This window comes from Synechococcus sp. YX-04-1, from assembly GCF_030546365.1.
GTDB lineage: Bacteria > Cyanobacteriota > Cyanobacteriia > PCC-6307 > Cyanobiaceae > Parasynechococcus.
The window spans coordinates 427,384-482,659 of record NZ_JAUONZ010000001.1 but is presented as its reverse complement, the minus strand read 5'-3'; the positions used below and the strand labels follow the sequence as shown (position 1 = coordinate 482,659).

The window sequence follows — 55,276 nt, the reverse complement described above, 5'->3', positions numbered from 1 at the left end:
CCGCCATTTTTCAACTGGGACAGGGATCGGTGTCCGCCGGCATCGGTGAAGCGATCGGCAGCAGCGGTTGGGTGCTCACCGATGTCACCGACAGCGGTGCCGTGATCAGCCGCAACGGTCAACGCCAAACCCTCTCTGTGGGAGGACTGTTCTGAACCCCACCCCGCGTCTTCACCCATCACCGCACCAGCTCTGGCAAGCCCCCACCAATGCGGTGCTCTCAGCGGAGGGGCCGCGTCAATTGCCCGGCCCCTGGCGGCTGATGTTGCTGGGCGATGGCAGCCCGACCCGCCACCTGCGCTTGCTCACCGGTTCGCCCGTTGCCGTGGATCTAATCGCCATGGAGGCCGACCAGACCGACCACCCCGGGGCACCTGAGGAGGTGAATGAATTGATGGCACCGCTGCTGCGGCGCCAGGTGTGGCTGACCTGCGGCGGCACCCCGCTGGCCTGGGCCGAGAGCTGGTGGAACCAAGCCGAAGCGGATTGGCACCTGCGGGACCGCAACCAGCCGATTTGGAAAAGCCTCACCGAAGGACGTTCCGAGTTGTTCCGTGAGGTGGATGGATTAGCGCTGGTGGAGGGGGATTGGCTGGACCAGACCTTTGGCTATCGAGGCCCCTACTGGAGCCGCCATTACCGCTTCTTCCGCCAGGGCAAGGCCCTGACCGTGATTCGCGAAGTGTTCAGCCCGCAACTCGAAACCTGGCTCGGGCCCACACTGCGCCAGGAGTTTCAACAAAATTCATGAACAAACCTGCGGGTTTGTTGGGATTTGCTCTTGACAACTTGCCATTGCTTGTGCTCTCAGGAAGATGTGGGCACTTCGGTTCACCGTGTCATGGCTGCCACCGCCTCCTGGCTCAGCCTCACCGACCTCGGTCGGATCTACGGCATTTCGGCGATTCACTGCGGCAAGACCCTCGAGCATCAAGGCTGGCGTGACCGTCGCGGTCGCCCCACCCAAAGCGCCCTCGACGCCAATGCCGCCATGCAGACAGGCCCCCATGGCCAGGGACGCACCGTGCTCTGGAACCGCTCGGTTTGCAGTCAGCTGCTGGAGCACAAGGGCTATGAGCCCATGAGCCGCAGCCTGCAGGTGGAGCAGTGGACCCAACTGCTGGAGGCCCTCCAGGCGGGATCACCATCGATCACTGCCACGGCAGACCAGATGGCGGAAGAGATGCCCGGAGAGCTGCTCGAGGATGTGAACCACCAGCTGGAAGCACGGGGCTGCCGCTACCGGGTCAGCCCACGCGCATTGCACCCCAGCCGTTAGTCGGCCCGACGACGGCTGGAGCGCGGCAAGGCCCTCCTGGAGCCAGCGGGATTGGGAGCGGCTTCGGGCTCGGGACGTTTTGCCGGCTGGGCTGAGCGCGACCAGCGCTGCAGCCGGAAGCTGTCGTCTTCGGGCCACTCCCCCTGGCCTGCGTTGAACTCCTGGGCCACAGGCGGCGTTGAGGTGGGCGCTGGAGCTTCAGCTGCTGTTCCGCGCCGGCTTCGTCGTGAGATCGCATCGAGGGGTCGCCGGGCTGAACGCATGGAACGGACCGGCTCCGGGCGGCCACGGCCAGCTTCTTGCCAAGGCTCCTGCCAATCGTCGTCCTCCTCCAGAAGCCACTCGACTTTCTCGCCGACCCAGCGGCCCACCGAATCGAGATCCAAACCGGAGCGCCGCACTCCTGGCCGTTGTCCTGGTCGACGGCCGGACACCCCATCCACGAGCTGACGTCCGGTTTCCAAGAACTGGTCGAGACGGCGATCCCGCTGATCACGGAACCGATCCAACCGATCAAAACGCTCCTCCATCCCCCGACGTTACCGACGGCGGCGGCGCAACCACTGTTCCCGCCGCAATCCCAGCAACACAATCACCACACCGCCGCACTCCAATGACAACCAGAACACCTCCATCTAGCCCTCCGCCTCCACATAACTGAGCACACAACTGGAATCCCAGCGGCCGTGAAAGTGCTCGACGCAACAGGCACGGCAAGCGGCATTGCGCGTGCGTCTCCGGCAAGGGGTGCGACGGCCGCAACGGGGACAGACCGCCAACCAGCGGGGCGGCCGGGGCGGCACCGGATAGCTGTGGCGGATGCTCACCTGAAAGCGGCTCTGGGCCGCATTGATGGCGGCCATCCGGGCCCGAAACAGCGGGCCGTGGCTTTCGCGGCGACGCTGCACCAGATCGACCCAGGCGTGGATCATCTCGTGGCAGAGCGTGCTTTCTGTGGCGCTCTGCGGCAGCGGCTCCAACACCGGCCGCGACAGCACGATCTCGCTGCCCCGGCCCTCACCCACCCCAGGGCCACGGCGATAAAAACCGGCAGTACGGCTCATCCGTCCATCACTCCAACGCACCGCCGTCAGCGGCTGGGCCCCATCCACCAGAGCACCGCCGAAATGCTCCCGGTTGAGGCGGTGAAACAACGGCAGCAGGGGCTGCAAAGGCACAGAACGAGGGGAGGAGATCCGAATCAGCGCCATCCTGCCGTGGTCAGTCAGACTCGGCCCTGCTTTGACAGCTGGTGATGGAACTGGGACTGGTGCGTGAGATCGGCAGCAAAGCTCTGCTGGCCGGGGGTCTCACCCTGCTGGGGTACTGGATCTACAACGCCGTGAAATTGGTGCTCGACGCCCGCGGCATCAACCCACTGATCAAGCAGTTCTTCACCCAGGTGGCAGCCGGCCGTATCGATGCCGCTTACCTGCTCACCACCAAGGCCTACCGCCAGCACGTGAGCCGCCAGCAGTTCATCCGCTTCCTGGCCGACCTCAAGCTGAACAAGTTCCGCAATCTCAAGTCCGGCCGCCCCCGTGTGCAGGAAGGCAACTTGATCCTCACCGTGAAGCTGAAGTCCGAAGGCGACGAGGAGCTTCCCCTCGACTTCACGTTCACCAAGATGGACGACAACTGGCGCATTGCCCGCATTAACCGGGTCAATGGCTGATCCGCACGAGCGGGCCGCGGAACTGCGGCAACTGCTCAACCGTGCCGGCCACGCCTATTACGTTCTCGATGCGCCAGTGATGGAGGACGCGGTTTACGACCGCCTCTATCGCGAGCTGCTCGAACTGGAACAGAACCATCCAGGCCTGCAACGGTCCGACAGCCCCACCCAGCGGGTGGGAGGAGCTCCGGCGGAGGGATTCACCAGCGTTGAGCACCGCGTGGGCATGCTCAGCCTTGACAACGCCTTCAACCGCGACGACCTGCAGGCCTGGCACGAGCGGCTGCTCAAGGTGCTGGACCGTCCCAACGACACCCGCCTACCGCTGGTGGGGGAACTGAAAATTGACGGCAACGCCCTCGCCCTGAGCTACCGCAACGGGGTGTTGGAGCGGGCCGCCACCCGGGGCGATGGCAGCCGTGGTGAAGAGATCACCGCCAACGTGCGCACGATCAGCTCGATTCCGTTGCGCCTGCAGGTGGAGAACCCACCGGAATGGGTGGAAGTGCGAGGAGAGGCCTTCATCCCCGATGCCACCTTCGCGGCGATCAATGCCGAACGGGAACAACGGGGCGAAGCGCTGTTCGCCAATCCACGCAACGCCTGCGCCGGAACCCTGCGCCAACTGGATCCGAAGGTGGTGGCCGCCCGCCGACTCGATTTCTTCGCCTACACCCTGCATCTGCCGGGGGACGCCCAACCCCCCGGCCAATGGGCGGCTCTGGAGTGGCTGAACACGGCAGGTTTCCGCGTCAACCCGAACCGGGAGCTCTGCGGAGACCTCACCGCCATCAATCGCTTCTGCGACCACTGGGAGCAGGGTCGCCATGACCTCCCCTATGCCACCGACGGCGTGGTGGTGAAACTGGACGACCTCCAGCTGCAGGACGAAGCCGGCTTCACCCAGAAGGCCCCGCGCTGGGCCATCGCCCTCAAATACCCCGCCGAAGAAGCCCCCACCCGTCTGCTGCGCGTTGGCACTCAAGTGGGCCGCACCGGCGCGATCACCCCCGTCGCCGAATTCGAAGCGGTGGCCCTGGCCGGCACCAGCGTCAGCCGCGCCACCCTCCACAACGCCGACCGGATCGCTGAACTGGATCTGCATCTGGGCGACACCATCGTGGTGCGCAAAGCCGGGGAGATCATTCCGGAAGTGGTGCGGGTGCTGCCGGAGCTCAGGCCCAGCGACGCCACCCCAGTGCAACTGCCGCAGCACTGCCCCGAGTGTGGCTCCAACCTGGTGCGGGAGGGCGATGAAGCCGCCACCCGCTGCGTGAACAGCAGCTGCCCGGCGATCCTGCGGGGTGGCCTGCGGCACTGGGTGAGCAAGGGCGCCCTGGATGTGGATGGGCTCGGCAGCAAGTTGATCGAACAGCTGGTGGACCGCGGCCTGGTGAGCTCGCTGGCCGATCTCTACCGCCTGGATGCGGCCCTGCTTTCCAGCCTGGATCGGATGGGCGACAAATCGGCCACGAACCTGGTGGAGGCCCTGGAGGCCTCCAAACAGCAACCCTGGCACCGCCAGCTCTACGGCCTCGGGATCCGCCACATCGGCGAGGTCAACGCCAAAGCGCTCGCGGCCGCTTTCTTCAGCATCGACAGCCTCGCGGCAGCGGCTCTGGAGGCTCCGGAGCAGATCGCCGAACTGCACGGCATCGGCCCAGAAATCAGTTCCAGCCTTGGCCAATGGCTGCGTACACCCGCAAACCAACAACTGCTGCAGGACTTGCGCAGCGTCGGCCTGTGCCTGGAAGCGAGTGCCACCGAGCAGGAGGCCGCAAGCCAAGCCGGAGCTGACGCCGACGGCGTACTCCAGGGCAAGACCCTGGTGCTCACCGGCACGCTCCCCAACCTCAGCCGCAGCGACGCCAAAGCGCTGATCGAAGCGGCCGGCGGCAAGGTGAGCGGCAGCGTCAGCAAGAAGACCGACTACCTGGTGGCAGGCGAAGCCGCCGGCAGCAAACTGACCAAAGCCGAAAGCCTCGGGGTGACGGTGCTTAGCGAAGACGACCTCACCGCCCTGCTGCAGCCATGAGCCAACCCACCCCTGCACTGCACCGCTGGATCAAGACCGACTGCGGACGGGCCAAGTTGGCTGACCTGCAGCAACGCCGCGGCCCAATCGCCCGCATGCGCCTGGCCTGGTTCATCCTGATCGCTGCTCTGCGGGACTGGCCTCTTGCCAATCCCGATCAGAGCGACGTCTCCACATCCTGAAGGGCACGGCGGGCTGCCCGGCTCACCAGCCAGACCACCGCCAGCGTGGCGAGCACCCCCACCACCCGCAGCGCCCAGGTGCCGGCATCCGCCTCACCCCCCAGCACCTCACCAAAACGGGCCACATCGCCGGCCAGCGCCCCCAACCCGCAAAACAGCACGGTGCCGGGGAGGATGCCGATCAAGCCGATGCTGTAGTCCCGCAGGCTCACCTCACTGAGGCCGTAGGCCAGGTTGAGCAGGGAAAAGGGAAAGGCGGGCGAGAGACGCGTCAGCAACACCAACTTCAGCCCCTCTTTGCTGACGGCCCGCTCCACCGCCTGCAACTTGGGGAGCTGCTCCAACCGGCGCCGGGCCCAGTCGCGCAGCACTGAGCGCCCCAGCAGGAACACCACCACCGCCCCGAGACAGGCCCCAACAAACACCAGACCACTGCCGAGCCAGGTGCCATAGAGCACCCCAGCCAGCATCGAAGCCCAAACCCCAGGCAGCAGCAGCGTCACCCAGAGGGCGTAAAGCGGAATGAACAGCAGCGCCCCAGCGGGGGAGCGCAGCAACTCCAACACATCCGGCAGCCAGTGCTGAACCAAGGAGATCAAGCTGAATCACCCACGCATGGCGTGGAGCATTGCACCACGGTGCTGTGCAGCCAACAAAAAAGCCCCCGTATCAGGAGGCTTTGAGCAGAAGCAGAGCTGATGGTGACGACTGAACTCAGACCAGGCTGGTGTTGAAGTTGAACGCGTCCAGGGTGCCGGACACTTCGCTCGACACCAGCAGCGTGCCGCCATTGGCACTGGTCTTCACGAATTCGGTGGCTTCAGGAGAGACCGAGTTCGCCGCATGGAAGGTATACACGTGCTCTGGCGCATCAACATTGGTGATCTCGTAAACCGGGATCAGCGTGCTGGTTCCCCGCTCCAGAGAAATGAAGGCAAAGGATCGATCGCCCAGAGTGGCAGTCTCCACATGCTCAGGCTCCACGCCCTTGTCGTCGCTGCGGCCATCGTCATAGACGTCGTTTTCAGCAGCGATGCGATCCAAGTCATCACCTGAATCCCAAACGATGCTGCCGTCAAGACCGCGGATCGTGAAGGAACGACCACCAAAGCCGGTGATGCTGTCAGCGGTGTTCTGATCCACCACCGTTTTCAGGCGGCCTTCGCCATCACCGCTGACGATGCTGTTGCCCTGAGGGCCATCCAACTTGCCGGCGCGCTTTTCATCGGAATAGAAGTCATCGTCGGCCACGGCTCCATGCTTCCAGGTGATGAAAAATTCATCACCGGCTTCCGCTTCAAAAGCAGTGGAGTTCTGACCCCGCATGTCGCGGTGCACATACACCGTCTTGCCCGTCAGCGGATCTTCAATCTCAGCGACAGCCCCTTTCTTCTTGCTTTGGTGGAGCGTGAAGGTGCCATCAGCATCCGCCTCAAAATTCACATCATCGGGACGCACTCGGCCATCGCCCTCGTTGGCCATCACCGCATAGGTCGTGCCATTGCTTGCGGTGAAGACATCCATGCCATCTGGCATATACAGGCTCTTGAAGTCGCGATCCCCCGGCAGATAGCCGCCGTCTTTATCGGAAGTGTCTACCGATAATCCCGTCCAATCCTTGGCACCCAAACCCGTGGGGGTTTCCAAAGTGCCCGTCTCCAGGTTCACAACGACCATGGCGTTGTTTTCCTGCAGGGTCACCACAGCACGCTTGCTGTCTGAGGTGATTTTGACAAATTCAGGCTCGATATCTTTCGCAGGACTATCGGCATTTTCACCAGAAAGACGTACACCGGCATCCTTCAGCTGCTGGGCAGTGAATCCACCAAAGCCGAGAGTTGTTGCTTGTTTGAGTGACTTTTTGTCATCACCCAAGCGAATGATCGAAATCGAACCCTCCGGATCAACCCCATCGGACGTTCCGTAGTAATCGTTGGGCTCCCCTTCATTGGCAACAACAATGGTTTTGCCATCAGGACTCCAAGAAACGGAATCCGGCAGATAGCCCACCGTGGTGCTGAAACGCCGGCTCAGCGTGTTCTCACTGCTGTTGAAGTGATAGACACTGACTCGTCCCTTTTCAGTCTTGCTGGGCGACTCCGCCACAGCGAATTGATTGCCATAGGCCGCGACGGATTGGATATCACCATCAAATTCTTTCTCCAGCACCACTTCTGGATTCTGAAAATTGGCGTCGTACTTCACAAAGCGCACGGTGTTGTCGCCACCGCAAACCGCAGCAACCTTCGCGCCAGGCACCCAGGCCACGATCTCCGCGCCATCGAGTTCGATGCTCACGGGTGTGTTATTGAAACCAGCCATAAGGCTTAAAGAGAAGTCTCACCTCCTGCATAACCGAACAAACAGGAGCCGGTATTTAAAACAAGCGCAACATCGGATTATCAAGCCATTAAATGTACCGAAGACAACACCAATAACGTGTTCCAAATCACATTATTGGTGTCTTGACTTGTCTGATGACGATGAGATCAAGCGAACTCACCTCACATGGCGTGGAGCATTGCACTCAACTGGAGGCTGAGGTGTAAAACCGCAGGGCAAACAACCAGAAGGCCCGCGCCGCCGCAAAGAACAGCACCGCCAGAGCCAAGCCCGCCAGCAGCATCGGTGCGGCAGCTTCCCTGAGCAACACCTGTGCGGGAACCGTGGTGAGAAACGCCACCGGCAACACCAGGGTGAACAGCAGGCGCAGGGCAGGCGGGTAGGCGTTGAGGGGATAACGGCCAGAGGCCAGCAGGGCCCGCAACACCTCGGTGGCATTCCAGGTTTTGACGAACCAGATGCTGGTGGCGGCGATCAGAAACCAGAGCGAATAGAGGATCAAGCCACCGGCGAGCAGCATCACCAGCACGGTGAACAGGGAAGAAAGGCTGAGCACCACACCGGCCTGATGGCTGCCCCAAGCCAAGAGCCCCAGCCCCAGGCCAATCTCCGGCAGCCCCGCAGGCGAGAGCGTGCGCAGCGACAACCAGAACTGACTGTCGATCGGTTTGAGCAGCACGAAATCAAGAGTGCCCTCGCGCACATGGGTAACGATCGCCCCGAGGTTCGGGCGCAACCAGGTGGTGGCTATGCCGTCGAACACCGTGTAGAGCCCCTGCACCATCAAGGCCTGAGCCCAGCTCCAGCCCCCCAACGTCTGATCAGGGCCATAGAAGAGCGAAAGCAGAAACAGGCTGCCGCTGAGGCTCATTGCCACCGCCACCAGCTCGATCAGCACATTGGCCTGATACTCCAGCTGCACCGCCACGGCCGTGCCCCAGAAGCGACGCAGGGTCCGCCAGTAGCGCCCCATCAGGCCCCCATGGCGCTGTAGCGCCGCACGCCGGCCCGCCAGAGCAGCAGCACCAACGGCAACAGCAGGGCGATCCAGGCCAGTTGCGCCCCGAAGCCCGCCAACAGATCCACCGGCTGGCCCGCCAGCACCCGAGCCGGAAAATCGATCAGGTAAGGGAAGGGCGTCCACTGGGCTACAGCCCGCACCGCCGGCGGAAACGCCGTGAGCGGTGCCAAGAGACCGGAAAGGAACAGGAAGGGAATGAACTGGAGCCGCTCCAGGGCGCTGGCCTTCTCACTCCAGAAGCAGAGGGCCGCAATCACGCTCTGAAACAGGAAGGCAATGGCAAAGGCCATCCAGGTGGCCAACCAGGCCAGCAGAAAGCCCCCCAACGTCGGCACCCAGAAGGCCTGAGGCTGCACCGCAAAGAACACCGCCGCGATCAGCGCCGCGAAGGGCAGACGGGTGAGCTGCTCACCGAGGTGGGCCGCCACATAACGCCAGAGCGGATGAAGCGGTTGCAGCAGGTAGGGCGAAAGCCGGCCGAGAAGAGCGTCTTCCTCAAAGGCATAGACCACCCACACCACCGAGAACTGGCGCACAAGAAAAGCGCTGAGAAAATAGCGATCAAGGGCCACACCATCCAGCCCCAGCCCTGAGCGCGCGTCGCTGCCGCTCCAGACGCTGAGCATGATGAACGGCAACACCCCGGAGAGGGCCCAAAGGGCGATCTCAGCGCGGTACTCGAGCATGTGGGCGTACTGGGAGCCCAGCAGCACCCGAATGATCCGTCGGTTCAGCCCGAAGATCCGCATCAGACGCGCCCCTGCCGGAACAGCCCACCGATCAACTCTTCAATCGGTGGATCGGTCACATCCAGATCACGCACGGGGAAGCGGTCCAGCAGCTGCGCCACCACGGCGGTGAGCTGGTCGCGGGGCACCAACAGCCGCACATCACAGCCCTCCAACTGCTCCAGACGCCCCAACCCCGCCAAGGCATCCGCTTCCACCGGGGATTCCAACTCCAACCGCACCTCCCGCTCCGGCGCCAATTGATCAGCCAGCGCCTCGAGGGGGCCGTCGTGGAACAACCGCCCCTGGTGAATCAGCAGCACCCGGGGACACAGCGCCGTGATGTCAGCCATGTAGTGGCTGGTGAGCAACACCGTTGCCCCCGTGCGGCGGTTGTAGTCCGCCAGGAACTGGCGCACCCGGGCCTGGGCATTCACATCCAGCCCCAGGGTCGGTTCATCGAGGAACAGCACCTCCGGCTCGTGCAGCAGCGCCGCCAGCAATTCGGCCTTCATCCGCTCACCAAGGGAAAGCTTGCGCACCGGCCGGGTCAGCTCCTCCCCCAGCTCCAGCAGATCGGCCAGCTCACTGATCCGCCGCCGAGCCACAGCATCGGGGATGCCATACACAGCAGCATTCACCCGCAGTGAATCCATCGGCGGCAGGTCCCAGAGCAGCTGCTGCTTCTGCCCCATCACCAGGGTGATCCGCCGCAGAAACTCCGCCTGACGGCGCTGCGGCCGGTACCCCGCCACCCGCAGCTCCCCGGCGCTGGGGTGGATCAAGCCGCAGAGCATCTTCAAGGTGGTGGTTTTACCGGCGCCGTTGGCGCCGAGAAAGCCCACCATCTCGCCGGGCTCGATCCGAAAGGAGACGTCCTGCACCGCCATCACATCCCTGGTGCGGCGGCGTACAAAATGGCGCAGGGTGCTGGCCAACCCGGGCTGCTTCTCGGCAACCCGGTAGATCTTGCTCAGCCCCTCAACCTGAATCACCGAATCAGCTCAGATCCGCCAGGCGCTTGCGCGCCAGATCCGCCTGGGCCTGCTTCTCATCCAGGTTGGCCTGGCATTCCGCCACCACCTCCGGCGGAGCCTTGTCAGCGAAGTTGGGGTTCCCCAAGCGGCCAGCCAGCCCCTTGATCTCCTTCTCGGCCTTGGCGATGTCTTTCTCCAGGCGCCCCTTGAGCGCATCGAGATCAACGAGGCCTTCGATCGGCAGCAGCACCTGGAGCTCACCGCTGACTCCCGCCAGTGCCTTGGCCACCGGAGCCGCATCGGCCTCCGCCGGCGCCATCACCGCCACCGACTCCGCCCGCGTCAACGCCGTGATATCGGCCGTGCCCTTGCTCAGCACAGCCGCCAGCTCGCCGCGGCCGGTAACGAAACGCACCGGCACCGACTGGGAGGGCTTGAGACCCGCCACCGCGCGCAGATTGCGCACCACACGGATGGCACCGATCAGCTCAGCGAAGGAGGCTTCCAACGCATCATCCAAAGCGCTTTCATCTAGAGCCGGCCAGGGCTGCAACGCCAGGAAGGTGGTCTCCGGCTCGCCGGTGACGCTGTGCCAGAGCTCTTCGGTGAGGTGGGGCATCAGCGGATGCAGCATCAGATGCATCTGGCTGATCACCTTGGCCAGCACCTGCTTGGCCACCCGCTGATCGGCGAGATCCTCAGCTGAGGGGTTCTCACCGGGGTTAAGCCGGCGCTTGCTCAGCTCCAGATACCAGTCGCAGACGTCGTTCCAGGCGAACTCATAGAGGCCCTTGGCCGCTTCACCCAGGCCATAGCTGCTGTAGCGCTCAGCCGTCTCCCGGTTCACCCGGGCCAGGCGGGACAGGATCCAGCGGTCTGCCAGCTGCAGGGCTGCGGGATCGGGGTCACCGAGTTGGGCCGGCGTTTCGCCGCCCAGGTTCATCAAGGCGAAACGGGTGGCGTTCCAGAGCTTGTTGGCGAAGTTGCGCGACGCTTCCACCGTGGCGGAGGTGTCCTTCTTGCGGTCGTAGTCCAGACGGATGTCCTGACCGGCACCAGCCACTTCCCGCACCAGGGCGAAGCGCAGGGCATCGGTGCCGTAACGCTCGATCAGCAGCAGCGGATCGATGCCGTTTCCGGCGCTCTTGCTCATCTTGCGGTTCTGCTCGTCCCGCACCAGGCCGTGGATGTAGACGTCCTGGAAGGGCATCTCGCCAGTGAAGGCGCCGGCCATCATTGTCATCCGGGCCACCCAGAAAAAGATGATGTCGAAGCCCGTCACCAGGGTGCTGGTGGGATACCAGCGCTGCAGGTCAGCGCTATCGGCATCAGGCCAACCGAGGGTGGAGAAGGGCCAGAGACCGCTGGAGAACCAGGTGTCGAGCACGTCCTCGTCCTGCTCGATCTCCGCCGCGGCGCCGTACTTCGCCTTGGCCTTCTCCAGGGCTTCGGCTTCGTTGCGGGCCACCACGTAGGGCGTGGTGTCGGTGTATTTGCCGCCGGTCTCGCTGATCACGAACCAGGCGGGGATGCGATGGCCCCACCAGAGCTGGCGGCTGATGCACCAGTCGCGGATGTCGGTGAGCCAGTCGCGATAGACCTTCTCCCAGCGCTCGGGAATGAAGCGGGGGTCCTGCTTCTCGAGGGCCTCACGGCAGCGAGCCGCCAGAGGCTCGGTTTTGACAAACCACTGGGTGGAGAGCAGCGGCTCCACCGGCACCTTGCCGCGGTCGGAATAGGGAACGCTGTGGCGGTAGTCCTCCACCTTCACCAGCAGACCCAGCTCATCGAGGCCAGCCACCACGGCCTTGCGGGCCTCGAAGCGATCGAGCCCCTCGAACTGACCGGCCTCTTTATTCATCGTGCCGTTTTTGCGCATCACCGTGATCTGGGGCAGACCGTGGCGCTGGCCGATGGCGAAATCGTTGGGGTCGTGGGCCGGCGTCACCTTGACGCAACCGGTGCCGAAATCTTTCTCCACGTGGTCGTCGGCCACGATCGGAATCTCCCGCCCTACAAAGGGCAGGGTGAGGGTCTGGCCCACCAGATGGGCATAGCGCTCATCGGTGGGGTTCACCGCCACCGCCGTGTCGCCCAACATGGTTTCGGGCCGGGTGGTGGCCACCTCCAGATGGCCATTACCGCTGCTGAGCGGGTAGCGGAAATGCCAGAGGTGGCCGTCCACCTCCTTCATCTCCACCTCCAGATCACTCACCGCCGAACCGGAGGCGGGGCACCAGTTCACGAGGTATTCACCGCGGTAAATCAGCCCCTGCTCGTGCAGCCGCACGAACGCCTCTTTCACTGCCTCACTCAGGCCCTCATCCAAGGTGAAGCGCTGGCGCTTCCAATCAACGGAATACCCCAGCCGCCGCAGCTGGCCCACGATGCGGCCACCGCTTTCGGCCTTCCACTCCCAAGCCCGCTCCAGAAAGGCATGACGGCCGAGGTCGTGGCGGGTCTTGCCCTCCTGTTTCAGCTGCTTCTCGAGGATCGTCTGCACCGCGATCGAGGCGTGGTCGGTGCCCGGAAGGCAGAGCACGTTCTTTCCTGCCAAGCGCTGATAACGCACGATCGTGTCAATCAGGGCCGTGTTGAAGGCATGGCCCATGTGCAGGCTGCCGGTCACGTTCGGCGGCGGGATCACGACCGAGAACGGTTCACCGGGAGCCTTCGGGTCGGGATGAAACGCCCCCTGGTCCTCCCAGGCCTGCTGCCAACGGGCCTCCGTGCCAACCGGGTCGTAGGTCTTGGCCAGTTCGGGCACGGAAAGCTCAGCGGTTCAGCCGGCCATGCTCGCAAAGCCCTGCCCGCGATGGCCAACGTCCCTAGCATCGATCCATCGAAGGGATGGGATGGCCGCGATCCGGATCCAGCATCTGGCCATGGGCATCGCACTGGCAGTGATCAGTGCAGGCTGCAGCAACTGGCGTCCACCGGTTGTTATCAAAGTGGTTCGAACAGTAAACAGCGCGGAGACCATCTCCAGCCAGGATTACGAGAGGCTGCGCGAGGTCACCGAGGACGCGATCGATCACATCAGAAGTGTCGACTCCTCGATTAGGCCTCAGCTGACGTTGTCAACACAAGCCAACTTCGTTGACGAAATTGCGGATCAAACCCAAAGCGGATTTGGTCCAGACCTGTTGATTACCGATAGCGACACGGCCTTGGAGCTCTACCGGCGCAAGCTGACCGATCCCATCAAAATCTCTCCAGAGGATCGGTCTGACACGCCGAGTTACTTGTTCGACCTCGTCACCGCTGGAGACGGCCAGCTTGTGGGTCGACCCGTGAATCAGTTTGTGCAATTGGCGTGTTTCAACAAAGAACGGCTGGAGGTTCCTCCAGCAACCCTGGAGGAGATGGAACAAGAAAGCGAAAGCACCAACTTCGGCATGGCATTGCAACTAAAAGACCTGTTTTGGAGTGCCGAAGCCTTTGATGCTGGCGAAGCGATGGAAGCAGCTCTGGCGAAGCGTCCTCCCGATCTGGATCGACAATCCAAGGTCACCCAATGGCTTCATTGGCTCGAATCCGCGAGCTATCAGCAGAACATCCGTTTTTTGAACAACCAACGCAGCCTCAGAAAGGCACTGATCTCTGGCGAGCTCGACTGGATCACCTGCTGGAGCAGCAGCCTGCGGGAATTGCGCGATCAAATGAACGACAAACTTGCCCTCGCGCCGCTACCCAAAGGGCCATCAACGAAGCTCAAAGCAGCCACCAAACTTCAGGTGTGGTCGCTGGGGCGAAACTCAAGCAGAACGCAGCGGGAGAAAGCCCTGGTGATGATTGATTTCATCACCAAGCCCTGGGCGCAAAAGACCTACGCCCTTGCCGGACGAAATTCTCTGCCGGTGAATCGGAAAGCAGCAAAAATCGTGGCTTCTAAAATTCCTGGCGGAACGGCGGCGTTGGTGATGTACGCGCAGGAGTCGATCAAAGAAAAAGCCGCAAAGGGCCAATCCAAAGCTCGTGTGTTCCGAGATCCAGCTCGGTATCGAGAGATCTCTGAGGCCCTAATGGACACCATTTATGACGTCCGCACCCCGGAAGAATCCACCAAAGACATCATCAAAAGCCTTCGCGGAGAAGAGCCATGATTTCAGCTCTGACATCGGAAGCAACCACTTGGCTGGGCTATTTGCAGCGTGGATCGGTGCTACTCCAAGTGGGATTATTTGTTGCAGCGTATAGCAGTGAATCTCGGCTTAAGCGCAAGCTCAACAGCCCCCTGACCGCGAGTCTTACCCATCTGATTGTGCCAGCGGCGTTGTTGCTCATCGCCACACTTTTGACCCTGTCTGGTATCACAGCAGGCTTTCTGCAGTATCTGGCGCTCCTCTGGGTCCTGTGGCGCTGCGTGGAGCCCACAAAACAGCTGATCCTCGGCCGCTTCCCCAAAGTTCCTGTGGAAGAAATCGACAAGTCGCTTTTCCGGCCCGTACTGCTGGTGGTTTCGATCCTCACCTTTTTTCAGATGCTGGGAAGCCGAGAATCTCTGTCGCTAATTTCCCTCGGTGATGTGTTCGGGGTAACGCTCACCATCGGCAAATTGTTCACCGCCCTGGTGATCGTTTATCTGGTCATCGCCCTGGCCAGCCGTCCGGCAGCGTTCGTTTCTTGGCTCGGGGGCAGCTTCTTCGGCATGAAGCCCCAAAGCCGCGTGGCGCTGGAGGTGATTCTTCGTTACTCGTTGATCGCCATCGGCGTGATGGGTGTCGCGTACTACATCGGCATCAACGGCACCGCCCTGGTGGCGGTGGCCGGGGGCCTCTCCGTGGGCATCGGTTTCGGAATTAAGGAGATCATCTCCAACTTCATCAGCAGCCTCTGGTTGTTGTTTGAGGGATCGGTGCGACCCGGCGAAATCCTGATGATCAACGGCGACCCCTGCACCGTGCGGAAGCTGGGGCTACGCGCCACCCAATTACGCCGCGGCCGCGATGGAGCGGAACTGCTGATCCCCAATCAAAACTTTTTCACCCAAGAGGCGGAGTCATACACCGCTGAAGAAACCTCACGCCGCGACGTGGTGGTGGTGGGAGCGGCTTATCACCACGAACCCAGTCAAGTGATCGCGGTGTTGGAGGAGGTCGCACGTCAGCACAAGAAGGTGCTGCCATACCCGCCGCCAGCTGCGTTCACGGTGGATTTCGCCGATTCCTCAATCAACTACAAGCTGCTCTTCTGGGTGCGCAACCCCCTTGAAGCCTTTGGTGTAGGGAGTGACTTACGCCAAGCCATCTGGACGGCTTTTGAGAAGAACGGCATTGGCATTCCCTTCCCTCAGCGCCAGGTGTATCCGATGGAATGGCCCCCAGCCAAAGAGCAAACCCACCGGCTGGGCAGCCCCACCAATCAGCTCCAGGCCGAAGCAGACAGCGATTCAGCTGGCAAGACGGCTTAAGTAGTCCTCCTGGCGTCCGGCATTGATCCAACCAGTGGCGATCAGCTTGCTGGCGCTCTCGTTGACCCGACCGCGGTGAATATGGGACGGACCAGCCGGAAAGATCACTAACTTGCCCCGTTCAGCCGGTTCGTGGTGGTCCTGCCAGTGAAACTCGGTTCCGGCCTCATCAACGTCATTGCAATAAAGGATCCAAGCCAACACCCGGTGCACCGGTTCGGTGGCCTCATCGCTGATGGTCCAATCGCAATGCCAACGTTTGAACCCTTCCCCGGGGGCGTAGTGCTGGAGGTTGAAGATCGGATTCACGAACAGGCTCTGCTGCGGGCAGCACTGTCGGAACAATGGCCGCTCCTGCAGATAGCGCTCCAAACCTGCCGTCACCCCACGAAGGATCAGTTGCGATAGGGCGAAGGATTCGGGTTCCGAGCGATCTATCGCCACCAGGCTGATGTCGGTGCTCTGTTTCGCCGGTTCCCCCTCACCCTCGGGCCCGAAAGCCACGCCAGGCCGCTGCAAATCCACACGGCGCTCGAAGAACTCACGCACCGCATCAGCAACCGACGCGAAGCCGGGATTGCTGTAGCGCCCGATCAGGTTCATGCAGCAGCCTCCAAGCGAGGAATCACCACCACAGCATCCAGCTGCTGCCAGCGCTCCCGGTCAGCCACCACATGGCCTTGCAACTGAACCTGCTCCATCACCGTGGCAGCGCGCTCCAGATCGAGGGGGACACCGGGACCCATCGGCAACACCAGCACCTGCTGCTCAGCCGGATCGGCCATCACCTGAAGATCGAGGGCCTCCAGCTCCCGCTCAAAGAACACCCGCCGCATCCGGGTGGTGAGGCTTGGTCCAAGCGCCTCGACGAAACGGGCCATGCCGGCTTCATCTCCGGAGCTGCCGCAATTCAGCGACAACCAGATCAGCAGCTTCACCCAACTTTCTGCCGTCCACAGGGGTTGGAAGCTCTCCCGGTGTTGCCGCACCAACTCAGCAATTGAGAAATCAAACAGTGTGGCCTGCAGGCCAGTGGCATCAGCGGAATCCATGCTGTTCATCTTCTCCTGCGAAAGGTCAGACTGGGGCGACTGGCTATTCGCACCATGGCCCTGGACCTGAACGATCCCGAACTCGAGTTCTCCGATCTGGTCTACGCCTACCAGAGCTGGGTGATGGCGGTGATCAACGACGAAAAACTGGACAGCGACGAAAAGCTGCTCACCGATGACATCGCCGAGGACGCCCTCAACTCGATGCGCTTCCTGCCCGGCGAAGTGACAAGCGCCATCGAAACCAGCCTGGCCCGCGTCTACGACGTGGACGCCGATGAACTGGCCGAGCTGCTCTTCCCTGAGGACTGAGCCCCGGCTCACATAACGCGATGGGTTGGTCCGCGGCTGACATCCCGAACCAGCAAGGGCGCATTGCCCTGATCACTGGGGCCAACAGCGGTTTGGGCCTGGAAACCGCGCGCGCCTTGAAACGCTGCGGGGCCACTGTGGTGCTGGCGTGCCGCAGTCCCCGCAAAGCCGAGACGGCCAAACAGGATTTGCTGCAAGACCGGAACGGGGGAGCGGTTGATCTGGTGGACCTGGATCTGGCGGACCTGACCAGCGTGCAAAGGGCGGCGACCATGGTTGGCGAGCGCTACGGCTGCCTTGACCTGCTGATCAACAACGCAGGTGTGATGGCACCGCCGCGCCGCACCACCGCCCAGGGGCATGAACTGCAGTTCGGGGTGAATCACCTGGGGCATATGGCCCTGACCCAGGCCCTGCTGCCGCTGCTGCAGAACCGGCCCGATCCCCGCGTGGTGACGGTGACCTCCGGGGCGCAGTACTTCGGCAAGATCCGCTGGGATGACCCAAGTTGGAGCAAGGGCTACGACCGCTATGGGGCCTATGGCCAAAGCAAACTCGCCAACGTGATGTTTGCGCTCGAGCTGGATGCACGCCTGCGCGAGCAGGACAGCCCCATCCGCTCCCTTGCAGCCCATCCCGGCGTCGCGCGCACGGAACTCCAACCCACCGCGATCGCCAGCGTCGGCAACCGCTTCGAGGCCCTGGCCTATCGGCTGATGGATCCCTTGTTTCAAAGCGCCAGCATGGGTGCTCTGCCGCAACTGCATGCCGCCACCGCTGCAACGGCGCAGGGTGGCGAGCACTACGGCCCTGAACAGTTCGGCGGATTGCGGGGTGCACCGACGCTCTGCCGAGTTGCCCCAGCAGCAAGCCAACCCACCGCACGGCAGCGGCTCTGGAGCTTGAGCGAGCAGCTGATCGGTGGCTGAATCCAGCGCTGGATTGCAGCGGCTGGCTCCCTTCGTTCTGGGACGGGCCCGACGCGGTGTGGTGGGATCCAGTCGCTACGCCCAACGGCTGCGCACTGAGGTGCTGGAGGCCGCCAGAGACCCGCAACGCCAACCGGTGCTGATCAGCGGCGAACCTGGCCTGGAAAAAGACAATCTCGCCGCCCTGGTGCACTACGGATCAGCGGATCGGCGCCGTCTGCTGGTGCGAATGGAGGCCAGTGATCTGCAGGGCAGCGGCCTCAACCTGCTTGATGAGCTCGGATCCAGCACCCTGCTGATGAGCGGCATGGACCGCGTCGACGATGCGGTCCAACAGCGCTTGATCGCGATGGCCCGTGGCGAAGCGCCAGGGTTCCAAGGACGCGTGCTGTTCACCAGCGAAGCTGCCATCCCGGCTCTCGACGGCCAGGTGCGAACCATCCGCGTCCCTCCCTTACGGGTGCGCCGAACCGACCTGGGGGATTGGCTGCGTTACCGGCTGAGGCTGCAGAGCCCTGGCCTTGGCTGGGGCCAACCACCAGCCCTGCCGGACAGCGTGGTGCGACGGCTTCAGAACCACGATTTCGCCAACAACCTGCGCGAACTCGAAGCAATGGTTGATCGCGCCCTGCGTCAAGCACGTCAGCAAAGCCAGGGCGAGCTGCCACCACTCCTCCCTGAAGAGGTCTTCTGGACCGAAGAAAAAAAACGGCGGGCCCGTTTTGACATCTGGCGCTGGAAGCCACAGCTGCGGGATTGGATGCGCGCACCGGCGCTCTGGAACACGCTGCTGTTCGGCCTAGTGAGCTGGCTGTTCGTGGCCGTGAACCTGGCGCTCTGGCTTGGCCCGCAAGACCGCGCAGCCAATCCGATGCTGACCCTGTTCTGGGCCTGGTGGTGGCCGTTGATCCTGCTGAGTTACCCGCTAGTGGGCCGCCTCTGGTGCGCCATCTGCCCCTTCATGGTCTGGGGACAGATCGCCCAAAAGCTGACCCCATGGCACAAGAAAAGCTGGCCCCATGGGGACACAGACCGCTGGGGGGCTCCTTTGCTCGCCGCCGGTTTTGCCGCGATTCTCCTGTGGGAAGAGGTCTGGAACCTCGAGAACACCGCCTGGCTGAGCAGCTGTCTGCTGTTGCTCATCACAGCTGGCGCCGTGATCGGTTCAACGGTGTTTGAAAAACGCTTCTGGTGCCGTTACCTCTGTCCCGTCGGGGGCATGAACGGACTGTTCGCCAAGCTCTCGATCCTTGAACTCCGCGCCGAAGCCGGCACCTGCAGTGGCAGCTGCAGCAGTTACGCCTGCTTCAAGGGTGGACCCGCCGACGGCGAGGGACTGGCCAGCGAAGGCTGTCCCCTGGGCACCCATCCCGCCCACCTCAGCGACAACCGCAACTGCGTGCTCTGCATGACCTGCACCCAAGCCTGTCCCAACCGCTCCGTGCAGTTGCGATTGCGGCCGCCAGCCGCTGATCTGCAACGCACCATGCAGGCCCCGGACGGAGAGCGGGGCCTGATCCTGGTGCTGGCTGGAGGCATATGCCTGCACCACTGGCAACGTCTGCTGGGATGGCTGCCCCTTGCACCGTCCTCATTGCATGAAGGTCCCCTCCTGGCCAGGCTCAGCTTTGCTGCGCTGGCCCTTGCCCTACCAGCAGCCGCTGGTTTGTGGCTCAACCGGCGTTGGCTGTACGCCGGATTGCCACTGCTCTGGGCCCTTCTCCTGGCACGCCATCTGCCAATCGGCATGGCCGAAGCGGGCACCGTCTTGCCGCAAGGTTGGCCGCACTGGTCCGCCGACACCCATGTGATCGGCTTCTGCCAAACCATGGTGGTAGGGATTGGATGGGTTGGTGCTGCGATTTTGAGCCGCCGATTGCTGGATCTCGACCGCCGGGCCTGGGTCACGGGCAGCATGGTGTTGCTCATGGTCAGCTTGAGTGGCCGCTGGTTGGTTGCCCTTTAAAACCATGGCCACTCGCCCTTCAACCCAGATCAATGCCCGCCAAAAGGTGTTGTTGGCGAGCCTCCAGGCCAGTGGTGATGAGATGAGCGGTCAGCAACTGCACCGCAGCCTGGAGCCCTCCCAAGCCATGGGACTGGCCACGGTGTATCGCAATCTGCGGCAACTGCAGCAACGGGGGCTAGTGCGCTGCCGCCACCTGCCCAATGGAGAAGCGCTCTACGCGCCGCTGGAGCGGGATCGCCACCACCTCACCTGCGTCGATTGCGGCAAGACCCAAGCGCTCGACCACTGCCCAATTCACGACCTGGAGGTGCCCGAGGACGGGCGCAAAGGCTTCGATCTCCTGTTTCACACGCTTGAATTCTTCGGTCTCTGCAGCGACTGCCGCGAGCGGCAGCAAAGTCCGTCATGACCCTGGCCACCACCTACTACGGAGCCAATGGCTGGTTACTCGAATTCGATGATCTCCGCGTTCTGGTGGATCCCTGGCTGCGCGGCAGCCTGAGTTTCCCCCCGGGTGAATGGCTGCTGAAAGGGGAGCTGCCCTGCGAGCGCAAAGTGCCCGAAAAGCTGAACCTGCTGTTGCTCACCCAGGGGCTCGCGGACCACGCCCATCCGGAAACCTTGGTGTTGCTGCCCAAGGACCTCCCCGTCATTGGCTCGGTGGCCGCAGCACGGGTGGTGGAACGCTTGGGCTTCACCAACGTGAAGGACCTCTCTCCAGGAGAGAGCACCATCCACCAGGGGCTACAGGTGCGCGCCAGTGCTGGTGCACCGGTGCCGATGGTGGAAAACGGCTATCTACTCGAGCATCCGGCCGGTTCGCTTTATCTAGAACCCCATGGCTTTCTCGATCCAGCGCTGGAGCCGCAACCGCTGGATGCGGTGATCACGCCGATGGTGGATCTGGGGCTGCCCACGCTTGGAGCGTTTGTCAAAGGCTGTTCGGTGGTGCCGCAACTGGTGGAACGCTTCCAACCGAGCACGGTGCTCGCCAGCACCTCCGGCGGCGACGTGCGCTTTGGCGGCGCCCTGAGTCGGGCCCTGCAAATGAAAGGGTCGGTAGCCAGCACAGGAGCCCAGCTGCCGGCCAGCTGCCGCTGGACCGATCCAACACCAGGGGAACGCCTACTGCTGAAAAACTGATTTTTCGGATTAAGCTTTGTAACAACAGTTTGAGTTCGATGAAATCCCCACAGGCCAACGATTCTTGGTTCCAAGGCGTCGCCGCCCGCGACATCCACATGGAGCAGCTCAAAAAGGCCGAACGCTTCAACGGCCGTGCCGCCATGCTCGGCATCGTGATCGGAATCATCACCGAGGGGCTCACCGGTGCCGGCATCGTTCACCAGATTGGGCTGGGTCCCCTGGTGGATGGTTACGCCGCCTGCCGCACCCAATTCCTGCCCTTCTGCTTCTGATTCGGGAGGGGGACAACCCCCCGATGACGAGAATGGTGCGATTCACGTTCGAATCGAATGGCTGCTGACAAGGAACTGCTGAAGGAAGTGGCCCTGGAGCTGTGGAACACCACCAAGAAGCTCCGCCCCGGTCTGCCCAAAGCGCCTCGCGCCCAGCTGGTCCTGAAAGCTCTGCTCACCATCGGTGACATGAGCGATCAGCTGGAAGCCGCGATGGTGCTTGGGGTGATTGAGGCGCAGGAACCCGACGACGAGCCCGGGCAGGGAGAAGCGGCCGGCGAAGACAAGACGGTGACTGAAACGGAAGCCAAAACCGAGCGAGAAACCCCCAGGGTGGTGCGCAAGCGTTCCACCAGCCGCTGATCACAACCGCCTGATAACAAGCCTGACCCATCCCACCCGTCCTTAGCGGGATGGGTCAAGCATGTGGAGGCATCTCAGCAAGACGGCCTAGCGCTGCAGGGCAAGCACCGCCGCAGCGGCAGCAAGGGCCACGATTCCAGTCATCCAAATGCTGCTTTGGCGTTCCAACAACCAAGCAGCGTTGCGAGAAAACGACAACTTGCCCGTCGCAAGCAGCGCAGTGAGCCCCACAAGCAGAACCACGGGGACCACAAGCGCCAAGAACAACTGCATCACCAAATGCCTACAAGGCCTGTCTTCCAATGATGATCTGGTGACAAGCCGTTCAACGTCGCAACATCCACACCACAGCCTGAACCTTGACCCTGTTGATTGTCACCGCCGGTTTCATCGGTCTGCTCTGGCTAACGCAAAGCCTGATCCGACGCGGCATGGATGACGGCAGCAACGGCTGAGTGGGGCTTGACCCCCCTGCTGGCAAGGGCGTTGTCAGGGATGTCTTGGCTCCCTTGCGCTCTGCTCTGCTTCCGCTTTAAGAAAACGGCGATGCTGCGATGAGGCATAGCCACTGAGGTCGATTCGGCTGGCATTGCTGCCAGCTTTGCGCCACTCCCTCGGGGGAGTGCTGGATCTTCGGTTCATGGAAACGAGTTATCGGTTCTCGCGCAGTGGGCCTTCAGCAAGGCTCTTTGGCGTTGCCCCACCTTTGCACACTTGCCTGTCCCCGCCAAGCGGATGAGTAATTGCAGCTACGGCAAGCCAATTGGATTGGATCGATACTCCACCCAACGGCAAACGACTTGTGACCCCAGAGGAGCAGTACGTGAAATGCATGGACGCTGCCTACGCCGCTGCTGACAGGGAGACCTGCCTCAAAATGATGCGGAGAGCAGAGGGCGTCCTACGCGGAGAGTTCGGCGCCCAGACAGGAAGCGATGGCCCAGGTGAACGAGCGTTGGCGAGCTGAAGCAAAAAACCAACGAAACCCAGTGCAGCACCGGGTTTTGAGATGGGCGATACTGGGATCGAACCAGTGACAATCTCCTTTTAAAGGAGAAAATCGAACCATACAGCCCAAACGATCAGAGATCGAAATCACTGGCCAGTAACCTGACCTGAAGAGACATCAAAAGTATTGAGCCACAAGCGTGATCCGCCCTGTCGCTGCGCGTCAGGAACTGTTAATGCACTTTTTGGAGCACGCCCACGGATTTGGAGTAAACCACCGAAATGAGCCGCAGCGCACAGCCCTGGGAAGCAGCAATGCGGGCGACCAATCAAGGCCGCGAACGGCAAGAACTGGACAATCCGGAAGCTGAAGCGGCGGACCCAGATCGCGATGAAGATTCGGACAACGACGACCCCTACTGGTCACAAAATCATTTTGAATACCTTGACAGCTGACTCCACAAAGCCCGCAAAAAGCATCTACGCGAGATCACCATTCATAGATAAAAAATTTAGTCGGGTCGAAACGATCTCTGCGGCTTTTCACGGTATAAGTTTTTTCTAAAGAGTGATCCATCCAAGAATAAGTAATCCATTTGAGTATCTAAGAAGCAATCAACTGCGTCACTTGGAGTGTGAACCACTGGCTCTCCTCTAACATTGAAGGAAGTATTCAAAAGAACAGGAGGGTGCCCATATTGCCCGAGCTTGCGGAGCAATTTATACAGTGATGGATTAAAGCCTTGAGAAACAACTTGAACTCTTGCCGAACCATCCAAGTGAGTGACCGCCGGCAATGGATACGAGGAGATATCTACTGGTGTTTCATAACACTCTTCTGGCAATATCCCTATAGAAGACTTGGCTCTAGCAGTAATAAGCATATATGGATTCATAGCTCCATCAAAATATGTATGAAAATCTTCCGGCGTAGTTACAGGAGCAAAAGGCCTGAAATCTTCCCTATACTTAATCTTCAAATTTACTCTTCGCTGGGTGGAAGCCCCAAGCGGAGAAGCAAGGATGCTTCTATTTCCAAGTGCTCTAGGTCCAAACTCAGCTTTGCCCTGATAAAAACCAACTACCTTACCCTTAATGATCTCACTGGCTACGATCGATAAGGCATCATCAAGGCCACTAGTTTCAATTAATTCGATTTCACCACTTTTGCTTATCTGATCAATAAATTCTCTTGATACTTTGAAAGATGAACCCAAAAAAGGAGTGGGTGATAAGTCTTTTGATAAAGGACTAGTCAGTGAGCCAGTCTTTTTGGCAAGAAGTCGCTGATTTTGATGTGCCCGTAAACCATAAAATGCCGCCCCCAACGACGCCCCACAATCACCCGCAGCAGGCATAACATTAAAAAAACGATTACTTGACTTAAAACATTTATTCCATATTTTCTCATTGGCCTTACAATTTAAAGCAACCCCTCCCGAATAACAAAAATGCACGGAATTAGGATTTAATTTTATTGCGAGATCGAATAGATCAACAACTATATCCTCGGTTATTGATTGGATTGATGAGGCCAAGTCGGCAATATTTTGATCACAGAAAAAATCTTCATTTTTAATTGGACGAAAAGGAAGAATATTGGATAGCTTCTTGGTGTATAACTTTGAAAAGCCAGAAAAATTAAACATTGACAAGTTTAATTTCAAACTTTCTGCTCTATCATCTTTGAAAATATGCTTCCTAAGAAGGTCTTTAAATTGTGGCCGACCATATGGAGCCAATCCCATAAGCTTGTACTCGCCTGAATTAACCTTAAATCCTAAATAGCTTGTAAACGTAGCGTATAAAAGACCAATGGAGTGAGGATAAGATAATTGCCATTGCAAATGGTGGTTATTATCGTCAATCTTCCATATTGAAGCTGAAATATTTTCACCTACGCCATCGATAACGATAGAAACTGATTCACTTACTGATGCAAAGTGGTGAGAAGAAAGTGCATGACTTAAATGATGCCTCGAAAAGATAGTCTGCTTGAATGATACATCGATAAACCTATATTCATCTCTAAGCTCATCCGCAATAACTTGAAAATGAGAATCAAACAATTTTTTTACTTTTCTTTTAGATCTAAGCTCATAGCTAAATGCTAATTTTAATGCCTTGTCAACAGATCCAAAATACTTCGTTGACTTCAATATACGCCGAAACTTTTGATTAGGGTTTTCATAATATATGACGTGAAAGACAATTTGCGATCTAGAGTCTCTAAATTTAGATAAAATATATTTTAAACCCTCGCGAATGGACAAATCAGGAAAATTTTTGTCATGCTTTAAACGTGTTACCCGCTCTTCACCCTGGGCAAATAATACGTTTTGATCTTCATCAATGATAGATACGCCACTGTCATGATAGAAGCACGATATTCCAATAAAAAATCTGATCTTATTCGTACCCATATCCATTAATTACTCTTGATTAGATGAAATATATAACTTGCAAGGTCATTCTGGGAATCAATATTAGGATGAACTTCATCTCTCCATGAAATATTTGTAGAGCGATCAATAAGATCAGACGAATGCATGGTTATTTTATTGCTTTGTGATGATAGTACGTATTGTTGAAGAAATGGATAATAAACAGATATCAGCTGTAATCGTGTCAGTCTTAAGAGAAGGCACCGTAATGAGTTTGCTGGATCGTAGTCCTTTAACATCCATGGCTTATATATCCCTAACATTGACTTACAAATAGAGTCTATGGAAGAGTCATCTGAATTCAAGAAGGAACTCGGCTGAAATATATTTTGAAACTGAAAAATGAGATTTGTGTCAAGTGAATGAGCCAATTGCCCGACAACCCTTGTAGAGTTCGAAACTGTTTCTGCAATATCGTAAATAAATGACTTAATCTTGGCATGGCTAGAAGTTTTTTGAACACTATCACGAACACTGGTTTCAAAGAAGTCAATATTATTGACGATAGGCATAACCCGATCAACAATTATTTGAGGATCTCTCGTATTAGAGATTTTTTCATATACTTCATTTAAATCAATAGGGAATTTTTCGGCAATCTCCTTTGCCAGGCCCTCTGTATAGTCTTTTAATCCAGTTCGAACAAGCAAATTAGTGTAAGAATTAATGTCAAAATCATCCGCCACATCAGGGTTATTTTCAATGGTAAGTCTTTGCCTTGATGGCCCAAAAAGCCTAGAATATTCATTCTCTTGAAATAAATAAAATAGTTCATTGAATCCCGCATGCCAATATATAAATTCAGGCTTAAGTGTCAAAAAAGAGCTATATAATCTTGAAAAATATTGCTGATCTCCTGATATTGTCGATCCACCATATGCAAGATTAATAAAAGGATGATCAAATTTGCTTGCAAGGCAAGATTGGAGGCTAAGTGTTTTTGGAATTGAGGAGCCTGCCGCTACAGATGACCCCAACGTAATTGCATATTTTTTAAATTGATCTATTGACGTTAACCTGGAATCTTTGCCATTGTAAACAGAAACAGTATGTATTCCGTCGGAATGGTCTTTATTTGAGGGATTTAATATATCAACAATATTTCTAACAGGGCAATTATATTGCATCAGAAAGTATTGCATCAGAAAAAAGGATAGGTGTTGTCGTCAACCTGTTTTTTTTGGATATCTTTCTTCTTTGGTGCCGAAGACTGCTCCACTTCATCAGCATTTTTCCAGAAAAGCAGTTTGTTTCTTTTTTTTGATTTTTGCTTATCCAAAACTATGTTCGGATTGATGACTACAGCATTGTAACCTGCAAAAGCTGAATTTCAGCGGTAGCTCCTGCTTTTCACCTGGTGAATCCAGCAGACGAATGGACATGTTCAGCGTTGCGATGCAGCAGATATAACTGATCGGTTATTTAGATCGACCTCACCATCCTTTTTTAGGGATGAAACCCCAGAAAATCCATACATCTGCGGTTCGAGAACCTAATAGCTCATTAAGTAAGCCTTTGAATGCCATGGCCGCAGTGAGAGTTTGTCCGGTGCCAGTCATTTGATCGAGTTAGCGAATACATGCCACCAAAGTGCCAGGGTTCTTCTGCTGCATCGCCTGTCCAGCCGCGGCCATGAGTGTCTGAATTGACCACGACAGCAGCTCCTGCCCATCGATGCCGCTCTTATTGATGTCGTCCTTGATCTGGGCCCACACCCGTTTGATCAGCCGATACCCCTGTGCTCTGAAGACCCCCCACGTTTGTCTCATGAAAGCGAGACAACGAGTGTTGGACTGCCCAGCCAGGATCATTTCCTGAAGGTTTTCGACTTGCTTCGCTGTCTCTGTTGCGGTGGCACACGGAATGACTGATCAACTCGTGAAAGACGCTGGTACAGCGAGCTTTTGGACCCAATTAACGATAGATCTATTTGGAGCACGCTAGATAACAACCAAGAAAAATGGCCTCCCTGCCTGAAGCAAAGACACCAGTCGTGGAGTGGGATTTGGAGAGATGGGCGATACTGGGATCGAACCAGTGACAATCTCCTTGTAAGGGAGGTGCTCTACCGCTGAGCTAATCGCCCCACCGGGCAGATTCTGCCTTAACACGTCAGCTTGGGGGCGCACGACAGCCCCGAAGACTTGGCAACGGGTCGCCGCCACGACCAGAGCATCTGGGTCCTGAGCCTCCCGCTCGGCATCGCTGTTGGCTTGGTGCTGGGATGGGCTGCAGCCTTGATCACCGCCGCCAGCTGCCTAGCTGGCGGTTTATGGCTGTCCCCAGACCTGGATACCCGCTCCAATGCGCTGCGGCGCTGGGGAGCCCTCGGCTTTCTCTGGTGGCCCTACCGCCTGGTGATTCCCCATCGCTCGCTCTGGTCCCATGGCCCGCTGCTGGGAACAACCGCGCGCCTGGCGGTGCTGCTCACTTGGTGCCTGATCGTGAGCATGGCGGTTCCAGCACTCTCACCAGCGATGCTGCTGACGACGCTCCAGCAACTGATGCGTCAGCACCCACAGGAGTTCATCGCTCTGCTTGTGGGTTTGGAGGGCAGTGCATGGATCCACCTGATCCTCGATGGCGACCCCTGGCCCCAGGAATGGTCGAAGAAACGACAGCGATGAGAAGGTGGGCATTGCCCCTGTTGTTGCCCAGGCATGGCCAACGCTCCTTCTGCTGCAGTGCAGCGACTGGTCGATGTCGTGGCACAACTCAGGAACCCAGCAACGGGTTGTCCATGGGACCTGGAACAGACCCATGCATCCCTGGTGCCCTACGTGTTGGAGGAAGCCCACGAGGTGGCTGATGCCATCCGTCAGGGCGATGACCAGCACCTCAAGGAAGAACTCGGCGACCTTCTGCTGCAGGTGGTGCTGCACGCCCAGATCGCTGGAGAGGAGCAACGGTTTGATCTCAATGCGATCGCCGATGGCATCAGCAACAAGCTGATCCGCCGTCACCCCCATGTGTTCGGGGACGCCGAAGCCAAGACAAGTGACGACGTTCGACGCAGCTGGGACGCCATCAAGCTGGAGGAGCAGGCGGAGGCCCTGGCTGGCTCCACCAGTCCACTGAGCGACAGGCTCAAAACCAAGGTGCGCGGGCTGCCGGCCCTGGCTGGAGCGATGACCATCTCAAAAAGAGCAGCCAAAGCCGGCTTCGAGTGGGATGACATGGCCGGCGTCTGGGAGAAGGTCCATGAGGAGCTGGACGAACTCAAGGAGGCGGTGGCCAGCGGCGACAAAAGCCATGCCCAGGAGGAACTGGGCGATCTGCTGTTCACCCTGGTGAATGTGGCCCGTTGGTGCAGCATCGAACCCGAGGAGGGCCTCGCCGGCACGAATCAACGCTTCCTCGACCGTTTCTCCCGCGTTGAAGCCGCCCTGAAAGGGGATTTGCAGGGCCGCAGCATCAACGAATTGGAAGCCCTCTGGAAACAGGCCAAAGCGGCGATCCGAGCGGAACACTCCTCCACCTCTGGATCCAATTAATCGTCCAGGGATGGCCGGCTGCGCCGTTGACGCTTGAGGTCCCCACGCTTTTTCTTCGTATCCAAACGCCGCTTCACCGCACCGCGTCTAGGCCGAGTGGCTTTGCGGGAACGAGGCGGTGGCTGTAAGCCCTCCCGCAGCAGCTCCCCCATGCGCTGCAGTGCCTTCTGACGGTTCTGCCATTGGGAGCGTTCTTCAGCGACCACAACCCGCAAACAGCCTTCCACCAACCGGGGCTGGAAATGTTCCAGAAGTCGGGCGCGACGAAATGGACCCAAACAGGAGCAATTCGCCACGTCCAGCAGCAACTCCACGCGGGAATCGGTGGTGTTGACCCCCTGCCCGCCGGGACCGGATGAACGGCTGAACCGCCAACGCAAATCCCCGGACGGAATGGTCAACAGCTCATTCACCACCAGGTATTGCACCAGCCATCTCCTGGGTCAAGAACAACAGGATGCCTCCTACAGGGTGGGCGCAATCTCCGCATCGGCCGAACGTCCGTTCGAGAGGAAGAACGCGACTGATTTGACCTCACGCCGAATGGCTCTGGAGCTGCCCTCTTCCATAGCAGCTCCCCAACCAAGCACATTTAACTGCCATATTTTGTGTTCGTCAATCCCAAAGGCACTACATCTGGTGTTTGGAAACAGGCCCCCTGGGTCCTTAGCTGGATAGATGCCTCATCACCCCATGAGCAACTGGATTGACGAAGAGCACCGCGGCGTCCGCTATGGATTGAAGGGAGAGGTGCTGGTCGAGGAGACCAGTCGGTTCCAGCGGATCAGCGTGATTCGCAGTGAGCGCTACGGGCGAGGACTGCTGCTGGATGGCTGCTGGATGACGGCGGAACAGCAGGAACGCCACTACCACGAGGCCTTGGTGCACCCAGCGCTGTGCAGTGCCAGCTCGATCGAACGGATCCTTGTGATCGGCGGTGGAGACGGCGGCACCGCGCGGGAATGCCTGCGCCACCCAGACGTCCAGCGGCTGGACATGGTGGAAATTGACGGCCGGGTGGTGGAGCTCAGCCGGGAGCACCTCCCCGACATCGGTGGATCCGCCTGGTCCGATCCGCGGTTCCAGCTCACTGTGGGAGATGGCATCGCCTGGGCCGCCGAAGCCGAAGAACAGAGCTACGACGTTGTCTTGGTGGATGGCTCTGACCCCACAGGACCGGCCGAAGGCCTGTTCAACCGCGCCTTCTTCGAGAACTGCCGACGTCTGCTCAAGCCCGGGGGCGTGTTCGGCACGCAGAGCGAATCTCCCGAAGCCTTCCGCAATGTCCACATCGCCATGGTGCGTCTGTTGCGCGAGGTATTTGACCACGCCGACCCGCTCTATGGCTGGGTGCCGATGTATCCCAGCGGCTGGTGGAGCTGGACCTTCGCCGCAATGGGAACACCCCGCTACCGCACTGCAGATCCCGAGCGCAGCAAGGCCATTGCCCCAGGCTGCGAGATCTGGTCACCGCGCTGGCAGCGGGGAGCCATGGACGCCATCCCCGCCTTCATCGAACGGGAGTTGCAGTCATGACGATCCATCCGCCGAATGGGCTGTTCGACAGCGACGGGACCATTTTTATGGGCTCCCGGCGCAACCCTGCCGACTGCCGTGTTGGCCTCTTTGGTGTGCCGTACGACGGAACCACCTCTTTTCGGCCTGGCACGCGCTTCGGCCCCGCCGCCATTCGAGAGGTAAGTGCTGGGCTGGAGACCTATTGCCCGCAACTCGACCTGGATCTGGAGGATCTTGACTTTGCTGATCTCGGTGCCGTTGAGATTCCCTTCGGCAACCCTGAGCCCGTTCTCACAAAGGTGAAGCAGGCGACCGAAGCCGTGCTCAGTCTGGGTCTGAGGCCCCTGATGCTGGGCGGAGAGCATTCGATCAGCTCCGGTGCCGTGGAGGCCGTGGCACAACGCCACCCCGAGCTGGTGCTGGTGCAGCTGGATGCCCATGCCGATCTCAGGGACTGCTGGCTGGGGGCCCGCCACAGCCATGCCTGCGCCATGCGCCGCTGTTTGGAGATTCTTCCCAGCCAGACGCTGTTTCAACTCGCGATCCGCAGTGGCACGCGGGAGGAATTCACCGAACTGCAGGAGAGCTGCCGGTTGATGCCCAGCATCGATGCCCTTCAACAGGCCCTCGCTCCCTTGAAGGGAAAACCCGTCTATCTCACCGTCGACCTGGACTGGTTTGACCCCTCAGTTCTGCCGGGTACGGGCACCCCTGAACCCGGTGGTTACCACTGGTCTGATTTCGCCAGCCTGATCGAGGTGCTCCGGGAGCATCACCTGGTGGCGGCCGATGTGGTGGAACTAGCCCCACAACTCGACACCAGTGGTATCAGCTCCGTGCTGGCCGCCAAGGTGACCCGCAGCCTGCTCCTCCTCCTGGGTGCCGATTAATAGAAGTGACGTGCATCAATGCGCTGCTGCCGCAAACGGTTGTGCTGTTTGCTGAGCAATTGCAGCACCATCGTTGGGTGCCGATGGATGAGCGTCAAAAAATTAGTGCGGCTCAAGCGGAACAGGGAAACGGGCGTCACCGCTGTGGCATCACGGCTGTGACACTCGCTGGGATCAATTAGATCCTCGTAGAAAAACAACTCACTGGGACCAAAGCGGATGCGGTTCAACGGACCGCTGCTCAGTTCCACCCATCCCCGTTCAATCACATGGATGAACTGCACCGGCTCGCCGGCACTGAACAAGGTTGTGCCGGTGGGAAGGGTCAGGCGATCCACCTCAGGCTGTTCCTGGATGAGTTCCAGAGGAGTCAGCGGAGCTGAGGCGGACAAGGCAACAACGTTGGTTGGCTGCAGTATCCCGCGATCATCCGGTGGAGGCCATCAACAATGGCAGAGCCATGAATGGATCCAGACTCACGTCAGGCTGCGATCCAGTTCCAGCTGACGCTCACCAACGCCGCTGCTGTGCAGAGCCGGAAGCTTGGGAGAACGGGGGGTCCAGTGGTGACAGACCATCAGATCCGCCAGTTCGGCATGCACCTCCAACCGGCGCAGTCGGCACCACCCCTTCGCACCTGCCGGCAGGGTGCAGTACTGACAACTGCGACAGCAGGAGCTGGTGGCCAAACAAGTGCCCCGAGAACGGGCTCAAGCTAGTGACGGTCTGCGAAACGGACCATGGAAAGAGGCAAATTTCCGGGTTCCCTTCCGGATCGTGAAGCCCTCCATAAGAATGCGCTTCCCATCCGCCGCCCCTATGTCTCTGCAGCGCACTCCCCTGTTCGAGTCCTGCCGCAGCGCCGGGGGCCGCATGGTGCCGTTTGCCGGCTGGGAGATGCCGGTTCAGTTCAGCGGCCTGATCCAAGAACACAAGGCCGTTCGCGAACGGGTCGGAATGTTCGACATCTCCCACATGGGTGTGCTGCGCCTCGAAGGCGCCAATCCCAAGGATGCGCTGCAACGTCTGATCCCCAGCGACCTGCACCGGATCGGTCCAGGCGAAGCCTGCTACTCCGTTCTGCTGAACGAGCGTGGCGGCATCCGCGACGACCTGATCGTTTACGACTGCGGTGCCATCGATGCCGAACGGGGTGCGCTGGTGCTGGTGATCAATGCCGCCTGCGCCGACAGCGACACCGCCTGGATCCGTGAACAGATGGAGCCCGCTGGCCTGACGGTGACCGACATCAAAAAGGACGGCGTGCTGCTCGCTCTGCAAGGCCCTGAGGCCATGGGGGTGCTTCAGGAGCTGAGCGGCGAAGAGCTCAGCGGCTTGCCCCGCTTCGGCCACCGGATGCTCAACCTCAAAGGTCTGAGCCAACCGGTGTTCAGTGCTCGCACGGGCTACACCGGCGAAGACGGTGCCGAGCTGCTGCTCAACGCCAACGACGGACAAAAGCTCTGGCAGCTTTTGCTCGATCGCGGTGTCACCCCCTGCGGCCTGGGGGCGCGGGACACCTTGCGGCTGGAGGCCGCCATGCACCTTTACGGCCAGGACATGAACGACGCAACCAACCCCTTCGAGGCGGGATTGGGTTGGCTCGTGCACCTGGAAATGCCCGTGGATTTTGTCGGCCGACAGGCACTGGAGCAGGTGGCGGAATCCGGCCCTGCCAAACGCCTGGTGGGGCTCAAGCTGCAGGGCCGCGCCATCGCCCGCCACGACTATTCCGTCGTGCACAACGGGGAGACAGTCGGCATCGTCACCAGCGGCACCTGGTCCCCCACCCTGGAAGAAGCGATCGCCCTGGCCTACGTGCCCAAATCCCTTGCCAAGCTCGGCACCGAACTGAGCGTGGAGATCCGCGGCAAGGCCCAACCGGCAACGGTCGTTCGCAAGCCCTTCTACAAACGAGCCTGAGGCTCACCGCTGCTGTGGGAAACTCGCACTTCTCCAGTTGAGACATCCCATGCGCAGCAACGGTTGCGGCGACCTGCGCGAACAGAACATCGATCAGCAGGTGCAACTGTGCGGCTGGGTTGATCGACGCCGTGATCACGGTGGGGTGATTTTCATCGACCTGCGGGACCGCAGCGGCACGGTGCAGATCACGGTGGATCCGGATCTGGGCGCCGAAGCCTTCGCCGTCGCCGAGCATTTGCGCAGCGAAACCGTGCTGCAAGTTGAGGGAAAAGTGCGGCCCCGGCCTGGCGAATCGTTGAACGACAAGCTGGCCACGGGTGCCGTGGAAGTGCTCGCGAGCGGCATCACCGTGCTGAACAGCGTGAAGGGCAACCTGCCCTTCCCCGTATCGGTGCACGACGAGGAGAACACCCGCGAAGAGCTGCGGCTGCGCCATCGCTATTTGGATCTGCGCCGCAAGCGCATGAACGACAACCTGCGGATGCGGGCCCAAACCATCCAGGCCGCCCGTCGCTTCCTGGAGGACGCCGGCTTCATCGAAGTGGAAACCCCAGTGCTGACTCGCTCCACACCGGAAGGTGCCCGCGACTACGTGCTGCCCAGCCGGGTCTGCGGCGGCGAGTGGTTTGCCTTGCCCCAGTCCCCCCAGTTGTTCAAGCAGCTGCTGATGGTGGGCGGCATCGAGCGCTACTACCAGGTGGCCCGCTGTTTCCGCGACGAAGACCTGCGCGCCGACCGCCAGCCGGAATTCACCCAGCTGGACATCGAGATGAGCTTCATGGATCAGGAGCAGATCCTGGAGCTGAACGAATCCCTGATTTGCGCCATATGGAAGGCCGTAAAGGGCATCGAACTGCCGCGGCCCTTCCCCCGCATGACCTGGCATGACGCCATGGAGCGGTACGGAACCGACCGGCCCGACACCCGCTACGGCATGGAGCTCACCAACGTGAGCGACATCGTCAAGGACATGGGCTTCAAAGTGTTCAGCGGTGCCGTGAGGTCCGGCGGCGCAGTGAAGTGCATCGCTGTCCCCGGTGGCAACGACGCGGTGAGCAACGTACGGATCAAACCCGGCGGAGATGTGTTCAGCGAAGCCCAGAAAGCCGGTGCCGGTGGCCTGGCCTTCATCCGCGTGCGCGATAGCGGTGAGATCGACACGATCGGCGCCATCAAGGACAACCTCAGCGATGAGCAGAAGCAGGAACTGCTCAGCCGCACCGGCGCGGAACCCGGCACCTTGCTGCTGTTCGGCGCCGGCGACACCGCCACGGTGAACAAAGCCCTCGACCGGGTGCGCCAATACCTGGCCAAGGAGCTGGGCATGGTCAAGACCGACCGGGACAACGACCAGTGGAACTTCCTCTGGGTGGTGGACTTCCCGATGTTCGAGTTCAACAGCGACGAGAACCGTTACGAGGCCCTGCACCACCCCTTCTGCGCTCCCAACGCCGAGGATCTCGGCAGTGATGCGTCGAAATGGGGCGACACCCTGCCAGGAGCCAGGGCCCAGGCCTACGACCTTGTGCTCAATGGCCTTGAGCTCGGCGGCGGCTCCCTGCGCATCCATGACTCCGCTTTGCAGCGCCAGGTGTTGCAGACGGTTGGCTTGCCCCTCGAGGACGCCCAGGAGCAATTCGGCTTCCTGATGGACGCTCTCGATGTAGGCGCACCTCCCCACGGCGGCCTGGCCTTCGGTGTGGACCGAATGGTGATGCTGCTGGCCGGCGAGGAATCCATCCGCGACACCATTGCCTTCCCCAAGACCCAGCAGGCCCGCTGCCTGATGACCAATGCTCCAGGGGGCGTGGCCGACAAGCAGCTGGAGGAACTGCATGTGGCCAGCACCTGGGTCGAGCCCGACCAGGAGGACTGACCACAGAAGCTGAGCTGAACAGATCCCGAAGGGAATCAGCGCATTTGTCGCACCGCGGTCAACGGCGAGGAACCCTGAAGTTGGACTTCACCAAGGCCAGCTTTTGCCCAGCAAGCCCCGACGGACTGGGGGGACCCGTGAGCGCCGCAGCAGCGGTACGACGGATCTGCTGCGGCTTTATCTCCAGGACATCGGCCGGGTCGACCTGCTCACCAATGAGGAGGAGGTCACCCTGGCCCGTCTGGTGCAACGCCGCGAAGCCCTGCTGCTCCAGCAACGGGAGCTGGCCGAAAGCGATGCCGCCATCGGTGAACTGCATCGTCTCGAAGAACTGCAACGCCGCGAAGCCAACCAGCACAGCCACTGGCCAACCAAGCAGGAATGGGCCCGAGCGGCCGGTCTGCCCTTACCCGAGTTGCAGCAGCGGATTGACCTGGGCTACCAGGCCTGGGCGAAACAGGCCCAGCTTGAAGCCAAAGATCTGAAGCTGGCCCTCCGCAACGGTCGACGGGCCAAAGATCACATGATTCAGGCCAACCTGCGCCTAGTGGTGGCGGTGGCCAAGAAGTACCAACAGCGCGGCATGGAAATCCTGGATCTGGTCCAGGAAGGAACGCTCGGGCTGGAGCGGGCCGTGGAAAAGTTCGACCCCACCCGCGGTTTCCGGTTCAGCACCTACGCCTACTGGTGGATCCGTCAGGGGATCACCCGGGCGATCGCCACCCAGAGCCGCACCATCCGTTTGCCCGTTCATGTCACTGAAAAACTGAACCGGATCAAACGGGCCCAGCAGGAGATTGCGAGCAACGAAGGGCGCATCGCCTCGATCGCGGATCTGGCGCGCGAGCTCGGGATCAGTGAAGACACCGTGCGCCAGACCCTGGCCCGGGTGCCCCGCTCAGTGTCTCTGGACACCCGCGTCGGCCGCGATCAGGACACCCAGCTCGGAGATCTGATCGAGGACGGCCATGCCACCCCCGAGCAAACCCTCACCCACGACGAGTTGCATAACGATCTGGAGGATCTCCTCGATGAACTCACCAGTCGGGAGGCTGCTGTCCTGCGCAGGCGCTTCGGCTTGGAGGACGACACTCCCCAGACCCTGGCACAGATCGGAGAAGAACTGAAACTTTCAAGGGAACGCGTTCGTCAGATCGAAACCCGCGCCCTGCTCAAGCTGCGACAACCCCAACGACGCAGCAAAGTCCGGGATTACATCCAGAGCCTTGATTCCTGAACCAACCGTCCAACTCTCCCCACCACGCCATGGACATTGACATTGGTCTTTCCCAAGAGCAGCGCGACACCATCGCCGATGGACTCGGGCGACTTTTGGCGGACACCTACGTGCTGTACGGGAAAACCCACGGTTTTCACTGGAATGTCACCGGGCCGATGTTCAACACGCTGCACCTGATGTTCATGGAGCAGTACACCGAGCTTTGGACCGCACTGGATGAAATTGCCGAACGGATCCGAGCCCTCGGCCTGATGGCCCCCCATGGCGGCAGCACCCTGGCGGGCTTGTCCTCCATCCCGGAAGCCGAGCAACATCCTCCGGCCTTGGACATGGTGCGCGAGCTGGTGGCCGGCCATGAAGCGGTGGCACGAACAGCGCGCAGCGTGTTCGCCCTTGCTGATGCGGCCGATGATCAACCCAGTGCAGACCTCTTGACCCAACGCCTCCAGGTGCATGAAAAAACCGCCTGGATGTTGCGCAGCCTGCTTGAGAACTAACGCATCACGCGCGTGGGCCCTGGAGACCATGACCGACGCCAGCTAATTTGAAGAATCGCCCGGCAAGTCATGGCCAAATTCGTCTTCATCACCGGTGGTGTGGTGTCCAGCATTGGCAAGGGGATCGTGGCGGCAAGCCTCGGCCGGCTGCTGAAGTCGCGGGGCTACAACGTTTCGATCCTCAAGCTGGATCCCTACCTGAATGTGGATCCCGGGACGATGAGCCCGTTCCAGCATGGTGAGGTCTTTGTCACCGAAGACGGCGCCGAAACCGATCTCGACCTGGGCCATTACGAGCGCTTCACCGACACCGCGATGTCACGCCTGAACAGCGTGACCACCGGCTCGATCTACCAATCGGTGATCAACAAGGAACGCCGCGGCGACTACAACGGCGGCACCGTTCAGGTGATTCCCCACATCACCGGCGAAATCCGCGAGCGCATCCACCGCGTTGCATCCAATAGCAATGCCGATGTGGTGATCACCGAAATCGGCGGCACCGTCGGTGACATCGAATCACTGCCCTTCCTTGAAGCCATCCGGGAATTCCGGGAGGACGTGGGTCGCAACGATTTGGCCTACATCCACGTCACCCTGCTGCCCTTCATCGGCACCTCCGGCGAACTCAAAACCAAGCCAACCCAGCACTCAGTCAAGGAACTCCGCTCCATCGGCATTCAGCCGGATGTGCTCATCTGCCGCAGTGATCGCGACATCAGCGAAGATCTCAAGCGAAAAATCGGCGGCTTCTGCGGGGTGCCCACCCGCGCCGTCATTCCCTCCTTGGATGCCGACAGCATCTATGCCGTCCCGCTGATCCTCGAACAGGAGGGTCTGTGCCGTGAAGTTCTGGACGTGCTGAACCTGACTGACCATGACAGCGACATGGCGGCATGGGAACAACTGGTCAACAAGCTGCGCAACCCCGGACCGTCGGTGAAGGTTGCCCTGGTGGGCAAGTACGTGCAACTGAACGACGCCTATCTGTCGGTTGTCGAAGCGTTGCAGCATGCCTGCATTGCCCAGGATGCCTCCCTCGACCTGCACTGGGTCTGCGCCGAACAGATTGAAGCCGACGGTGCCGATGCACTCCTGCGCGGGATGGACGCCGTGGTCGTGCCCGGTGGCTTCGGCAACCGTGGCGTCGATGGAAAGATTGCAGCGATTCGCTGGGCCAGGGAACAACGCGTGCCCTTCCTGGGGCTCTGCCTTGGGATGCAAACCGCTGTGATCGAGTGGGCTCGCAACCAGGCCGGCCTTACCGGTGCCACCAGTGCTGAATTGAACGAAAACACGCCGCATCCCGTGATTCACCTGCTGCCGGAACAGCAGGACGTGGTGGACCTCGGCGGCACGATGCGCCTGGGGGTCTACCCCTGCAGGATTGCGCCGGGAACCCTGGCCCAAAGGCTTTACGGGGACGAGGTGGTCTACGAACGCCACCGCCACCGCTACGAATTCAACAATTCCTATCGCAATCTGTTCCTGGAATCCGGATACGTGGTGAGCGGCACGTCCCCGGACGGTCGTCTGGTGGAGTTGATTGAACTGAAAGGGCATCCCTTCTTCACGGCCTGTCAGTACCACCCAGAATTCCTGTCCCGCCCTGGACAACCCCACCCCTTGTTCCGGGGATTGATCGAGGCAGCCCAACAACGCCTTCCCGATTCGCCGGCTCAGGCCCTGCGTCAACAGGGGGATATTGCAATCCCATGAACCGCGTCGATGGCTGACTCCCAGCGTCTCCCGGTGGTGGAAACGTTCCATTCCCTGCAGGGAGAAGGCCACCATGCCGGACGCAGTGCCTTTTTCATTCGCCTTGCCGGCTGCACGGTGGGTTGTTCCTGGTGCGACACGAAGCACTCATGGCCCAGCCAGGGGCACCCTGAGCAGCCCATCGATGCCTTGGCTGACGCTGCCCAGATGGCTGCCAAAGCAGGGGCCAGCTTCGTTGTGATCACCGGTGGCGAGCCGTTGCATCACAATCTGCAGCCCCTCACCCAGGCCCTCGATGCTCGATGTGGCCTCCCCCTGCACCTGGAAACCAGTGGGGTGGATCCGCTGAGCGGACGCTTCGACTGGATCACCCTGTCCCCGAAGCGACACCAGCCCCCGCTTCAGGGGTTACTGGACCGGATGCAGGAACTGAAGGTGGTGGTGCATGCCCCTGAAGATCTGCACTTCGCTGATGCGATGGCGCAGGCTGGCCAGGCTGAGGCTCTGCACTATCTCCAACCCGGCTGGGACAGCCCGGAAGGCCAGCAACTCGCAATTGAGCACGTGCGCCATAACCCCACCTGGCGCCTAAGCCTGCAAGCCCACAAATGGCTGGGGGTGAGGTGATCACCGCCAGAACGCCCAGAAAACGCTCAGTCAGCCCACAGCCTTCACTTGGCAAGCCTCGCGGCACCTGAGCCACAATAAATTTATAGGGTGGTGGGGATCATCCCTTGCCGCTCCTGGAGTTGTTCGTTTAACTCCTCAGCCATGTCCTCCTCCATCCGCCGCAGACGCAACGTCCGCCGCCGTCGCTGGCAGGATGATTTTGGTGCGACCCCTGATCGGTCAGGCCAGCTGAATGTTGGTGGCCGCAGCCAAGGGACTCTGGAAAGGCACGGTGATCGCGATTGGTTTGGCATCAACCTGGACAGCGGAAGCAGTTACCGGGTTGATCTGAAGGGGCAATCGCTGCTGGATCCACACCTGCGGCTGCGGGATAGCCGTGGGCGAACCATGGCGGAGATCGACGACACCCCCACCAGCCTCGACCCGAGCGTCCAGTTCAAAGTCTTGCAAGGCGGACGCTTTTACCTCGATGTGGGCAGTGCCCAGGGAACTTTTCGGGGGAGTTACACCCTCTCCGCCCAACTCTTAAGACCTGCAGAACCCAGGCCTCAAGCTCAACTCCAGCGCACATTCAGCCGTGTGGATGGCTATGGCCAGGTGAATGCCAAAGGTGTCTTTGAGGCCCTGCTGAATCGCCCCCTTAACGATCAAGCTTCCCTTGGAGGCGAGCTCTGGAACCTCGACATGATTGGCGCGCCAGAGGCCTGGGCCGCCAACAGCAACGGACGCAGCACGACCGGCAAGGGCGTGACCATCGCCGTGGTCGACACCGGCATCGACTACAGCCACAGCGAATTCAAAGGGCGCATTCGGGCTGGCTACGACTTCGTCGATGGCGATTCGATCGCCGAAGACGCCAACGGACATGGAACCCATGTGGCTGGCACAATCGCTGCGGCGAATGACGGCCGCGGCATCATCGGCGTCGCGCACGAGGCAGCGATCATGCCCATCCGCGTCCTCGATGAGAACGGAGCGGGGTATCTCTCCGATGCGATTCGAGGCGTTCGCTGGGCCACGAACAATGGCGCCGATGTGATCAACCTCTCCCTCGGCGGAACGGGCTACAGCCAAGCCATGGCCAATGCAATCCGCCATGCCTCCCGCCGCGGCACCGTCGTGGTGATGGCCGCAGGGAACGCGGGAGGCGCCTCAGCGGAATACCCGGGTGCCCATGCCATCGAACATGGCATCGCTGTGGGGGCTGTCCAACGGGATGGGCGCATCGCGGGATTCTCCAATCGCGCTGGATCACGCCCCCTTGATTACGTCACCGCACCCGGCGTCGGCATCACATCCACCCTGCCTGGCAATCGCTATGGCCGCTACAGCGGTACCTCGATGGCGACACCCCATGTCGCCGGAGTTGCTGGGTTGCTGAAAAGCCAAAACAGCAGTTTGAGCAGCAGCGCCATCGAGGATTTGATCACAGGGACGACACAGGGAAGAAGCAACACCCAAGGCAACCCAACCGGCACGCCGCGTGCAGGATCGAGATCACTTAGTTCACGGGTGATCACCTTGGAGAACATCGACAGCCTTAGTGCCGATGCCTTTGACGACCCGCTGATCGGAAGCTTGAGCGGCAACAGCAAAGATCGCGAAGCAACCACGCAAATCATGCGCCGCAGAATTCGCCGCGACCAAGGCAAGTTTGCGGCCGTCGACGACTTCACCAGTCTCGACAACCGCGATCATCTTTTCGCCAGCGTGGACTTCAACAACGCACCAGGATCGGATCAACGGGATCTGCTTCGCACCTTGCTCGCCAACAACCACTTCGATTACTTCGAGATCGATCAAGCGATCCAGCTTGATGTCTTCAGTGCATAAGTAATGCCAAGCGTTGCTCTGCTGGGCACCGGTCTGCTCGGTGAATCCATTGGCCAACGCCTCCTCCAGCGAGGCGTTTCGCTTTACGTCTGGAACAGAACCCAGGGACGCTGCAGGGACTTAATCGAAGCAGGCGCCCAAGCCCTGAACAGCCCATCGGAGGCCGCCCGTTGTTGCGACAGCCTGATCACGGTGTTGCGCGACGGCCCCATCACGGCGGCCGTCTTGAAAGACATCGGCCGCCTCGATGGCTCCACCTTGATCACGATGGGAACCGTGGGAGTCACGGAAAGTCAGGCACTGGCCCAACAAGCTGCTCAGCAGGGAGGACGCTATCTGGAAGCCCCGGTGCTCGGCAGCAAACCGCAAGCGCTGAATGGATCACTGCTGGTGATGGCTGGCGGTGAAGCGCAGGTCTTCGAAGCACAACAGCCACTCCTCTCCCATCTCTGCCAAGAGCCCCTGCTCGTAGGCCCCGTTGGCAGTGGAGCTGCCACCAAGCTGGCCCTCAATCAGTTGATCGCCAGCCTCACCCACAGCTTCTCCCTCTCCCTGCAGCTGATTCAGCGGGCCGGCGTTCCTGTGGAGACGTTCATGGCCATCCTGCGGCCGTCAGCGCTCTACGCCCCAACCTTCGATAAGAAGCTGCAACGGATGCTGGATCACACCTACGCCGATCCGAACTTCAGCACCGCCCTGCTGCGCAAAGACCTGCGTCTGTTCCTGGAGGAAGCGGCAACCGCCGGCCTCCAAGACCAAGGGCTCAGCGGTTTGCTGTCCCTGCTTGAGCGAGCCAAGGGCACCGACCTGGATGAACAGGACTACTGCGCCCTACATGAACTCACGGTCCTGAGATGAGTCAACGCACTTCGATCGCGCTGCTCTCCGGCGGGTTGGATTCCGCCACCGCTGCGGCCCTTGCCCTTGAGCAAGGTGACCGCGTCATCGGCCTTTCCTTCGACTACGGCCAGAGCCATCGCCGCGAATTGGACGCCGCCGCTGCCATCGCCCAGCAACTTGGCGTAGCAGAGCATCACCGCATCGCCGTGAATTTGGCCAGCTGGGGGGGCTCAGCCCTCACTGACGCCAGCATCTCAATCCCAACCCATGGCGTTGAGGAGGGCAGCATCCCTCCCACCTACGTACCCGGGCGCAACACCGTGTTCATCTCGGTGGGCCTAAGCCTGGCGGAAGCACGCGGGGCCGAGCGGTTGGTGCTGGGGGTGAATGCTGTCGACTACTCGGGTTATCCCGACTGCCGGCCCGACTACCTCAACGCCTTCCAGACCTTGGCCGACCTGGCCAGCAAAGCCGGTCGTGAGGGCCATGGCGCCCAACTCTGGGCACCCCTGGTGCAGTGGAGCAAGGTGCGCATCGTTGAAGAAGCCCTTCGCCTGGGTGTTCCGATCGAAACAACCTGGAGCTGTTACAGCGGCGGCACGCACCCCTGCGGCGTCTGCGACAGCTGCCGCATCCGTGATGCAGCACTCCGCGAGGCAGGACGGCCTGATCTCTGCAGTTCCACGCAGGCATGATCCGCCCACAACGGCTTGAACTGGCCTGGCAGGAGCCGGAAGCCATCGCCCGCCAACTGGCCCATGCCTACGGCGAGCAAGGCCTGATCTGGCTGGATGGTGACGGCAGCAGCCTGGGGCGATGGGCCACCCTGGCGGTCGAGCCGAAGGAGATCGTCTGCTGCCGCGGCCTGCCTGGTGAGCCCGGAGCCAGCAATCCCTTCGAGGCTCTGCGGGGGCTTGACCCAGGCCATTGGTGCGGCTGGCTGAGCTATGAAGCCGCTGCTTGGGTGGAACCGGGAAACCCCTGGGCCAGCGATGGCATGGCCACGCTTTGGATCGCTCGCCACGATCCGGTGCTTCGCTTTGATCTCCAAAAGCGCAAGCTGTGGATCGAAGCCAGCAGCACGGCTGCTCTGGAACACCTAAGCCAACAGCTGGCCTCGAGCACTGAGCAGACCAAAGGCAAGCCCCCATCGATCCCCCTAGGGGCTTGGCATCACCACACCTCAGCCGATCAATACGCCGCAGGTGTGCAACGCATCCGAGATCTGATCGCAGCAGGCGACCTCTTCCAAGCCAATCTCACGGCCTGTTGCAGCACAGCCTGGCCCCAGAGAAGCAGTGCCTTGGAGCTGTTTCTCACCCTTAGAGATGCCTGCCCTGCTCCCTTTGCAGGGCTGATCATCAGCGACCAGAACGAGGCGTTGCTGTCATCGTCACCGGAACGGTTTCTGCAGGTGAGTGTCCAGGGAGCCGTACAAACCCGGCCGATCAAAGGCACCAGGCCGCGCCATGGCGACCCTGAACAGGATGCGAACCTCGCCGCGGAACTCGTGTGCAGTGACAAGGACCGGGCCGAGAACGTGATGATCGTCGATCTGCTGCGGAATGACCTCGGTCGTGCCTGCCAGCCGGGTTCGATCCAGGTTCCCCAACTGGTGGGACTCGAAAGTTATGCCTCCGTGCATCACCTCACCTCGGTTGTGGAGGGACAGCTGAAGGCCGGATTGAGCTGGGTCGATCTCCTGGAAGCCAGTTGGCCTGGGGGGTCGATTAGCGGAGCACCGAAACTGCGGGCCTGCCAACGTCTGCATGAGCTCGAGCCCACCAGCCGCGGTCCTTACTGCGGATCCCTGCTGCGGATTGACTGGGATGGCAGCTTCGACAGCAACATCTTGATCCGCTCTTTGCTGCGCCAAGGTGACACCCTGCGGGCCCATGCCGGCTGCGGAATTGTCGCCGACTCGGATCCCCTCGGCGAAACGGAGGAGTTGATGTGGAAGCTGCAGCCGTTGCTGGAGGCGCTGACATGACCGCCTCAGTCGCCTGGATCGACGGCCAGTGGGGAACAGCAGCAAGCCTGCAGCTTCCCCTCGACGACCGAGCCCTGCTCCTAGCCGATGGCCTCTTTGAAACCGTGCTGATTCACAACGGTGAGCCGCAACTCCTGCAGGAGCACCTGCAGCGATGGAGTGACAGTGCGGCCCTGCTGGGCATGGACCCGCCACCGCAGCGAGATGCACTGGGGCCTCTGATTGAAGGCGCAATTCAGCGGAGCCAGCTGAGCGAAGCAGATGGAGCCCTGCGCCTCAACTGGAGCCGTGGCAGCACACCCCAGCGCGGAATCGGGCTTCCGGCCCCAGGACACCACCGCTTTTGGCTCACGCTCCAGGCCTGCGCACCAACGTTTTCAGCCGTCACCACCATCACCAGTCGCCATGAGCGCCGCAATGCCTCCAGTCGATTGAGCCATTGCAAGACCTTCGCCTACGGGCAATCGATCCAGGCCCGCCGGGAAGCCCAGGGCCAAGCTGCCGACGACGCGCTGCTCTTGAACACGGCTGGGTCCCTGTGCTGCGGAACGGCGGCCAATCTGCTGGTCCGGCGTCGCGGACAGTGGCTGACACCGGCTCTCAGCAGCGGCTGTCTTCCAGGAGTGATGCGAGGCCGTGCACTGGCCCAGGGCATCGCGGTGGAAACCGAGCTGGCAGCAGAGTTCGAAGCCGATGATCAGGCCGTTTTAATCAACAGCTTGAGCTGTCGACCGATCGCATCGCACAACGGTCAGCCCATGGCGGCAACGACGACTGCAGTGGAACTTTGGCAATCCTTACTCCATTGAGCCAAAGACCAGCGATGGCCTAGATCCGAAGAATCCGGCGCACAGCCTCATCCCATCCGCTGGCATGGGGAGCTGCCGCCAGCTGGAAACGCCCGGCAGCGATCCCTGAACTCAACTCGGAATGGGGTCCGTCGGGCCCGGGCACAACGACAGCGATGTCGGCCACCTCGAGCAACGGCAGATCGTTGGGGGAATCCCCCAAGGCCAAGACCTTCACGTGCTCAGCACCCAGATGACGCTTCAGGGTGGCCAAGGCCTTGCCTTTGCTGATGCCTGGGCCCAGCAGATGACCCATGCGGTTGCCCTGCACCACCGTCAGGCCCATCCGCTGCACCAGGGCCTCAAGCCGGCGACGCCCCTCCGCCGAGGGCGGAACAAAAGGCACGCTGCAGCACCGCCGCTGCGCCTGGCGCAAGGCTTCGCCGCCGAGCCCCAACAACCGCTGACCCTCCTCCTCACTGAGTTCATCCAACGGACGCAGGGGCTCGCCCAACTCACTCTGCAGAAGCTGCAACTGGGGCTTGAGCTCCGTCCACTCCGGGCCCAATGGCAGCTCCCAGGGCTCCCCTACTGGGGTTTCCCCGTGCACGGCGCCACCGTTTTCAACAATGTACGGGTCATGAAGCCCCGCCTCTGCACGAAAGCCGCGCACTTCCTCCGCCGTTTTGCTGGTGCACGGAATCACTGGAATCCGCTGCTGTTGCAGCTGGCGGATCAGATCCTTAGCCGGCGACCAGTCGTAGCTGTGATCCAGCAACGTGCCGTCGAGATCGGTCACCACCCACCACGCCGTCTCCACACTCGCGGTCATGGCTGAACCAACCAATGCACCGCATAAGGCTCTAGCGAATGCAACTGATGTGGTGCGAACACATGACCGCTCAGGCAATCGGCCCAGGGCTGGTTCAGATCGCCACCCAAGCGACTGAGGCGCAAGCTGAGGCGCGCTGCCGTGATGTTGTGAACGGCCACCAGCGTTTCCCCACCGCGGCAACGCTGCATGATGACGCGATCACTGCGATCCGCACTCAGCACCGTCATCGGGGCATCCGGGTGCAAGGCCGGATGCACAGCCCGCTCAGCCAGAGCCCGCCTCAGCACCGGGAGCAGGGCTGATGCATCGGCATCGGGATCCGCCAGGCGTCGCTCCAAGGCTTGGGCCGTGAACTGGGGCCGATTGAGATCCCGTCGATGGCCCGTGCGGCGAAAGCGGGTCAGATCATTGGGAGCCGCCAGCAACGCCGGCAGATAGAAGGCGGGGACCCCGGGCAAGGCCAGGATCAACAGTTGGGTGAGCAGGAACCGCTCCCGTTGGAGATAAGTGGGATCAATCCCCCCATCCGCCATGGCACTCCACCAGCTGATGTTGATCTCGTAGGGAACTTCGTCGCCGGAGCTCAGCATCCTGTGGCTGACCAGTCCACCCCGCTGTTCACAACCGATCAACAGCTGGAGCAAGCGCTTCTGGGGCATCAGGCCCTCCAGGGGCCTCAAGCCGATGCCGTCGTGACAGGCGGTGAAATTGAGCAGCCCTGTCTGCGGAGGCAGGTCGGGCCAACGACTCAGCCAGGCATTGAGAAGGTCGGCACGGCCACTGACGCTGGCCTCAAGCAGCAAGGGCGGCAAGGGAAAGTTGTAGGCCAGATGCGCTTCATCACCACTCCTCAAATAGGAGAGGTTTTCCTGCTCCGGCACGTTGGTCTCGGTGACCACAACGCCATCGGGTCCCACCTGATCGAGCAGCAGGCGCAGCACCTTCACCAGTTGATGGGCCTGCTGCAGATGGATGCATGAGGTGTGGGGTTCCTTCCAGACGAAACCCACGGCATCCAGACGGATCCAACGCACCCCATGCCCAGCCATGCGCTGCATCAGGCGGGCAAAGCCAAGCAGCACCTCCGCAGAACGCCAGTTGAGATCCACCTGATCGGGACCAAAGGTGGTCCAGACCTGGCGCGCGCCCTTAGGCCCCCTCAATTGCGTGAACAGATTGGAACTGCGCGGACGAACAACATCCGCCCAGCACGGATCAGGCGCGGCCTCCAGCACACAGGAGCGGCCGGGCTGTTCATCCCGCATGAACTGCTGCACCCAGGGGTGAGAGGCCGACACGTGATTGAGAACGAGGTCGGCCATCAGCCGTCGGCCCTGCGCCAAAGCAGCGAGGTCGCTCCAATCACCGAAACGAGGCTCGAGCTTGGTGTGGCTGGCCACCGCAAAGCCACCATCACTGGTGGATTGCAGGAACGGCAGCACATGAACCACCGCTGCGAAGGGATGCAGATGGCGATTCACAAACGACTTCAGCGCTTGAAGACCAGGCACACCCGCGTCAGCAATGGTGTCGGCGTAGGTGATCAAGACCACATCGCTGCCTGTCCAGCGGTCCATGGGTTCTGCCATATCGCCATCTCCTGACGATTGGCTCAAGATCTGCAGCAATTGCGACGACAACTCCTGGCCATCCCCGGAAGAATCATTCGGGTACAAATGGCCAAGCAGGGTCCGCAGCGTTTCGTCGCGCGGGGGCTGCATCGCCTTCCTCCTCAACACCGTTCAGGTATGGGGCAGGACTCTGACCTCTGTTGTTGCATCGAACACCACATGGATTTTCAGCAGGGCCTGATCAGCACCGTCCATGACTACAGCTTGGGCAATCTCGATGCGGTTGCCTTCAACCGGGAGCTGAGTCAGCGACCCACCACCCTGCTGATCCCCTGCCTGATGGAGGAATTCAGCCGACCAGCCTTAGGCCTGATTCGAGACACACTTTCAGGTCTGAAGGGGCTCAACGAGCTGGTGGTGGCGTTGGCGGCCACCAGCGCCGAAGACGTCAAAGCGGCAGAAAAGTTTTTCGAAGGGATGCCCTTCCCCGTTCGGGTGCACTGGACCAACGGCCCCGCCGTCCGGGACTTGCTCGAATCCGTCGGTGAACTGGGGCTCGACGTGACCGGACCACCGGGCAAGGGCTGGGCCGTCTGGCAGGGGCTCGGGGTGGCATGCCAAGACGCTGAGGTGGTTGGCCTGTTCGATGCCGACATCAGAACCTTTGGATCGGCATATCCAGAGCGCATGCTCCGCCCCCTGCTGGATCGATCCCACGGCATTGCCTACGTGAAGGCGTTCTACAGCCGTCTTTCCCTCGAGACCCAAGCGCTTCAGGGCCGAGCGACCCGTCTCTTTGTCGGCCCACTGCTGGCCAGCCTGGAACAGGTTTTCGGCCCCCTGCCCTACTTGGCGTATCTCCAGTCATTCCGCTATCCCCTGGCTGGCGAATTCGCCTTCACCACCGATCTGGCGATGAATCTGCGGATCCCGTCGGACTGGGGACTGGAGGTGGGCCTGCTGTCTGAGGTGTATCGCCATGTGGCCTCCAGCCGAATTGCTCAAGTTGATCTGGGGTTGTTCGACCACAAACACAAGGAGCTGGGTCAGCAACCCAGCGAAGGCCTGCAACGCATGGCAGGCGAAATTTTCGGCACGGTGTTGCGCGGCCTGATGGAACACGAAGGTTGCGTGATGTCGATGGATCAACTGCCGACACTTGAAGTGCTTTACCGGCGAGTTGGCGAGGATCGCGTGCGGCAATTCGGCCTTGATTCAGCGATCAATCGGTTGCCTTACGACCGCCACGGCGAAGAACTGGCTGTTCAAAACTTCGCCGGCCTCCTACGCCCCGGCCTGGCAAAACTGATGCAAGCACCGATTGCCCATCAACTGCCCAGCTGGTCGCGACTGCGCAGCTGCAATTCAGCGCTTCAAGCTGATCTGGCAGCAGCAGGCCAGGCAGATCGCACATCCCTGAAACGGCCGAACCACAACCCGCAACGTTTGACCTCTGAGCTCGCTGCATAAAGCCAACGCGTCAAGCCTCAGCTCAACTGATCGCGCTGGCGGGTCACCCAAGCTGTTGCAGCGCGCTGGGAATGCCATGCCTGAAGCAATTGTTTGGCCAACACTTGCAGCTGTTGTGGATCGAGGGTTGATTCAATCGCGCGATTCATCCGCTCGACATCGAATTGCTGAGTCACACTCAGGCTGACTGATTCTTCCATCCCGCAATCCCCCATATCGACAAAACAATCATGCAAACAGCGGCAAAAAAGATTTGTTTCAATCGAAACGAAAGAGTCGCGATGTTTGATCTTCAAAACCCTGAGCGGCACCCACCCCACCAAGGGGCGACCGGAATCGTGATGATCGATACAAAAGCAATCAACTCTGTATCAACTCATCTGTACCAAATCTAAAGGCGTCCTGATTCGGTGATCAATCAAACACTTCACTTGCCAAGGGGACATGAGATTGGCAGCATTCAAGATGCTCAAAATGATTGAGTGCGTTTACCAAAACGACACCAGCCGGATGGTGATCGTGAAATGCATTGGTGCCAACCACTTCTATCGAGAGAAGGTGGTGATGCCCACGGAGGTTTTTTGGTTCCAAGCGCCCAAGGATGCGCGCTTAGAAATCTGGAAAATGTCGCTGACAGGGCAGATGCTTCACGTTCGTGCCGATGTGAGCGACTACGCCACGAATGAAGAGCCTGCGACCGAATCCCTCTGGGCCAGCTGAACTGACCCAGGAGAAGCCATCAAGAGCGAAGCCCTAAACGCTCAGGAACTGGTCAACAACCGTCTGACTGAGTTCGCTAGTTGAACCACTAGCAACAATGCCGCCACGTTGCATGGCGTAGTAGCGGTCAGCCTGGCGAACGAAATGGAGATGTTGCTCCACCAGCAACACCCCAATCCCGGTGTCGGCGATGATTCGCCGAACAGCAGCTTCAATGTCTTGAACAATGTTGGGCTGAATGCCCTCGGTGGGCTCATCCAACAGCAGCAACTTTGGCTTGCCAAGCAACGCACGGGCAATGGCCAATTGTTGTTGCTGACCCCCACTCAAATCCCCGCCCTTGCGCGGTAGAAACTCCTGAAGAATCGGAAACAGCTCATATACGAATGGATCGATGTGGCGATTCCGCGCCAATCCACCCGGCAACGCCTCCATCCCCAAAAGCAAGTTTTCTTCAACTGTGAGCTGGGGAATGATCTCGCGACCTTGCGGCACGTAGCCAATCCCGGCCCGAGCGCGCTGATGGGGAGCCTGACGATCCAGTTGAGAACCGTCGAGCGCCATGGTTCCGGAGCGAGGGCGCAACAGACCGATCAGTGATTTCAACAGGGTGGTTTTACCCACACCATTGCGACCGATCAAACACACCATCTCGCCCGATTTCACGCTGAGATCAACATCCCGAAGAATGTGACTTTCACCGTAAAAAGTGTTGAGGCCTTGGATCTCCAGCAAATTCGTCATGGCGTCTCCTCCTCAGTGGTGCCGAGATAAACCTCAATCACCCGGGGATCGGCCTGCACCTGATCCATCGTGCCCTCACAAAGAACATGACCCTGGTGCAGCACCGTCACCGGACTTTCAAGTCGTCGAATGAATTCCATGTCGTGCTCAATCACCAACACGGTGTGATCCCCCGCCAACGACTTGAGCAGATCCGCCGTCAAATCGGTCTCCTCGTCCGTGAGCCCAGCCACCGGCTCATCCACCAGCAACAGGTCGGGATCCTGGCCCACCAGCATGGCGATCTCAAGCCACTGTTTCTGGCCATGGGACAACGACCCAGCAGCCCAATCGGCACGGTTCTGCAGATTGACAATGCTCATCAAGTGATGAACACGGTCTCGCTGCTGCCCATTCAGGCCCCTCACCAGCAATGACCAGGGCTGCTTCGGCTGGCTCACCGCCAGAGCCAAGTTCTCCTGAACGCTGAGCTTCTCAAAAACACGAGGGCTCTGAAACTTGCGGCCGATGCCGAAGCGCGCGATGCGGTGCTCCCGTTTTCCCACCAGAGAGCGTCCCTTGAACACCACATCCCCTTCAGTAGGAGCGGTCTTGCCGGTAATCACATCGAGGAACGTGGTCTTGCCGGCGCCATTCGGACCGATCACAGCGCGCAGCTCCCCAGGCTGAAGGCTGAGGTTGAGATCGCGGAGCGCCAAAAAGCCATCAAAACTGACGGTGATTTGGCGCAACTCCAATAAAGCTGTACTCATGACTGAACCTCTTCCTGACCTTCAAGATCGAGACGTGGATAGGTCTCACTCCGACGGGCAATGCCGAATCGGTTGAGCCAATTGCGAGGGCCATCACCTCGGAACCAACCAATGACGCCCTCAGGCAAGGCGGTCACCACGAGGATGAACAGGCCCCCTTGGATGAACAGCCAACTCTGGGGGAGCGCTTCGCTCACCAAACTCTTGGCGTAGTTGATGACTACGGCGCCAAGAATGGCTCCCACAAGCGTGCCTCGACCACCCACTGCAACCCAGATCACCATCTCAATCGAGAAGGGAACAGTCATGTACTGCGGCGAAACGATGCCCGACTGAACGGTGTAAAGCGCACCACCAATTCCTGCCAAACCACCAGCGATGGCGAAGACGATCGTCTTGAACAGAGTTGGGTTGTAACCCGCAAAGCGCAGCCGAGGTTCGTCATCGCGAATGGCGATCAACACATCACCGAACCGGCCCCGCACCACCCAGCGCAGAAGCAGCCAGGCCAGGATCACCACCACAGAGGTCAACCAGAAGAAACCCCGCTGCATCTCCGGGGAACCCACCATCTGTCCGAACAGCTGGGTTACATCGGTTTTAAGACCGTTGGTGCCATTAATCAGCTTCTGCTGTCCGTTGAAGAAATTGAAGAAAACGAGCAGGGCAGCCTGGGTGAGGATCGAGAAGTAGACCCCCTTGATCCGGTTGCGGAACACCAGGTTGCCGAGCACAGCGGCCAAGACGGCTGGAACCAGCCAGATCGCCACCAGGGTGAACAACGGGGAATGGAACGGTTCCCAGAAGGCGGGCAAACGATCCAAGCCGTAGAGGCTGAAGAACTCGGGAATGCCATTGGGAAGATCACCCGAGCTGTTCAGCTGCAGATACATGGCTGCCACGTAGCCGCCAAGGGCAAAAAAGATGCCCTGGCCAAGGCTGAGCAAACCGGTGAAGCCCCAGATCAAGTCGATGCCCAGGGCAACGATCGCCAGGGAGAGGAAGCGACCCAACAAATTCAGCCGAAACACCGGCAGAACAGCAGGCGCAGCAACGATGGCCGCAACGATCACCACCCAAAGGATGATCAAGGACCAACGACGTTGTTGAAATGCTTGGAACATCAGATCAAGCCTCCACCATGCGTCCCTTCTGCGGGAATAGACCCGCGGGACGGAATTGAAGGAACACCACGATCAGAGCGAACACCATCACTTGAGCCATGCTCGTGGTGGCAAAGAAATTCACCGCACCGGCCAGGGGAGCCGGCATGTCAGGCCAGATCGTCAGCAGTCGGCCAGCACCGATCAAGTCGGTGAGCAAGCCGATGGCAAAGGAAGCGAGCACGGTGCCCAACAGGTTTCCGACGCCACCGAGCACCACCACCATGAAGCAGCCCACGATGTAAGACCCGCCCACGTTGGGGCCCACCGAACCCAGCAGGGAAACAGCCACCCCCGCCACCCCGGCCAGACCGGAGCCGATGCCAAAGGTGAGCACATCAACGGTGTCGGTGGGGATCCCCAGGCAATCACTCATCGAACGGTTCTGGGTAACGGCACGAATACGCATGCCCCACACGCTTTTGTTGAGGAACCACGTCACCCCAACCACAGCAACGATCGTGATCACGATGATCACCAGACGCGGCACAGGAAAGGTGATGTCTATGAATTCGATCCCACCGCGCATCCATTTGGGTGCCGTCACATCCACGTTGCGGGAGGTGGCTCGGGCGATGCGGCTGATTTGTGAAGCCAGGCCACCCGCCAACAGCACGCCTCCCAGGGCGGAAACAGCCCAACTCCCCGCACGCACCAAGCGTGCTCGAGGCCCCGCCAGGAGAGAGGAGGGAAGCAGCAGCGGGAGGCCAAAGCCCAGCACCAGCGCCAGGATCAGGCCGGCGGCATGAGCCAAGGGAACACTCCGCACAAACTGCTGAAGAATCAAGCTGACACCCCATGTCGCCAACAACGTCTCCAGCGGGTTGCCGTAGAGCCGGCGAATCACGGTGCGTTCCAGCAGGATGCCGACCACACCACTGACGATGAAAGCCAGGGGAAGCGCCACCAGCACGTAGGCGTAGTAAACCGGCTGCAGAGCAGGAAGCTTGAAGATCAGCTGCACCACGTAGGTGGTGTAGGCCCCAAGCATGATCAGCTCGCCATGGGCGAGGTTGATCACGCCCATGAGGCCAAAGACAATGGCCAGTCCGAGGGCGGCCATCAGCAGCACCGAGCCGATGGCAACACCGTTGAACAGGCTTTCGAGAAGCAGTTGCACAGACGTGTGAAACGAAGCGTTCAATGAAACGACGAAAGGAGGAGCCCGTCACCGGGCTCCTCCCTGGAGAGCAATCAGGCTGTGATCAAAAGATCAGAGCTTGTACTTCTCGCCCTTGGCGGCATCGGTCCAGTCGCAAGCGAAGCCCTTGGAGCTGGGCTCGAACTGGTTCCAGGCCTGAGGCGCCACAGGACCGTCGGTGGATTCGAGGATCTCGAACTGACCGTCAGCAGTGATCTGGCCAATGCGCACGGTCTGGGACAGGTGGTGGTTAGGCATCACCGTCACAGGACCCTGAGGCGCGTCGAACTCGATGCCGACCAGGGCCTCACGCACCTTGTCGTCGTCGAAGCTGTTGGCCTTCTCGACAGCCTTCTTCCAGAGGTAAACCATGTTGTAGGCCGACTCCTGAGGGTCAGCGACCTGCCGGTCGGCGCCGTACTTGGCCTTGAAGTCAGCAGCGAACTTCTTGGATGCCGGGGTGTCGATCGACATCATGTAGTTCCAAGCGCCGTAGTGGCCCTCAAGGAACTCAGAACCGATGGTGCTGATCTCCTCTTCCGCAATGGAGTAGCTCATCACGTAGTAGCCGTTATCGGGGGTGATGCCGGCGTCCTGGATCTGCTTGAAGAAGGCAACGTTCTGGTCACCGTTCAGGGTGTTGATGATCACACCGCCGTCAGGCAGGGCCTTCTTGATCTTGGCGATGATCGGAGCAACCTCGGTGTTGCCCAGGGGCAGATAGTCCTCACCGACCACTTCGCCACCCAGGGACTTGAGCTGTTCCTTGGTGATGGTGTTGGAGGTGCGGGGGAAGACGTAGTCCGAACCCACGAGGAAGAAGGGCTTGCCAGCAGCAGGCGACTTCTCATACATGAACTTGGTGGCAGGCTCCGACTGCTGGTTCGGAGTTGCACCGGTGTAGAAGATGTTGTTGGAACACTCCTGACCCTCGTACTGAATCGGGTAGTAGAGGAAGGCGTCCTTCGACTCGTACACAGGCAGCATCGCCTTGCGGCTGGCGGAGGTCCAACCACCGAAAACGACGGGCACCTGATCCTGGTCGATCAGCTTCTTGGACTTCTCAGCGAAGGTGGGCCAGTCGGAGGCACCGTCCTCGACGATGTACTCGATCTTGTACTTCTTACCGTCAACCTCGACGCCACCGGCGGCGTTGATCTCATCGATCGCCATTTTCTCGGTGTCCACCAGGGTGGACTCGGAGATGGCCATGGTGCCGGTCAGCGAGTGCAGGATGCCGACGGTGACGCTGTCGTCGTAATCAACGTTGGCAGCCTTGTCATCGCCACCGCAAGCGGTCACGGCAAGACCCAGCGACGCCGCGGCCATGCCGGCAAACAGACGCTTAGAAAGTGAAGAGCTCATGGTGTTCCACAACACAGGGATGTGCCTGACGGCAGCTGACGGAAGGTACGAATCAGCACGCCCTTGCTTTGGTATCAATCAGAACCAAATGGCGAGACCAGCGGCTGCGGATCAACGATTCGGTAGCTGTTGCAACAAGAAGCCCACCACCTGCTCCAAACCTTCGCCGCTGTGGAGATTGGTGAAACACCAGGGCCGGTCTCCACGCATTCGCAGGGTGTCCTGTTCCATCACCGAAAGATCGGCACCAACCTGGGGAGCCAGATCAATCTTGTTGATCACCAGCAGATCAGAGCGGGTGATGCCAGGCCCCCCTTTACGGGGAATCTTGTCGCCAGCTGCCACGTCGATCACATAGATGCAGAGATCCACCAGTTCAGGACTGAAGCTCGCCGCCAGGTTGTCGCCACCGCTTTCAACCAGAACAAGATCCAGGTCAGGGAATTGCGCCTCCAGCTCTGCCACAGCGGCTCTATTGATCGAGCAGTCTTCGCGGATCGCCGTGTGGGGGCAACCACCCGTCTCCACTCCACGGATCCGCTCTGGATCCAGGGCACCGGCACGGGTGAGGAACTGGGCATCCTCCTGGGTGTAGATGTCATTGGTGACCACCGCGAGCTGCAGGTCGTCGCGCAAGCGGCGACAGAGCGCCTCCACCAGTGCGGTCTTGCCGGATCCCACAGGACCCGCCACCCCCAGGCGCAGTTTGCTGCTCATCAGCTTCGAAACAGGCGTGAATACAGCTCAGCATGGGCAAGCTGCGCCATGCCCGCACCCACACCGCTGCTCCAGAGCTGCTGCGGATCGGCCGCCTGAAGCAGCTGCGCTTGCGAGGCAATCAGCGGCAGCAGCCGTTGTTGCAGCACCTGTGCTCGGGACGGACCCAACGGCAGCAGCCGGACCGAAGCACTGAGCTGATTGGCAACCCAGCCGTAGAGGTATCCCTCCACCATGTCTCCTGCTGAAACCGACAAGCCCACAGCGGCCCAGGCCCAGGCCGCTGGCCAGCTAAGGGCAACGGGTTCAGGCAAGTCGTGCCCCATGTCAGACATCAACTGCAGCAGCGACATCCCCATCTGACGCTGCTGGGCTCGCAGCTCCGCTGCTTCACGGGTGGCCAACAGCCAACCATCCAGATCGATCAGGCGCACCTTGGCCGCCGCATCGGCCTGAGTGGACCACCCCA

61 protein-coding genes and 2 tRNA genes (2 of these 63 running past the window's edge) are annotated in these 55,276 nt (G+C 60.2%); 33 read left to right on the top strand and 30 right to left on the bottom strand.

Features of this window, described 5'->3' with window-relative positions; translation table 11 throughout:
- The 3 genes from Q3Y53_RS02475 to Q3Y53_RS02465 form a co-directional block, all read left to right on the top strand.
- Positions 1–155: the end of a pilus assembly protein PilZ gene (locus Q3Y53_RS02475; protein ID WP_303532427.1), read on the top strand. The gene continues 523 nt to the left of window position 1, outside the view; 155 of the gene's 678 nt are visible here — the last part of the coding sequence; the start codon falls outside the window, past its left edge; it ends in the stop codon at positions 153–155.
- On the top strand, positions 152–751 hold the full coding sequence (locus Q3Y53_RS02470; protein ID WP_226425014.1) for a chorismate lyase: 600 nt from the start codon (positions 152–154) through the stop codon (positions 749–751). The genes Q3Y53_RS02475 and Q3Y53_RS02470 overlap by 4 nt, the downstream gene beginning before the upstream one ends.
- A 90-nt stretch (positions 752–841) precedes the next feature.
- Complete coding sequence (locus Q3Y53_RS02465; protein WP_226424591.1) at positions 842–1,279, top strand: hypothetical protein; 438 nt, start codon at positions 842–844, stop codon at positions 1,277–1,279.
- On the opposite strand, the gene Q3Y53_RS02460 is transcribed toward Q3Y53_RS02465, so the two are convergent.
- Positions 1,276–1,809, bottom strand: a complete 534-nt coding sequence (locus Q3Y53_RS02460; protein ID WP_303532425.1) for a hypothetical protein — start codon at positions 1,807–1,809, stop codon at positions 1,276–1,278. The two genes, Q3Y53_RS02465 and Q3Y53_RS02460, sit on opposite strands and share 4 nt — an antisense overlap.
- A gap of 105 nt (positions 1,810–1,914) precedes the next feature.
- Entirely contained in the window at positions 1,915–2,490 is a 576-nt protein-coding gene (locus Q3Y53_RS02455) for a SprT family zinc-dependent metalloprotease (protein ID WP_303532415.1), read from the bottom strand.
- Between the two features lie 44 nt (positions 2,491–2,534).
- Here Q3Y53_RS02455 and Q3Y53_RS02450 point away from each other — a divergent pair, with 44 nt between their 5' ends.
- Genes Q3Y53_RS02450 through Q3Y53_RS02440 form a run of 3 tightly spaced genes read left to right on the top strand, consistent with a single transcriptional unit; the run spans position 2,535 to position 5,171 of the window.
- The gene (locus Q3Y53_RS02450; protein WP_226413833.1) at positions 2,535–2,954 is read left to right on the top strand and encodes a hypothetical protein; all 420 of its coding nucleotides are present in this window, start codon (positions 2,535–2,537) and stop codon (positions 2,952–2,954) included.
- Positions 2,947–4,989, top strand: coding sequence for an NAD-dependent DNA ligase LigA (gene ligA / locus Q3Y53_RS02445; RefSeq protein WP_303532409.1), 2,043 nt, complete (start codon positions 2,947–2,949; stop codon positions 4,987–4,989). Before Q3Y53_RS02450 ends, ligA begins: the two co-directional genes overlap by 8 nt.
- Entirely contained in the window at positions 4,986–5,171 is a 186-nt protein-coding gene (locus Q3Y53_RS02440; RefSeq protein WP_303532406.1) for a hypothetical protein, read from the top strand. The genes ligA and Q3Y53_RS02440 overlap by 4 nt, the downstream gene beginning before the upstream one ends.
- On the opposite strand, the gene Q3Y53_RS02435 is transcribed toward Q3Y53_RS02440, so the two are convergent.
- From Q3Y53_RS02435 to Q3Y53_RS02410, 6 genes are all read right to left on the bottom strand, one after another.
- Entirely contained in the window at positions 5,147–5,770 is a 624-nt protein-coding gene (locus tag Q3Y53_RS02435; RefSeq protein WP_303532402.1) for a TVP38/TMEM64 family protein, read from the bottom strand. The genes Q3Y53_RS02440 and Q3Y53_RS02435 overlap by 25 nt on opposite strands.
- Positions 5,771–5,885: 115 nt before the next feature.
- Positions 5,886–7,469: a hypothetical protein gene (locus Q3Y53_RS02430; protein ID WP_303532399.1), complete on the bottom strand. Its 1,584-nt coding sequence runs from the start codon at positions 7,467–7,469 to the stop codon at positions 5,886–5,888.
- 229 nt (positions 7,470–7,698) lie between these two features.
- Complete coding sequence (locus tag Q3Y53_RS02425; protein ID WP_303532397.1) at positions 7,699–8,487, bottom strand: ABC transporter permease; 789 nt, start codon at positions 8,485–8,487, stop codon at positions 7,699–7,701.
- Positions 8,487–9,284 carry an ABC-2 family transporter protein gene (locus tag Q3Y53_RS02420; RefSeq protein ID WP_303532392.1) on the bottom strand — a complete coding sequence of 266 codons (798 nt, stop codon included), beginning with the start codon at positions 9,282–9,284 and terminating at the stop codon, positions 8,487–8,489. The genes Q3Y53_RS02425 and Q3Y53_RS02420 overlap by 1 nt, the downstream gene beginning before the upstream one ends.
- The gene (locus Q3Y53_RS02415) at positions 9,284–10,258 is read right to left on the bottom strand and encodes an ATP-binding cassette domain-containing protein (RefSeq protein WP_303532390.1); all 975 of its coding nucleotides are present in this window, start codon (positions 10,256–10,258) and stop codon (positions 9,284–9,286) included. Before Q3Y53_RS02415 ends, Q3Y53_RS02420 begins: the two co-directional genes overlap by 1 nt.
- A 4-nt stretch (positions 10,259–10,262) precedes the next feature.
- Positions 10,263–13,007, bottom strand: coding sequence for a valine--tRNA ligase (locus tag Q3Y53_RS02410; RefSeq protein ID WP_303532388.1), 2,745 nt, complete (start codon positions 13,005–13,007; stop codon positions 10,263–10,265).
- Between the two features lie 88 nt (positions 13,008–13,095).
- Between Q3Y53_RS02410 and Q3Y53_RS02405 the strand changes: the two genes are divergently transcribed.
- Together Q3Y53_RS02405 and Q3Y53_RS02400 are read left to right on the top strand one after the other, a co-directional pair.
- Complete coding sequence (locus Q3Y53_RS02405) at positions 13,096–14,346, top strand: extracellular solute-binding protein (protein WP_226424602.1); 1,251 nt, start codon at positions 13,096–13,098, stop codon at positions 14,344–14,346.
- The gene (locus tag Q3Y53_RS02400) at positions 14,343–15,653 is read left to right on the top strand and encodes a mechanosensitive ion channel family protein (protein WP_226424603.1); all 1,311 of its coding nucleotides are present in this window, start codon (positions 14,343–14,345) and stop codon (positions 15,651–15,653) included. Before Q3Y53_RS02405 ends, Q3Y53_RS02400 begins: the two co-directional genes overlap by 4 nt.
- Here the strand turns inward: Q3Y53_RS02400 and Q3Y53_RS02395 are convergent.
- Positions 15,633–16,256, bottom strand: coding sequence for a 2OG-Fe(II) oxygenase (locus tag Q3Y53_RS02395; RefSeq protein ID WP_303532385.1), 624 nt, complete (start codon positions 16,254–16,256; stop codon positions 15,633–15,635). The two genes, Q3Y53_RS02400 and Q3Y53_RS02395, sit on opposite strands and share 21 nt — an antisense overlap.
- Positions 16,253–16,705: a protein phosphatase gene (locus Q3Y53_RS02390; RefSeq protein WP_226424605.1), complete on the bottom strand. Its 453-nt coding sequence runs from the start codon at positions 16,703–16,705 to the stop codon at positions 16,253–16,255. The genes Q3Y53_RS02395 and Q3Y53_RS02390 overlap by 4 nt, the downstream gene beginning before the upstream one ends.
- Positions 16,706–16,759: 54 nt before the next feature.
- Between Q3Y53_RS02390 and Q3Y53_RS02385 the strand changes: the two genes are divergently transcribed.
- Genes Q3Y53_RS02385 through Q3Y53_RS02355 form a run of 7 tightly spaced genes read left to right on the top strand, consistent with a single transcriptional unit; the run spans position 16,760 to position 21,696 of the window.
- A complete protein-coding gene (locus Q3Y53_RS02385) occupies positions 16,760–17,017 on the top strand; it encodes a hypothetical protein (RefSeq protein ID WP_226424606.1) in 258 nt (85 codons plus the stop codon).
- 20 nt (positions 17,018–17,037) lie between these two features.
- Positions 17,038–17,946: an oxidoreductase gene (locus tag Q3Y53_RS02380; protein ID WP_303532381.1), complete on the top strand. Its 909-nt coding sequence runs from the start codon at positions 17,038–17,040 to the stop codon at positions 17,944–17,946.
- Positions 17,939–19,912 carry a 4Fe-4S binding protein gene (locus Q3Y53_RS02375; RefSeq protein WP_303532378.1) on the top strand — a complete coding sequence of 658 codons (1,974 nt, stop codon included), beginning with the start codon at positions 17,939–17,941 and terminating at the stop codon, positions 19,910–19,912. Before Q3Y53_RS02380 ends, Q3Y53_RS02375 begins: the two co-directional genes overlap by 8 nt.
- A 4-nt stretch (positions 19,913–19,916) precedes the next feature.
- Positions 19,917–20,324: a transcriptional repressor gene (locus tag Q3Y53_RS02370; RefSeq protein WP_303532377.1), complete on the top strand. Its 408-nt coding sequence runs from the start codon at positions 19,917–19,919 to the stop codon at positions 20,322–20,324.
- Positions 20,321–21,058, top strand: coding sequence for an MBL fold metallo-hydrolase (locus Q3Y53_RS02365; RefSeq protein ID WP_303532376.1), 738 nt, complete (start codon positions 20,321–20,323; stop codon positions 21,056–21,058). The genes Q3Y53_RS02370 and Q3Y53_RS02365 overlap by 4 nt, the downstream gene beginning before the upstream one ends.
- 38 nt (positions 21,059–21,096) lie before the next feature.
- The gene (locus Q3Y53_RS02360; protein WP_186494091.1) at positions 21,097–21,333 is read left to right on the top strand and encodes a chlorophyll a/b-binding protein; all 237 of its coding nucleotides are present in this window, start codon (positions 21,097–21,099) and stop codon (positions 21,331–21,333) included.
- A gap of 57 nt (positions 21,334–21,390) precedes the next feature.
- Positions 21,391–21,696: a TIGR03894 family protein gene (locus Q3Y53_RS02355; RefSeq protein WP_303532371.1), complete on the top strand. Its 306-nt coding sequence runs from the start codon at positions 21,391–21,393 to the stop codon at positions 21,694–21,696.
- An 87-nt stretch (positions 21,697–21,783) separates the two neighbouring features.
- Here Q3Y53_RS02355 and Q3Y53_RS02350 read toward each other — a convergent pair whose 3' ends face one another.
- Positions 21,784–21,969, bottom strand: a complete 186-nt coding sequence (locus Q3Y53_RS02350; protein WP_303532368.1) for a hypothetical protein — start codon at positions 21,967–21,969, stop codon at positions 21,784–21,786.
- Positions 21,970–22,705: 736 nt separating this feature from the next.
- Positions 22,706–22,773: transfer RNA gene (locus tag Q3Y53_RS02345), tRNA-Ser, on the bottom strand.
- A gap of 153 nt (positions 22,774–22,926) precedes the next feature.
- On the opposite strand from Q3Y53_RS02345, the gene Q3Y53_RS02340 reads away from it, so the two are divergent.
- The gene (locus Q3Y53_RS02340) at positions 22,927–23,100 is read left to right on the top strand and encodes a hypothetical protein (RefSeq protein WP_303532365.1); all 174 of its coding nucleotides are present in this window, start codon (positions 22,927–22,929) and stop codon (positions 23,098–23,100) included.
- Positions 23,101–23,156: 56 nt separating this feature from the next.
- Here the strand turns inward: Q3Y53_RS02340 and Q3Y53_RS02335 are convergent, their stop codons facing one another.
- From Q3Y53_RS02335 to Q3Y53_RS02315, 5 genes are all read right to left on the bottom strand, one after another.
- The gene (locus Q3Y53_RS02335; RefSeq protein ID WP_303532362.1) at positions 23,157–25,067 is read right to left on the bottom strand and encodes a carbamoyltransferase C-terminal domain-containing protein; all 1,911 of its coding nucleotides are present in this window, start codon (positions 25,065–25,067) and stop codon (positions 23,157–23,159) included.
- 5 nt (positions 25,068–25,072) lie between these two features.
- The gene (locus Q3Y53_RS02330; RefSeq protein ID WP_303532360.1) at positions 25,073–26,230 is read right to left on the bottom strand and encodes a hypothetical protein; all 1,158 of its coding nucleotides are present in this window, start codon (positions 26,228–26,230) and stop codon (positions 25,073–25,075) included.
- Positions 26,230–26,367 carry a hypothetical protein gene (locus Q3Y53_RS02325; protein WP_303532359.1) on the bottom strand — a complete coding sequence of 46 codons (138 nt, stop codon included), beginning with the start codon at positions 26,365–26,367 and terminating at the stop codon, positions 26,230–26,232. Before Q3Y53_RS02325 ends, Q3Y53_RS02330 begins: the two co-directional genes overlap by 1 nt.
- 289 nt (positions 26,368–26,656) lie before the next feature.
- Positions 26,657–26,857 carry a hypothetical protein gene (locus Q3Y53_RS02320; protein ID WP_368506429.1) on the bottom strand — a complete coding sequence of 67 codons (201 nt, stop codon included), beginning with the start codon at positions 26,855–26,857 and terminating at the stop codon, positions 26,657–26,659.
- A gap of 245 nt (positions 26,858–27,102) precedes the next feature.
- Positions 27,103–27,174 (bottom strand) — tRNA-Val (locus tag Q3Y53_RS02315).
- Between the two features lie 58 nt (positions 27,175–27,232).
- On the opposite strand from Q3Y53_RS02315, the gene Q3Y53_RS02310 reads away from it, so the two are divergent.
- Positions 27,233–27,715 (top strand): metal-binding protein, encoded by a 483-nt coding sequence (locus Q3Y53_RS02310; protein ID WP_303532358.1) that lies wholly within the window; start codon positions 27,233–27,235, stop codon positions 27,713–27,715.
- Between the two features lie 33 nt (positions 27,716–27,748).
- On the top strand, positions 27,749–28,582 hold the full coding sequence (mazG, locus tag Q3Y53_RS02305; protein WP_303532356.1) for a nucleoside triphosphate pyrophosphohydrolase: 834 nt from the start codon (positions 27,749–27,751) through the stop codon (positions 28,580–28,582).
- On the opposite strand, the gene arfB is transcribed toward mazG, so the two are convergent.
- Entirely contained in the window at positions 28,579–29,010 is a 432-nt protein-coding gene (gene arfB, locus Q3Y53_RS02300) for an alternative ribosome rescue aminoacyl-tRNA hydrolase ArfB (RefSeq protein ID WP_303532355.1), read from the bottom strand. The genes mazG and arfB overlap by 4 nt on opposite strands.
- A gap of 265 nt (positions 29,011–29,275) precedes the next feature.
- Here arfB and speE point away from each other — a divergent pair, with 265 nt between their 5' ends.
- The gene (speE, locus tag Q3Y53_RS02295; RefSeq protein WP_303532353.1) at positions 29,276–30,118 is read left to right on the top strand and encodes a polyamine aminopropyltransferase; all 843 of its coding nucleotides are present in this window, start codon (positions 29,276–29,278) and stop codon (positions 30,116–30,118) included.
- Complete coding sequence (speB, locus tag Q3Y53_RS02290; protein WP_303532351.1) at positions 30,115–30,990, top strand: agmatinase; 876 nt, start codon at positions 30,115–30,117, stop codon at positions 30,988–30,990. The genes speE and speB overlap by 4 nt, the downstream gene beginning before the upstream one ends.
- Here the strand turns inward: speB and Q3Y53_RS02285 are convergent.
- Together Q3Y53_RS02285 and Q3Y53_RS02280 are read right to left on the bottom strand one after the other, a co-directional pair.
- Positions 30,987–31,382, bottom strand: a complete 396-nt coding sequence (locus Q3Y53_RS02285; RefSeq protein WP_303532348.1) for a Crp/Fnr family transcriptional regulator — start codon at positions 31,380–31,382, stop codon at positions 30,987–30,989. The genes speB and Q3Y53_RS02285 overlap by 4 nt on opposite strands.
- Before the next feature lie 84 nt (positions 31,383–31,466).
- Entirely contained in the window at positions 31,467–31,679 is a 213-nt protein-coding gene (locus Q3Y53_RS02280) for a hypothetical protein (protein WP_226424620.1), read from the bottom strand.
- Positions 31,680–31,809: 130 nt separating this feature from the next.
- Between Q3Y53_RS02280 and gcvT the strand changes: the two genes are divergently transcribed.
- The 11 genes from gcvT to Q3Y53_RS02225 all read left to right on the top strand — a co-directional run bounded on the left by gcvT (position 31,810) and on the right by Q3Y53_RS02225 (position 44,350).
- Positions 31,810–32,913, top strand: coding sequence for a glycine cleavage system aminomethyltransferase GcvT (gcvT, locus tag Q3Y53_RS02275; protein WP_303532345.1), 1,104 nt, complete (start codon positions 31,810–31,812; stop codon positions 32,911–32,913).
- A gap of 49 nt (positions 32,914–32,962) precedes the next feature.
- Positions 32,963–34,792 carry an aspartate--tRNA ligase gene (gene aspS, locus Q3Y53_RS02270; protein ID WP_303532343.1) on the top strand — a complete coding sequence of 610 codons (1,830 nt, stop codon included), beginning with the start codon at positions 32,963–32,965 and terminating at the stop codon, positions 34,790–34,792.
- A 103-nt stretch (positions 34,793–34,895) separates the two neighbouring features.
- Positions 34,896–36,029 (top strand): RpoD/SigA family RNA polymerase sigma factor, encoded by a 1,134-nt coding sequence (locus Q3Y53_RS02265; protein ID WP_226424623.1) that lies wholly within the window; start codon positions 34,896–34,898, stop codon positions 36,027–36,029.
- A 29-nt stretch (positions 36,030–36,058) separates the two neighbouring features.
- On the top strand, positions 36,059–36,529 hold the full coding sequence (locus Q3Y53_RS02260; protein ID WP_226424624.1) for a Dps family protein: 471 nt from the start codon (positions 36,059–36,061) through the stop codon (positions 36,527–36,529).
- A 69-nt stretch (positions 36,530–36,598) separates the two neighbouring features.
- On the top strand, positions 36,599–38,248 hold the full coding sequence (locus tag Q3Y53_RS02255) for a CTP synthase (protein WP_303532340.1): 1,650 nt from the start codon (positions 36,599–36,601) through the stop codon (positions 38,246–38,248).
- A 9-nt stretch (positions 38,249–38,257) separates the two neighbouring features.
- Complete coding sequence (locus Q3Y53_RS02250; RefSeq protein WP_303532339.1) at positions 38,258–38,875, top strand: 7-carboxy-7-deazaguanine synthase QueE; 618 nt, start codon at positions 38,258–38,260, stop codon at positions 38,873–38,875.
- A gap of 144 nt (positions 38,876–39,019) precedes the next feature.
- Positions 39,020–40,711 carry a S8 family serine peptidase gene (locus Q3Y53_RS02245; RefSeq protein ID WP_303532337.1) on the top strand — a complete coding sequence of 564 codons (1,692 nt, stop codon included), beginning with the start codon at positions 39,020–39,022 and terminating at the stop codon, positions 40,709–40,711.
- Positions 40,712–40,714: 3 nt separating this feature from the next.
- Complete coding sequence (locus Q3Y53_RS02240) at positions 40,715–41,569, top strand: NAD(P)-dependent oxidoreductase (protein ID WP_303532336.1); 855 nt, start codon at positions 40,715–40,717, stop codon at positions 41,567–41,569.
- Positions 41,566–42,246 carry a 7-cyano-7-deazaguanine synthase QueC gene (gene queC, locus Q3Y53_RS02235; protein WP_303532333.1) on the top strand — a complete coding sequence of 227 codons (681 nt, stop codon included), beginning with the start codon at positions 41,566–41,568 and terminating at the stop codon, positions 42,244–42,246. Before Q3Y53_RS02240 ends, queC begins: the two co-directional genes overlap by 4 nt.
- A complete protein-coding gene (locus Q3Y53_RS02230; protein WP_303532332.1) occupies positions 42,243–43,541 on the top strand; it encodes an anthranilate synthase component I family protein in 1,299 nt (432 codons plus the stop codon). The genes queC and Q3Y53_RS02230 overlap by 4 nt, the downstream gene beginning before the upstream one ends.
- On the top strand, positions 43,538–44,350 hold the full coding sequence (locus Q3Y53_RS02225) for an aminotransferase class IV (RefSeq protein WP_226424631.1): 813 nt from the start codon (positions 43,538–43,540) through the stop codon (positions 44,348–44,350). The genes Q3Y53_RS02230 and Q3Y53_RS02225 overlap by 4 nt, the downstream gene beginning before the upstream one ends.
- A gap of 19 nt (positions 44,351–44,369) precedes the next feature.
- On the opposite strand, the gene Q3Y53_RS02220 is transcribed toward Q3Y53_RS02225, so the two are convergent.
- Together Q3Y53_RS02220 and Q3Y53_RS02215 are read right to left on the bottom strand one after the other, a co-directional pair.
- Positions 44,370–45,161 carry an HAD-IIB family hydrolase gene (locus tag Q3Y53_RS02220; protein WP_303532328.1) on the bottom strand — a complete coding sequence of 264 codons (792 nt, stop codon included), beginning with the start codon at positions 45,159–45,161 and terminating at the stop codon, positions 44,370–44,372.
- Positions 45,158–46,885, bottom strand: a complete 1,728-nt coding sequence (locus Q3Y53_RS02215; RefSeq protein WP_303532326.1) for an alpha-amylase family glycosyl hydrolase — start codon at positions 46,883–46,885, stop codon at positions 45,158–45,160. Before Q3Y53_RS02215 ends, Q3Y53_RS02220 begins: the two co-directional genes overlap by 4 nt.
- A 69-nt stretch (positions 46,886–46,954) precedes the next feature.
- Here Q3Y53_RS02215 and Q3Y53_RS02210 point away from each other — a divergent pair, with 69 nt between their 5' ends.
- Positions 46,955–48,205 carry a glycosyl transferase gene (locus Q3Y53_RS02210; RefSeq protein WP_226425017.1) on the top strand — a complete coding sequence of 417 codons (1,251 nt, stop codon included), beginning with the start codon at positions 46,955–46,957 and terminating at the stop codon, positions 48,203–48,205.
- Between the two features lie 17 nt (positions 48,206–48,222).
- On the opposite strand, the gene Q3Y53_RS13100 is transcribed toward Q3Y53_RS02210, so the two are convergent.
- A complete protein-coding gene (locus Q3Y53_RS13100; RefSeq protein ID WP_368506428.1) occupies positions 48,223–48,525 on the bottom strand; it encodes a hypothetical protein in 303 nt (100 codons plus the stop codon).
- A 145-nt stretch (positions 48,526–48,670) separates the two neighbouring features.
- On the opposite strand from Q3Y53_RS13100, the gene Q3Y53_RS02200 reads away from it, so the two are divergent.
- Positions 48,671–48,925, top strand: a complete 255-nt coding sequence (locus Q3Y53_RS02200) for a DUF1830 domain-containing protein (RefSeq protein WP_303532762.1) — start codon at positions 48,671–48,673, stop codon at positions 48,923–48,925.
- 33 nt (positions 48,926–48,958) lie between these two features.
- Here the strand turns inward: Q3Y53_RS02200 and urtE are convergent, their stop codons facing one another.
- The 7 genes from urtE to Q3Y53_RS02165 form a co-directional block, all read right to left on the bottom strand.
- A complete protein-coding gene (gene urtE / locus Q3Y53_RS02195; RefSeq protein WP_226424635.1) occupies positions 48,959–49,669 on the bottom strand; it encodes an urea ABC transporter ATP-binding subunit UrtE in 711 nt (236 codons plus the stop codon).
- Positions 49,666–50,421, bottom strand: a complete 756-nt coding sequence (urtD, locus tag Q3Y53_RS02190) for an urea ABC transporter ATP-binding protein UrtD (RefSeq protein ID WP_226424636.1) — start codon at positions 50,419–50,421, stop codon at positions 49,666–49,668. The genes urtE and urtD overlap by 4 nt, the downstream gene beginning before the upstream one ends.
- Positions 50,418–51,545 (bottom strand): urea ABC transporter permease subunit UrtC, encoded by a 1,128-nt coding sequence (urtC, locus tag Q3Y53_RS02185; RefSeq protein ID WP_303532321.1) that lies wholly within the window; start codon positions 51,543–51,545, stop codon positions 50,418–50,420. Before urtC ends, urtD begins: the two co-directional genes overlap by 4 nt.
- Positions 51,546–51,549: 4 nt before the next feature.
- On the bottom strand, positions 51,550–52,704 hold the full coding sequence (locus Q3Y53_RS02180; protein WP_226424638.1) for a branched-chain amino acid ABC transporter permease: 1,155 nt from the start codon (positions 52,702–52,704) through the stop codon (positions 51,550–51,552).
- Positions 52,705–52,797: 93 nt separating this feature from the next.
- Positions 52,798–54,090 carry an urea ABC transporter substrate-binding protein gene (gene urtA / locus Q3Y53_RS02175; RefSeq protein WP_226424639.1) on the bottom strand — a complete coding sequence of 431 codons (1,293 nt, stop codon included), beginning with the start codon at positions 54,088–54,090 and terminating at the stop codon, positions 52,798–52,800.
- A 111-nt stretch (positions 54,091–54,201) separates the two neighbouring features.
- Positions 54,202–54,807 (bottom strand): urease accessory protein UreG, encoded by a 606-nt coding sequence (ureG, locus tag Q3Y53_RS02170; RefSeq protein WP_226424640.1) that lies wholly within the window; start codon positions 54,805–54,807, stop codon positions 54,202–54,204.
- A protein-coding gene (locus Q3Y53_RS02165; RefSeq protein WP_303532317.1) for an urease accessory protein UreF crosses the window boundary here: on the bottom strand, positions 54,807–55,276 show its 3' portion. Its footprint extends 202 nt past the window's final position; only the last 470 of its 672 coding nucleotides appear in the window; its start codon lies off the right edge, out of view; it ends in the stop codon at positions 54,807–54,809. Before Q3Y53_RS02165 ends, ureG begins: the two co-directional genes overlap by 1 nt.

Bases quoted from the DNA above. Each gene is read 5' to 3' on its own strand.
- Q3Y53_RS02465 (WP_226424591.1), top strand. From the start codon at position 842: ATGGCTGCCACCGCCTCCTGGCTCAGCCTCACCGACCTCGGTCGGATC.
- Q3Y53_RS02460 (WP_303532425.1), bottom strand. From the start codon at position 1,809: ATGGAGGAGCGTTTTGATCGGTTGGATCGGTTCCGTGATCAGCGGGAT.
- Q3Y53_RS02455 (WP_303532415.1), bottom strand. From the start codon at position 2,490: ATGGCGCTGATTCGGATCTCCTCCCCTCGTTCTGTGCCTTTGCAGCCC.
- Q3Y53_RS02450 (WP_226413833.1), top strand. From the start codon at position 2,535: ATGGAACTGGGACTGGTGCGTGAGATCGGCAGCAAAGCTCTGCTGGCC.
- ligA (WP_303532409.1), top strand. From the start codon at position 2,947: ATGGCTGATCCGCACGAGCGGGCCGCGGAACTGCGGCAACTGCTCAAC.
- Q3Y53_RS02440 (WP_303532406.1), top strand. From the start codon at position 4,986: ATGAGCCAACCCACCCCTGCACTGCACCGCTGGATCAAGACCGACTGC.
- Q3Y53_RS02425 (WP_303532397.1), bottom strand. From the start codon at position 8,487: ATGGGGCGCTACTGGCGGACCCTGCGTCGCTTCTGGGGCACGGCCGTG.
- Q3Y53_RS02420 (WP_303532392.1), bottom strand. From the start codon at position 9,284: ATGCGGATCTTCGGGCTGAACCGACGGATCATTCGGGTGCTGCTGGGC.
- Q3Y53_RS02405 (WP_226424602.1), top strand. From the start codon at position 13,096: ATGGCCGCGATCCGGATCCAGCATCTGGCCATGGGCATCGCACTGGCA.
- Q3Y53_RS02400 (WP_226424603.1), top strand. From the start codon at position 14,343: ATGATTTCAGCTCTGACATCGGAAGCAACCACTTGGCTGGGCTATTTG.
- Q3Y53_RS02395 (WP_303532385.1), bottom strand. From the start codon at position 16,256: ATGAACCTGATCGGGCGCTACAGCAATCCCGGCTTCGCGTCGGTTGCT.
- Q3Y53_RS02390 (WP_226424605.1), bottom strand. From the start codon at position 16,705: ATGGATTCCGCTGATGCCACTGGCCTGCAGGCCACACTGTTTGATTTC.
- Q3Y53_RS02385 (WP_226424606.1), top strand. From the start codon at position 16,760: ATGGCCCTGGACCTGAACGATCCCGAACTCGAGTTCTCCGATCTGGTC.
- Q3Y53_RS02380 (WP_303532381.1), top strand. From the start codon at position 17,038: ATGGGTTGGTCCGCGGCTGACATCCCGAACCAGCAAGGGCGCATTGCC.
- Q3Y53_RS02370 (WP_303532377.1), top strand. From the start codon at position 19,917: ATGGCCACTCGCCCTTCAACCCAGATCAATGCCCGCCAAAAGGTGTTG.
- Q3Y53_RS02365 (WP_303532376.1), top strand. From the start codon at position 20,321: ATGACCCTGGCCACCACCTACTACGGAGCCAATGGCTGGTTACTCGAA.
- Q3Y53_RS02360 (WP_186494091.1), top strand. From the start codon at position 21,097: ATGAAATCCCCACAGGCCAACGATTCTTGGTTCCAAGGCGTCGCCGCC.
- Q3Y53_RS02355 (WP_303532371.1), top strand. From the start codon at position 21,391: ATGGCTGCTGACAAGGAACTGCTGAAGGAAGTGGCCCTGGAGCTGTGG.
- Q3Y53_RS02350 (WP_303532368.1), bottom strand. From the start codon at position 21,969: ATGCAGTTGTTCTTGGCGCTTGTGGTCCCCGTGGTTCTGCTTGTGGGG.
- Q3Y53_RS02340 (WP_303532365.1), top strand. From the start codon at position 22,927: ATGAGCCGCAGCGCACAGCCCTGGGAAGCAGCAATGCGGGCGACCAAT.
- Q3Y53_RS02335 (WP_303532362.1), bottom strand. From the start codon at position 25,067: ATGGGTACGAATAAGATCAGATTTTTTATTGGAATATCGTGCTTCTAT.
- Q3Y53_RS02330 (WP_303532360.1), bottom strand. From the start codon at position 26,230: ATGCAATACTTTCTGATGCAATATAATTGCCCTGTTAGAAATATTGTT.
- Q3Y53_RS02320 (WP_368506429.1), bottom strand. From the start codon at position 26,857: ATGAGACAAACGTGGGGGGTCTTCAGAGCACAGGGGTATCGGCTGATC.
- mazG (WP_303532356.1), top strand. From the start codon at position 27,749: ATGGCCAACGCTCCTTCTGCTGCAGTGCAGCGACTGGTCGATGTCGTG.
- speE (WP_303532353.1), top strand. From the start codon at position 29,276: ATGAGCAACTGGATTGACGAAGAGCACCGCGGCGTCCGCTATGGATTG.
- speB (WP_303532351.1), top strand. From the start codon at position 30,115: ATGACGATCCATCCGCCGAATGGGCTGTTCGACAGCGACGGGACCATT.
- gcvT (WP_303532345.1), top strand. From the start codon at position 31,810: ATGTCTCTGCAGCGCACTCCCCTGTTCGAGTCCTGCCGCAGCGCCGGG.
- aspS (WP_303532343.1), top strand. From the start codon at position 32,963: ATGCGCAGCAACGGTTGCGGCGACCTGCGCGAACAGAACATCGATCAG.
- Q3Y53_RS02260 (WP_226424624.1), top strand. From the start codon at position 36,059: ATGGACATTGACATTGGTCTTTCCCAAGAGCAGCGCGACACCATCGCC.
- Q3Y53_RS02255 (WP_303532340.1), top strand. From the start codon at position 36,599: ATGGCCAAATTCGTCTTCATCACCGGTGGTGTGGTGTCCAGCATTGGC.
- Q3Y53_RS02250 (WP_303532339.1), top strand. From the start codon at position 38,258: ATGGCTGACTCCCAGCGTCTCCCGGTGGTGGAAACGTTCCATTCCCTG.
- Q3Y53_RS02245 (WP_303532337.1), top strand. From the start codon at position 39,020: ATGTCCTCCTCCATCCGCCGCAGACGCAACGTCCGCCGCCGTCGCTGG.
- Q3Y53_RS02240 (WP_303532336.1), top strand. From the start codon at position 40,715: ATGCCAAGCGTTGCTCTGCTGGGCACCGGTCTGCTCGGTGAATCCATT.
- queC (WP_303532333.1), top strand. From the start codon at position 41,566: ATGAGTCAACGCACTTCGATCGCGCTGCTCTCCGGCGGGTTGGATTCC.
- Q3Y53_RS02230 (WP_303532332.1), top strand. From the start codon at position 42,243: ATGATCCGCCCACAACGGCTTGAACTGGCCTGGCAGGAGCCGGAAGCC.
- Q3Y53_RS02225 (WP_226424631.1), top strand. From the start codon at position 43,538: ATGACCGCCTCAGTCGCCTGGATCGACGGCCAGTGGGGAACAGCAGCA.
- Q3Y53_RS02220 (WP_303532328.1), bottom strand. From the start codon at position 45,161: ATGACCGCGAGTGTGGAGACGGCGTGGTGGGTGGTGACCGATCTCGAC.
- Q3Y53_RS02215 (WP_303532326.1), bottom strand. From the start codon at position 46,885: ATGCAGCCCCCGCGCGACGAAACGCTGCGGACCCTGCTTGGCCATTTG.
- Q3Y53_RS02210 (WP_226425017.1), top strand. From the start codon at position 46,955: ATGGATTTTCAGCAGGGCCTGATCAGCACCGTCCATGACTACAGCTTG.
- Q3Y53_RS02200 (WP_303532762.1), top strand. From the start codon at position 48,671: ATGCTCAAAATGATTGAGTGCGTTTACCAAAACGACACCAGCCGGATG.
- urtE (WP_226424635.1), bottom strand. From the start codon at position 49,669: ATGACGAATTTGCTGGAGATCCAAGGCCTCAACACTTTTTACGGTGAA.
- urtD (WP_226424636.1), bottom strand. From the start codon at position 50,421: ATGAGTACAGCTTTATTGGAGTTGCGCCAAATCACCGTCAGTTTTGAT.
- urtC (WP_303532321.1), bottom strand. From the start codon at position 51,545: ATGTTCCAAGCATTTCAACAACGTCGTTGGTCCTTGATCATCCTTTGG.
- urtA (WP_226424639.1), bottom strand. From the start codon at position 54,090: ATGAGCTCTTCACTTTCTAAGCGTCTGTTTGCCGGCATGGCCGCGGCG.
- ureG (WP_226424640.1), bottom strand. From the start codon at position 54,807: ATGAGCAGCAAACTGCGCCTGGGGGTGGCGGGTCCTGTGGGATCCGGC.